This is a genomic window from Paraburkholderia sediminicola (assembly GCF_046026855.1).
In the GTDB taxonomy this organism is placed as follows: domain Bacteria; phylum Pseudomonadota; class Gammaproteobacteria; order Burkholderiales; family Burkholderiaceae; genus Paraburkholderia; species Paraburkholderia sediminicola_A.
In genome coordinates, this window is the sequence record NZ_JAQQET010000035.1 from 56,999 (window position 1) to 105,627 (window position 48,629).

The window sequence follows — 48,629 nt, forward strand, 5'->3', positions numbered from 1 at the left end:
TGCTGGAGCGGGGCATTTTGCCATAAATGCCAAAGGGCTCAACCGCGGGGTGATAGAATTTCAGGCATGTTCCGTTGACCATTTACGACGTTGCCAACCTCCTTGTCCCTCAACCGCCTGGGCTTCCGCTTGGTCTCTCGCTTGTCACAATTGCCGTCTTTTCTGTCGCTGAATGTGTCGCGATCGTCGCTTACGTCGCGCATATCGGCGTCGCGGTCCGTGTTCAGGTCAGCGTTTCCGTCCAATGGAATGTTTTTCGCTTCGTGCGTCTCGTGCATGATGGTGGCTTCACTGGTCGTGTCCGCACCGGCCGTGGCGCAATCCGCAGCGCCGCTCGAGACCGCCAGCAGTCTCGCTCCAGCCGCCGCTTCGGGGGCTCACGCAGCAAGCGCGGCGGGAGCAACGGGCGCCACGAGTGTCACGGGCGGGGACACAGCCGGCAGCGCAGAGAATGCGGATAACACGGCATCGCTTGACAGCGCATTCGACGCACGGCAGAAAGTTCTGGATCAGCGCACCGAGGAAAACAACTACCGTTATGCGGTTGCCGAACACGATTGCTACAGTACGTTCTTCGTCAACCACTGTCTGAACAAGGCGCGCGACAGCATGCGCTCGGCGCAGGCCGACATTCGCAAGGAACAGCTCGCGCTCGACGGCGAACAGCGTGTCCAGCGTGCTCGCCAGCGTGACGAGCAGGCGGCGCTCAAACGCGCGCAAGACGAAGCGAGTGCGCCACAACGCGCCGCCGACGACGCGCGCAACGCGCAAGCCTACGAAGACAAGCAGCGCCAGCACCAGCTCGACCAGGCGCAGCGCGCAGCCGAGGCGCCCCAACGTAACGCCAACGCGCAAGCCTATCAGCAGAAGTTGCAACAGCACGCGCTGGATCAGGCGCAGCGCGGCGTCAGCCCGTCGCAGGCCGCAGCTAACCAGCAGGCTTACGACCAGAAACAGGGCGACTTCCAGCGCAAGCTCGACGAGGCGCGTCAGCAGGGCGCGCAGAAGGCTCAGGAGCGCGTCGAAAAGCAGCAGACCTTTGAGAAGAAGCAGGCCGATGCGGCGCAGCATAAAGCCGACGTCGAAGCGCGTCAGAAGCAGGCGGCCGAGAAAGCCGAGCAGAAGCGTCAGGATCAGTTGAAACAGCAGCAGGAACTCGAAGAGCAGCAGAAGCAGCAACAGCAACAACAGTAGTCGCTGCGCTGTCTTGATCTCTCGTAGGGTTGCAGGAGCGGAGTATCGTAGTCGCTGTAATGCGTTTTAAGCCGGACAGCAACCTCCGGCATGGGCTGCATCACGCAGCCCATGCCGCTTACGAGAGGAGGCGAGCATGCGCGATCAACATCACGTCATCACCACGGACACACTTCGCGACCGTATTCTGCAACTGGAATCGGAGCATAGTGGGCTCGATCGTTTGATCGACCGAATGTCGGATGAGCCCGGCGTCGACGACTTCGAGTTGCAGCGCCTGAAAAAGCGCAAACTCAAAGTCAAGGACACCATCATCTTGCTGCAATTGCAGCTCGAACCGGACGCACGCGCCTGAGTTCGCGGCCTGGCAGGTGCCGGGTCGCGCCGCGCGCGCCGGACTTTGCAGGAAACGCTTGCCTTGAATTCACCGCTTGAACCTTCACCACATGTCACGGCGGGCGACGACGCTCCGGCGGCCGGCACCCCGGCGCTGCGTCCTCCTGCGTCTGCGCTCTCCGCGTCATTGAACCCGCGCCGCGTCACTGAACTGGACGACATTTTCGCCGACAACGGCCTGCTCGCCCGTCAGATCGACGGCTATCGCTCGCGCGCGTCGCAGATCGAGATGTCGCGCGCCGTTGCGGCGGCCATGGAAGCATCGGGTCGCGCAATGCCTGAGCCCGCGATGTTCGAAGCGCAAAAGCGTCCGGCGCGACGTCTGCAATCGCCGGGCGCGGATGCATCGGCTGACACCGCTGAAAACGACGAATCGAATGGTCTCGACGGCAGCGAGAACACCCTGATCGTGGAAGCGGGTACTGGGACCGGCAAGACCTATGCGTATCTCGTGCCGGCCATGTTGTGGGGCGGCAAGGTGATCGTCTCCACCGGCACCAAGCATTTGCAGGATCAGCTCTTTCAGCGCGACATTCCGACGGTGCGCGATGCACTCGCTGTGCCGGTGTCGGTGGCAATGCTCAAGGGCCGCGCGAACTACCTGTGCCATTACTATCTGCAGCGCACTGCGGATAACGGCCGTCTGCCGTCACGCCAGGAAACCTCGTATTTGCAGGACATCATTCGCTTCGCCAAGATCACGCGCACCGGCGACAAGGCCGAACTCGCGAGCGTCCCGGAAACGGCGGCGGTGTGGTCGATGGTGACATCCACGCGTGAAAACTGTCTTGGCCAGGAGTGCCCGCATTACAAGGAGTGCTTTGTGATGCAGGCGCGTCGTGAGGCGCAGCAAGCCGACATTGTGGTGGTCAATCACCATCTGTTTTTCGCCGACATCATGTTGCGCGATACCGGCATGGCCGAATTGCTGCCTACGGCGAACACCATCATCTTCGACGAAGCGCATCAACTGCCGGAAACCGCGACACTGTTTTTCGGCGAGACGCTCTCTACCGCGCAGTTTCTCGAGCTCGCACGCGATTCCGTGGCAGAGGGTTTGGGTCACGCGCGCGAATCGGTCGATTGGGTGAAGCTCGGCTCGACGCTCGAACGCGCGGCGCGTGACGTGCGGCTCGCTTTCAAGGAAGACTCGGTGCGTTTGTCGATCGGTCAGTTGCCCGACGATCACCCCTTATTCCCCGCGCTCGAAACGCTTGAAACCGAACTCGACGCACTGACTTCGGCGCTGGCCGGTCAGGCCGAGCGAGCCGAATCGATTGGCGCGTGTTTGCGCCGCGCGCGTGAGTTGCAAGGCGTGCTCGCGGGCTGGACGACACCACCCACCAAAACCGAGCGCGCAGCCGCAGATGCTGCCTCGGCGGACGGCAAGGCCGAGCGTGCCGATCCGAATGAAAAGGTGCGCTGGATCGAAGTTTTCGCGCATACGGTGCAGTTGCACGAAACGCCGCTGTCGGTCGCGCCGATCTTCGCGAAGCAGCGCGCCGGCGTGCCGCGCGCGTGGATTTTCACGTCGGCTACCTTGTCGGTGCGGGGCGACTTTACGCACTACGCGGCGCAGATGGGCCTGAACGCAAAACGTTCGATGACGCTCCCAAGTCCTTTCGACTATCCGACGCAAGGGCTTCTGTACGTGCCGCGCAATTTGCCGCAGCCTTCGTCGCCGATGTTTACCGACGCCGTGTTCGACGCTGCATTGCCCGCCATCGAAGCATCGGGCGGCGGCGTATTCATGCTGTGCACGACGCTGCGTGCAGTGGACCGCATCTCGGCCAAGTTGCGCGACACCATCGAAGCACGCGGCTGGAATTATCCGCTGCTCGTGCAGGGTGACGCGAGCCGCACCGAGTTGCTCGATCGCTTCCGTGCGTACGGCAACGCGATTCTGGTGGGCAGTCAGAGCTTCTGGGAAGGGGTGGACGTACGTGGCGATGCGCTTTCGCTGGTCGTGATCGACAAGCTGCCGTTTGCGCCGCCGGATGACCCGGTGTTGTCGGCGCGTCTGGATGCACTAACGAAGAAGGGATTGAGCCCGTTCGCGGTCCATCAGTTGCCGCAGGCTGTGATTACGCTCAAGCAGGGCGCGGGCCGTCTGATTCGCGCTGAGACCGATCGCGGCGTGCTGATGATCTGCGACACACGTCTCGTCGACAAACCGTATGGGCGCCGTATATGGCAGAGCCTGCCGCCATTTAAACGCACCCGCGAGATCGAAGTGGTGCGCGAGTTCTTCGAAGAGAGCGCGGCGCCAGCAGAATAAGTTATCCGATACACGCCGTTGCAAAAAAGCGGCGCTTAAATGACAAAACGCCACGGATGTGAATCCGTGGCGTTTTGCTTTACTGCCCGGAAAATCAGATCTGATTTTCCGGGCAGTTCTCGCCCAGAGGCGAACCCTATGCGACAGCTTACTGGCTTGCGCCCGAAGCCGGAGCAGCGGTAGCAGCGTCGCTTGCAGCAGCAGCCGCACCCGAAGCAGCGTCCGTAGCCGAAGCAGCAGCATCGCTCGCAGCAGCAGCCGCACCCGAAGCAGCCGTAGCCGCATCCGAAGCTGCAGCAGCCGGTGCCGAAGCAGCAGCTGCGTCGCTAGCCGGGGCAGCGGCTTGATCGTTGCTCTTGTTGCATGCAGCCAGTGCCACAGCTGCCAACAGGGATGCTACGAGGAGGGATTTCTTCATGATCACGTCCTTTTATGGTTAAAGGTAAGCAACAGCGCAAAATAATACCGGTAATGTGCTCCAACACCGACCTGGGCCGCTGGTGGAGACGCTCTTTTGACGAGCTAGAATCTTCCCTACGGCTTGGGCGGAAATTATATGCACTTTCGTACTGACAATCCATAAATCCGGGGTCAATACGTTGTCTTTCTCATACAAAATTTCACAGTACGGTATAACAGGCAGGCAGAGTTACGCAAGCTCGCCCACTTGTATCCAGCCCGCACAATACCACTCGTGAAGCAGTGCTGTCACCGACGAATCGTGTGAGAGTGTTACAAAGCGTTTCGCACTCATACAACGATGGTTGGCGAGGTCAAACAACCACTTTTTTGCGCCATCAAACGGCATTTCCTCTCCATTTACGAAGAAAAAACGGCGGTTGTACAACAAATTAGTCTTGCGATCCAGCCGAATGCCGGACTTCGACGCCTGAGTGATGAAACGGGCTTCATTGAGCGGCCGTTGCGGCGGATCAAAGACGACGCTCGGCTTCGGTTCGCTGAGGTACGTTCCAAGGAACGATGCAATGTCCTGCTCATTCCATTTAACTCGAGCAAGGATCGCGCCAACTCGTTCGATCAATGCGGCGGGCAGCTCTGCGGGACGTTCGACCGCGGGTTGTTGAGGGTCGCGATAAAGCGCTTCGGGCCGCGCAGTCGACTCACCGCGTTCGGCCAGATGGTAAAGGAACTGCGCGGTCAACTCGCCCGCCGAGGGCGCGCGAAAACCGATCGAGCAGGTCATGCATTCGCCTTCGGCGACACCGTCATGGGCGATATGCGGCGGCAGGTACAACATGTCACCCGGCTCGAGCAACCATTCATCTTCCGATTCGAAATGCTGTAAAACTTTCAAAGGCAAACCCGGTTGGAGTGTCAGATCTTTCTGTGCACTGATCCGCCACCGGCGCTTGCCTTTTACTTGCAAAAGAAACACATCGTAGGAATCGAAATGGGGGCCGACGCCGCCGCCATCGCTCGCATACGAAATCATCAGATCGTCCAGACGCGCGTCCGGCACAAAGCGGAAGCGGTCGAGCAACGCACGCGCGCGATCGTCGTAAAGGTCTACGCCTTGCACTAGCAACGTCCAGGCGCGCTGCTTTACCGACGGCAGTTCATCAGGCGCGAACGGGCCGTGCTCCAGTTGCCATTTGTTGCGAAAGTGCGTGATCAGACGCGCTTCGACTTCGTCATGGTCGGCCAGTTCGAAAAACTCATCGCGCGACAGCGGCGCCTCCGCGTTCGGGATCGCCTGGCGGATCAGCAGTGGCTTTTTTTGCCAGTACCGGCGCATGAATTGCGACGGTGTCAGATTGCCGAGCAACGGCGTAGGTGTGTCGGGCGAGGGCGGCAGGCCGGGGAGCGACGGCTTTGAAGCCGGCGAAGATTTCCGTGCCGAAGCTGCGTCGGCCGGGTGGTCAGTGGGCCGCTTGGGCATCGTATAATATGAGTTGTATTCTGGAGAATCGAATGAAAATCGCAAAGAACACCGTCGTGTCGGTCGCTTACAAGCTATCGGATGCGCAGGGCAATCTGATTGAAGAAAGCGACGAGCCGATGGTCTATCTGCACGGCGGCTATGATGGCACGTTCCCCAAGATCGAGGAAGAGCTCGACGGCCACGAGGCCGGCTTCGAGGCTCAGATCCAGCTTGAGCCGCAAGACGCATTCGGCGAGTACGACCCCGATCTCGTGAAGATCGAGCCGCGCGATCGCTTTCCGGAACCGCTCGAAGTCGGCATGCAATTCGAAGGCACGCCGGACGAAGGCGATGAGGATCTCGATTCGCTCGTCTATGTGGTGACCGACGTGGCAGAAGACAAAGTCGTGCTGGACGGCAACCATCCGCTCGCCGGCATGGCGTTGCGTTTCGCGCTGACAGTCAAGGACGTGCGTCCGGCTACTGAAGACGAAATCCAGCACGAACACGCGCATGGCGCCGACGGCCTCGAAGTCCTCGATGACGATGACGACGAAGCTGAAGACGACAAGTCAGGGCCCACGCTGCACTGAGCTTGCGGGCGTGCCGGGCGCGCTTGAAGAAGCACCCGGTGCGCGCGGTAAAACGGCGGAAGCGGGCGGAGCGGACATGGCGGGGCCATATTCGCCGTTGCCGTCGTCCGCCGGTCCGCGTTGCTGCTGGGCCGGTTGTGGCTGCCCGGGCGTTTGCAACATCGGCGGCAACTCGGAAGCGGGGCCTAACGCAGGCACGGCCGGCATCGAAGCCGCCGGCTCGTCGCGCGGCTGCAAAGATGGCGCCGTGGGCATTGGCATTTGCTTCGGCACATCGCGCACACTGACGCGGAACGGCGGTTTCTTACCGAGATCCGCTTCAATCTGAATCCACTGGTTAAGACGATCATGCGGCGCGAGTGCGATACGTGTGAGATTCGTTACCAGCATCCCTTTGTCATTGCGTAGTGGCTGATCGATCACGAAGCCGGCGCTTGCGCGTTCGTCGTCGCAATGAATCACCAGCACGGGTCCGCGAAAAATCTGCGCGAGTTTGACAAGGCTGCGTTTGAACTCCAGAAAACCGTCGCGGCGCGTGTTGCGCGTAAAGCGCAGCCACGCGAAACGATCAGGCCGTTCGTAGCGCTCCGGATCCGGATCACCCTGAATGAAGACGACAATCGCACGCGCGTCGCGGCGTTTCGCGTATTCGGCGGCGTGCTCGAGCCAGAATGCATTGGCGATCACGCGATCTTCGAACTCACCGTTACGGCCGCCCGCAGTCAGGTAATGATTGTTCGGGCTTGGTGCGTTCAGACCGACAAACACGGTATCGTCGACTTGCCAGCGCACGTTTTCCCGGAACGGTCGAAAGCGCGACACTTCGCTCTCACGCGTCAATGCAATCGGGTTCTGCCCCATCGACGTGGAGTCGGTGAAGAGGGTCTGGCGTAGTTGGTCGAGCCGCTCGACCGGGTCGAAGCCGCCGGCCTCGGCCGTGCCGCAATCGGCCCAGTCGTGCTGGCCCGGAATAAAGAAGAGGGCGGGTCGTGACGTTTCGAGCAGCGCGTGGCGCCGTTCGTATAACGCATCGCGGCAGGCTTCTTTCGCGCCCTTCAGATTACCGTCGTAGACGATGAACGATACTTCGCGATCGCGGCTGATTGCTTCGATCAGGCGTTGCGTGGGCGCTTCGTCGGCAAGGCTTTGCATCGTGTTGGCGATGACCGCGAAGGCATAGCGCGGCGTTTCGGCATGCACGAGCGGAGCAAACACCACCAGCGGCACCAGTGCCACCAGCGGCACGAGGCCGCTCCTGAGGGTGAGGGCAATGGTCAGCGCCGCGCAAAGTTTGCGCGGGCGCTGCGAGGGCCTGTGTGCGTCAATGATCTGCATCCGGCGCGGCGGCCAGCTCGTGCAGTTCGTACAGCAGGTCGAGCGCTTCGCGCGGCCGCAGATCGTTCGGATCGATTGCGCGCAGCCGTTCGACGAGCGCCTGCATGGCCGGCGACCCCGCCGCTGAGTCGCGCTTATCGTTGCGTTCGTCGTCGGCATCTTCGACCAGTATGGGCAGGGGTGCTGCGAACAGATCGAGTTGTGGTGCGGGTTGCGCCGCCGATTGCTGTTCGAGATGCGCGAGATGCTTGCGGGCTGCGCGAATCACCGCGTTCGGCACACCGGCCAGTTGCGCGACCTGCAAACCGTAGCTCTGATTCGCCGGACCTTCACTGACCGCATGCAGGAACACGATGCCGTGCCCATGCTCGACTGCCGAAAGATGCACATTGGCCGCGTGTGGAAACTCGGCGGGCAACTGCGTCAATTCGAAGTAGTGCGTGGCGAACAGCGTATGACAGCCGTTGTGCGAGAGCAGATGCCGCGCGATGGCCCAAGCCAGCGCAAGGCCGTCGAACGTCGACGTGCCGCGCCCGATCTCGTCCATCAGCACGAGACTTTGCGGTGTCGCGTCGTTCAGGATCGCTGCTGCTTCCGTCATTTCGACCATGAAGGTCGAGCGGCCACCGGCCAGATCGTCCGCTGCGCCGATTCGCGTGAAGATGCGATCGATCGGACCGAATGCCGCGCGCCGTGCTGGCACATAGCTGCCGACGTACGCCAGCAGTGCGATCAGCGCGGTCTGCCGCATGAAGGTCGATTTACCGCCCATGTTCGGGCCGGTGATCAGCAGCAGTTTGCGCTCGGGTGTGAGCGTGCAGTCGTTTGCGATGAATTGCTCGACCTGCGCTTCGACAACCGGATGCCGCCCCTGTTCGATTTCGATGCCGGTATCCGGCGAAAACGTCGGTGCGACCCAATCGAGTGCGCGGGCGCGTTCGGCGAAGGCGGCTAGCAGATCGAGTTCGGCGAGCGCCGCGGCGACCCGCTGGCAGTCCGGAATGAAGGGCAGCAGCGCTTGCAGCAACGCGTCGTAAAGCGAGCGTTCGCGAGCCAGCGCGCGTTCCTGCGCGGACAGCGCCTTGTCTTCGAAAGTCTTCAGTTCCGGCGTGATGTAACGCTCGGCGTTTTTCAGTGTCTGACGGCGGCGGTAGTCGTCCGGCACCTTGTCAGTCTGGCCGCGCGTGACTTCGATATAGAAGCCGTGCACCTTGTTGTACTCGACGCGCAGATTGCCGATACCGGTGCGCGCCCGTTCGCGCGTTTCGAGGTCGATCAGGAACTGCCCGCAGTTCTCCGAAATATCGCGCAACTCGTCGAGTTCCGCATCGTAGCCGCGTGCGATCACGCCGCCGTCGCGCACCATGGCGGATGGCTCTTGCGCGACCGCGCGCTTGAGCAGTTCGACGCACGCTTGCGGCGGTTCCAGCGACGCGTCGATACGCGCCAGCGAATCCGCATTGGACGAAACGGCCGCGAGCTGCGTGCGCAGTTCCGGCAAAGCAATGAACGTATCGCGCAGACTCGACAGATCGCGGGGCCGCGCCGACAGCAGCGCCAGACGTCCGGTAATCCGCTCGATATCGGAGATCTGCCGCAATGCGCCGCGGAGCGTGTCGACGCCTGTGCCCGGCGGCGCGTCGAGCAATGCGCCGATGGCCTGCTGACGTGCTTGCGCCACGGCGGCTTCGCGCGGCGGATGATGCAACCAGTGGCGCAGCAGACGACTGCCCATGGTCGTGCAACAGGTGTCGAGCAGCGAACACAGCGTGGGCGATTCGGTGCCGCGCAGCGTTTCCGTGAGTTCAAGATTGCGACGCGTGGCGGGGTCGAGCCCGATATATTCGGACTCGTATTCGACCTTCAGGCTGCGCACGTGACGCAATTGCTGGCCTTGCGTGGCCGCCGCGTACAGCAGCAGCGCACCCGCCGCGCCGCATGCCGCCGTCAGCGAGTGCGCGCCGAAACCGTCGAGACCGGCGACTTCCAGCTGATCGCACAGACGCTGCGTGCCCGAAGTGATATCGAAGTGCCAGATCGGCACGCGGGTGAGGGCGCCGGCGCTGACGGGCGGCGTCCAGCTTGCGGAGTCGGCGGGTGTATCTGCCACCAGAATTTCCGCGGGGCGAATCCGTTCGAGCGCGGCGGCCACCTGGTCGGGCGCAACTTCGGCGAGGCGCAACGCGCCGCTCGCCAGATTCAGCCAGGCGAGCCCGACGCCCGTTGCGACGCCGCGGCGGTTATGCCCGACGCACAGCGCCATCAGGTAGACATCGTTCTTATCGGACAGGAGGGCTGCATCCGTCAGCGTGCCCGGTGTGACCACGCGCATTACCTTGCGCTCGACGGGGCCTTTCGACGTAGCCGGGTCGCCGATCTGCTCGCAAATCGCAACGGATTCGCCGAGCTTCACCAGCTTGGCCAGATACTGCTCGACCGCGTGATACGGTACACCCGCCATCTTGATTGGATTGCCCGCCGACGCGCCGCGCTGCGTAAGCGTTAAATCGAGCAGGCGCGAGGCTTTTTCCGCATCTTCGAAAAAGAGCTCGTAGAAGTCGCCCATCCGGTAGAACACGAGCGTGCCCGGATGATCCGCCTTGATGCGCAGGTACTGCTGCATCATTGGCGTGTGGGGTGCGACATCATTGGCCGCTGCGGTTTGAATGCCCATCCTTGGTGTCTTTTTGCGTTAGCTGTTCAGGGCGTGAGTTTAACCTGCCGGCGCGGCGAGCGGACCCTGGCCGGACGGCTAATCCGCAAAGCAGTTCGCATGCCGCGCGGTAAATTCTCGCGCCAGCCGGGCGACGCGCGCCACGTCGTCATTCTTCCACGAGCGCGCGCATATCCATCGTGCGCTCGTTCACGGCACTGCGCCGTTTTGCGAGCCACATCATGAACGTGATGAAACTGCCGAACACGACGATGATCCATTGCGCCGGCATCTTCGCCGTCAGGAGTATCGCGTAGACGCCGAGCATCAGCAGCACGGCCAGATTCTGGTTGAAATTCTGCACCGCGATCGAATGGCCCGCGGAGAGCAGCGTTGCGCCGCGATGCTGAAGAATCGCGTTCATCGGCACGATAAAAAAGCCGGACAGCGCGCCGAGCAGGATCATCAAAGGATAGGCGAGCAGGATATAGATCGGCAGGACATACGAGCCGATACGAAGGCCGGCGCCCGCCGGAAACAGATCCTTGTTGTAGAACGCCACGGCGATCGCTACCGCGCCGGTGAGGATGCCGATTGGCAGCACGCGCAGCGAGTTGCGCAACGGAATCAGCGCAGCCGCGGCAGTCGCACCGACGGCAATACCGAGACCCGTAACGCCTTGCATCACGGCGGCCTTCGAGAGCGACAAGCCGAGGTTCACGTTCGCCCATTTGAGCACCAGCAATTGCAGCGTGACCGCGCCGCCCCACATCAGCGTCGTGACCCACAGCGCGATCTGCGCGAGCTTGTCGGCCCACAGCACGTTAAAGCAATGATAGAAATCGCCGACCAGTTTCTTCGGCTCGGTCAACCGGTTCGGATAACGCGCGCCGGTGTCGGGAATGAAGATGTTGATCGCGGCCGCGATGGCATACGTGACCATCACCGCGAACATGGCCAGATCGGCGGAGGAGCGGATCAGCGGCAAATGTGCATGCGCGACGAATTTATCGGCCAGGGTACTGATCAGCGCGCCGCCGACCATCGTGCCGACAATCGTCGACAGGACGGTGGCCGATTCGAGCCACGCATTCGCCTTGACGAGTTTTTCCGCCGGCAGGAGCTCGGTGAGAATGCCGTATTTGGCCGGCGAATACGCGGCCGCGCCAAAGCCGACCACGCCGTACGCGATCATCGGGTGGACGCCGGCGATCATCATCAGGCAGCCGCTCGCCTTTAGCGCGTTGGAGACGAACATGACGTGCCGCTTTTGCATCGCGTCGGCGAACGCGCCGACGAAGGGGGCGAGCAGCACGTAGGAAACGGTGAAGAAAATCTGCAGCAGCGGCGTGACCCAGGCAGCCGAACGGATCACCGATAGCAAGGCGATAGCGGCGATCAGCAATGCATTGTCCGCGAGCGACGAAATGAACTGCGCCGCGATGATTGTGTAGAAGCCTTTTTTCATGAAGCGGATCGGAAGCTGCGCGGAAGTCTGGCGCGAAGCAGAGCGCTGCGAAACACGCGCGAAACGCAGCCGGCAATGAAGCATGCCGGCGCGGCCTCCCGCTTTGTAGCACGAACGCCTGCCGGATGCAGGCGCGCCAACGAAAAAGCGGCCGAAGCCGCTTTTTCGTGTTGCCGATGCCGGCGCAGAGCCGGCCGGACGACGGGCCTGGACCCGGGGCCGGTACCTTAAGCCGCTTGCTGACGCGTGCGGCTATAGCGCGACAGGATCGGGATCATCTGCGCGTAGACCTTCGGATTGCCCACGACGATTTCGCCAACGTGCAGGAAATCCGAGTCCCCCGTGTAATTGCCGACCAGACCGCCGGCTTCCGTGATCAGCAGGCTGCCTGCGGCGACGTCCCACGGATTCAGACCTTGCTCGAAAAAGCCGTCCATACGGCCAGCAGCGACGTTCGCCAGATCGAGCGCGGCTGCGCCCGGACGGCGCAGGCCGGCGCAGGCTTCGGTCATTTCAGCGAACTGGCGGCCGTATGCTTCGAGACCGTCCTTTTCGCGGAACGGGAAGCCGGTGCCGATCAGGCCGTCAGCGAGGCGGTCGCGTTTGGCGACGCGAATGCGGCGGTCGTTCAGGAACGCACCGCGACCGCGCGAGGCGGTGAACAGGTCGTTACGGGTCGGATCATAGACCACGGCCTGCGTCACGATGCCCTTATGGGCGAGCGCGATCGACACACAGTAGTACGGAAAACCGTGGATGAAATTGGTGGTGCCGTCGAGCGGATCGATGATCCACTGATATTCGGACTCGTTGTCCGATTTGCCGGATTCTTCGGCGAGGATGGCGTGATCGGGGTAGGCGGTCTTGAGCGTATCGATGATCGCCGCTTCAGACGCTTTGTCGACTTCCGTGACGAAATCGTTGTGCTGTTTCTTGCTGACCTGGAGGAGATCGAGGTCAAGCGACGCGCGGGTGATGATCTGGGCTGCGCGGCGCGCGGCCTTCACAGCGATATTGAGCATGGGATGCATGAGACTGGATCCTTGTGCCGGGGCAGCACGGCTGCTTACCGGTAAATAAGCGCGGGATGAGCGCTAATTGAGCGCCATCAAGGGGCGCGGAAACAGCACGGAACGCACGTCCGATAAGGACTGGTGCGCATTCCGCCGACGGAGACGAATTGAATAAGAACGAGGCGCCGGACTTTTCGTAGGTGATAAGCCGGACGCGAATATTGGTATTTTACCTGAGTCCGGGCGCCGCGGCAGCGCTTGCTGCCCGGCACGCGGGACGACGGCCGATTTGGCGCGCGTTTTGTACGGTCGGCACGCAGAATTCGGAGCCGATGCGGGGTTGGCGCTACCATAAGCGTTCTTTAGCTTGCCGAATTCCTCCGTGGACCACACCCACCATTCTTCCGATCCCGCCGTGGCCGAGCTGCGCGGCGGTTTTACGTCGACACGCTTCGTACTCGTCGAGCCCAGCCATCCCGGCAACGTCGGCGCCGCGGCGCGGGCGCTGAAAACCATGGGCTTCTCGCGCCTCGTACTGGTGTCGCCACGTGTGCCGCACGTGCAAAGCGATCCGGAAGCCATTGCCATGGCGAGCGGCGCGGACGACGTGCTGGCCTCCGCGCATGTCGTGCCGACGCTTGCCGATGCGTTGAGCGGCGTGCATTGGTCGATCGCGCTGACTGCACGGTTGCGCGAGTACGGGCCGCCGCAATGGACGCCACGTGCCGCGGCCGGCGCCGCGCGTGAGCAGGCAGCGCATGGAGAGATCGCGCTGGTGTTCGGCAACGAGCGCACAGGTTTGTCGAATGAGGACGTCGAGCGTTGTAGCGCGCTCGCTCACATTCCGGCCAATCCGGCCTATAGTTCGCTCAATCTGGCGCAGGCCGTGCAGGTGTTGGCGTATGAATTGCGCACGGCGTATCTGTCCGCTGGCGACGCACCGGCCTTGGCGCCCGCGCCGCTTCAAGCCGGCGCAGTAGCGGGCGAGCCGGTCGGCGCGCGGGCGGCAAGTGACGAGATCGAAAGCATGTACGCGCACCTGGAAAGTGCGCTGGTCGCGCTCGAATTTCTCGATCCGGCCAATCCAAAGAAGCTGATGTCGCGCTTGCGGCGCCTGTTCGCGCGTTCCGGTCTTGAGCGCGAGGAAGTGAATATCGTTCGCGGCATCGCCAAGCATATTTTGCTGAAGACCAAACCGCCGGGCTAGGACCCATCCAGCGCAGCACTCACCCCGAATCGACGACCTTGCCGGCAGCGTGGGCTTCCGGCAGATTTCGCGCAATCGTCCTACAATCGCTCGAAACGTTCTAAGCAAAGCTGCCGATCTGCTATGCGGCAAGCATCCGCCGCGCGTGGTGTTTCACGCAAGCGGTCTTTTCCCCCACGACACAGTCCCTGCCATGTTCACGAGACTTCGCGAAGACATCGCCACGATCCGCGAGCGCGATCCCGCCGCCCGCAGCGCCTGGGAAGTCCTCACGTGTTACCCGGGTCTGCACGCGCTCGTGCTGCACCGGCTCGCGCATGCGTGCTGGCGGGCTAAACGCCGCTGGCTCGCGCGTTTCGTTTCGCAGATGGCGCGTTTCATGACAGGCATTGAAATCCATCCGGGCGCGACGCTGGGCCGCCGCGTATTCATCGATCACGGCATGGGCGTCGTGATTGGCGAGACGGCGCAAATCGGCGATGACTGCACGATCTACCAGGGTGTGACGCTTGGCGGCACGTCGCTTACGCGGGGCGCGAAGCGCCATCCGACGCTTGAGCGCGGCGTGATCGTTGGCGCGGGGGCGAAGGTGCTAGGCGGCTTCACGATCGGTGCGGACGCGAAGATCGGCTCGAATGCAGTGGTCACGAAGCCGGTGCCGGCACGGGGCACGGCGGTGGGTAATCCGGCGCGGATCATCGTCCCGGCTGCTGCCGTAGCTTCAGCCGCGGCCTCCGACGGTGCCTCGCGCGATGTAAAACGTACGAGTGAAAGCAGCGCATTCTGTGCATACGGCATTACGCCGAATGCGGACGATCCGGTGTCGCTGGCGATTCACGGCCTGATCGATCACGCCGCCACACAATCGAAGCGTATCGACGAAATCGTCGACGCGCTGGAGCGGCTGGGAACAAGCCTCGAAGGGCTGCAAGGCGCCGACGCGGCGCTACTCGACTTGCGGCGCCTGTCGGCGGCGATTGCAGGAAAGGTTGAAGGGGCGGTGGCCGAGCGCTAATGTTTCGCGGAGACGATGCAAAAGAGCGGCGCTGGCGCGCGCGCCAGTCAATCCAGCGGCAACGCCCGAATCCCTTCCGCATCGATCCGCAGATAACCGCCACGGCGCTCGCCGTGGTCGAGATCCCAATCGGGCAAAACCCAGCGCGTGCCGCCTGGTTCGCGATGTCGAGCCGGCCGATGCGTATGCCCATGGATGAGCGTGGCTGTTTTCGACGACTTGAATAGCGCTGCGACGCCCTTCGGCGTCACGTCGTACTTTGGCGAAACCGGACGCGAGCGGCCTTGCTCACTTTTTGAACGCATATTCTCCGCAAGCGCCTGACGCCAGCGAAACGGCCACGCGAGAAATAGCATCTGCGCAAAACGGCTGCGCGCAAAGCGCCGGAAACATTGATAACCGCGATCCGCGGTGCAGAGGCCGTCACCATGCGCGAGCACGATACGTGTACCGAATGCGGTAATCACGAACGGATCGGGCAGCCAGATCGCGCCGGCCGCTTTCATGAAGCCCTTGCCGAGCAAAAAGTCGCGATTGCCGTGCATGATATAGAGCGCGATACCGCGTTCCGACAGCGTATGCAGCAACGCCGCCATCCGCGCGACGAACGGCTCGACGAGCATGTCGTCGCCGATCCAGTACTCAAACAGATCGCCGAGAATGAAAACCGAATCCGCCTGCTCAGCGGTGACGCGAATGAAGTGCTCGAACGCGGCGACCGTGCGCGGGATCGCCTCGCTCAGATGAATATCGGAGAGGAAAAAAAACGGGCGTGCGGCGTGCGGGTGTTTGCCCTCGCCAGGCACGCCCGCGGCGACGCTTCGCAGCGGCGTTTCTTGCAGCATTGAAGGTGCCTGATTTCAGTTCAAACGGGTTGGCCCTTGTCGGACGGTTATTCGACGATCACAGCTTTTTCGATCACGACGTCGTCAGCCGGCACGTCCTGATGGTGGCCCTTCGAACCTGTCTTGACCTTCTTGATCTTCTCGACGATGTCCAGGCCTTCGACCACCTTGCCGAACACAGCGTAGCCCCAGCCCTGCGGCGTCGGCGACGAGTGGTTCAGGAAGTCGTTGTCGTTCACGTTGATGAAGAATTGCGCGGTCGCCGAGTGCGGGTCGTTCGTGCGAGCCATCGCGATCGAGCCGTTGACGTTCTTCAGACCGTTGTTCGCTTCGTTAGCGATGGCTTCAGCCGTCGGCTTCTGCTTCATGCCGGGCTCGAAACCGCCGCCCTGGATCATGAAGCCGTCGATCACACGGTGGAACACGGTGTTGTCGTAGTGACCGGCCTTCACGTAGTTGAGGAAATTCTCAACCGACTTCGGCGCCTTTTCAGCGTCCAGTTCGAGTTTGATGACGCCGTGGTTCGTATGCAGTTCAACCATGATGGAATCCTTTGATGAACGGGGTGGGTAAAAGGCGCGGCCGCTCGTCACGTGATTACGATGACGACGGGCCGCGCCGGGGGGCGTAGATCTGGCGCTTACGAATGCTTGCGCAGCCTGCTTTCGTGCTGCCTGTCGTTCTGTTACTTGCCGACAACCGTGGCCGATTCAATCACGACCGGCTTTTGCGGCACGTCGCTCATCGGGCCGCGTGTGGTGGTGGGCGTGCCTTCGATCTTCTTCACGACGTCCATACCGCTCGTGACCTTGCCGAACACCGCGTAGCCGTTGCCGTCCGGATTCGGATAGTCGAGGCCGGCGTTGTCCACCGTGTTGATGAAGAATTGAGCGGTGGCCGAATTCGGATCGCTGGTGCGCGCCATGGCGAGCGTGCCGGCGGCGTTCTTCAGACCGTTGCGGCTTTCGAGCGGAATCGGCGCGCGGGTGGGCTTCTCAGCGAAGCTCTGCGTATAACCGCCGCCCTGAATCATGAAGCCGCGAATCACGCGATGGAAAATCGTACCGCTGTACTGGCCGGACTTCACGTAGTCGAGGAAGTTGGCGACCGTCTTCGGCGCCTTCTCAGGATACAACTCGACGCGGATGTCGCCTTCCGTGGTCTTGAAGAGGACGGACGGATGCGCGGCCTGCGAACCGGACTGGGCAAACGCGGGGGCGTTTGCGATCAGGGCGGCGCTGCCGAGCGCCAACATCAACCATTTCATGAAAATCCTCAGGGTTGGAAAAAACGTGTTGCCGAAACCGGTGACGGTGTTAATTCGACGGCGCCATGTAGGGCGGCATGGCGAGCGAGCCATTTGCGCCGCCGAACTGGAAGCTCGGTGTCTGCGTCATGTCTGAGGTCGCGTGCGTGGCGCTGGCCTCGGCAGGCGCGGCGGCTTTTTTCGCCGGTGCAGCGCTCCTGGGTGGCGAGACGATCTTCTGGATGTCCGCGAGGCGCTGCGTGGTCGTGGCGCTTGCTTTGCCGAGGCTCTGCGCGCGACGGTACGCTTCGTTGGCCATACGCAGATACAGATCGCCGAGATTCTCATACGCGAGACCGTAGCCCGGATTCACCTTGGTCGCCGTTTCGAGCGCGGCGCGTGCTTCGGCATAACGGCCGTGCTTCGCATAGAGCGCAGCCAGGTTGTTATACGGTTCGGGCAGTTCCGGATACAGTTGAGTGAGTTCGGTGAACGCGGTGATCGCCTCGTCGTCGCGATTCAGGTGGGCCAGCACGGTGCCGCGCTTGAACTTTGCTTGCGCGTCGTGCGGATTCGAGGCGATGCGCGCATCGAGCTGGGTGAGCGAGGCTTGCCAGTTTTTCTGCGCAATCGACGCGTCGATCTCCGGCGTGTTGTCACGCACGGCGGGGCCCTGCGGCATCGTGGCGGCTTTCTGCGCGAATGCGGCAGTACCCGGCAAGACCGTGAGGGCGACAGCGCAGAATGCCGTTGCGGCAAGGGTCGCAGCGCTGCGCGCGCGGCCGCTGGAAGGTTTCATAGGCTCGGGTCTGGATGTTATACTCCGACCCATTCTAACAAAAGGTCTGCGCGTTCCGTCGAACCGCAAACTGTCTTTTCGCCACTCGTGGTCGTCTCCGCCTTGATCGCAGTCTGATCGCCGCACCAGGTGCACCGATTTGCTGCTGTGCATGTTGCAGTACAGGACGCATCCGCCGTCGTCTCGCGGGGCGCCTCATGCACGAAACACATTGTGGATTTCTTTCGGCCCACGCACCGTTCTCTATGGAATCACTGCGCATCTACAACACGCTCGCGCGTGACAAGCAAACTTTCGTGCCGATGCAAGATGGCGTCGTGCGGATGTACGTCTGCGGGATGACCGTGTACGACTATTGTCACGTCGGTCATGCGCGGGTGATGGTCGTGTTCGACATCGTGCAGCGGTGGTTGCGCACGCTCGGTTACGACGTGACCTACGTGCGCAACATCACGGACATTGATGACAAGATCATCCGGCGCGCAGTGGAGAACGGCGAAACGATCAAATCGCTGACCGACCGTTTCATCAAGGCGTTGCATGAAGACGCGGACGCACTCGGCATCGAGCGGCCCGATCTGGAGCCGCGCGCGACCGATTTCATCCCGCAGATGCTCGGCATGATCGAGAAGCTCGAGGCGAACGGCTACGCGTATCAGGCGAGCGACGGCGACGTGAACTATGCGGTGCGCAAGTTCGCGGGCTACGGCAAGCTGTCGGGCAAGTCGCTCGAAGATCTGCGCGCCGGTGAACGCGTCGCCGCGAACGACGCGAAGCAGGACCCGCTCGACTTCGTGCTGTGGAAGCAGGCGAAACCGGGCGAACCGGCGGACACCGGCTGGGAGTCGAAGTACGGGCGCGGCCGTCCTGGCTGGCATATCGAATGCTCGGCGATGGGCTGCACGTTGCTCGGCAATCACTTCGACATTCACGGCGGCGGACAGGACCTGCAGTTTCCGCACCACGAGAACGAGATTGCGCAGAGCGAAGCTGCGACCGGACAAACCTTCGTCAATTACTGGATGCACAACGGCTACGTGCAGATCGACAATGAGAAGATGTCGAAGTCGTTGAACAACTTCTTTACGATCCGCGAAGTATTGGCGCAGTACGATGCCGAAGTGGTACGGTTTTTTATCGCGCGTGCGCATTACCGTTCGCCGTTGAATTACAGCGATGTGCATATCGACGACGCTCGTAATGCCCTCGCACGTTTGTACACCGCGCTGAAAGACGTCACGCCGGACGGCGCGGAGCTTGACTGGAACGAAGCGCATGCGCAGCGTTTCCACGCAGCAATGAACGACGACTTCAACACACCGGTTGCAGTGTCGGTGTTGTTCGAGTTGGCAACTGAAGTAAACCGCACGCGCGACCCCGTGCTGGCCCGTCAACTGCGCTCGCTTGGCGCTGTGATCGGGTTGCTCGGCCGAGAGCCGCGTGCATACCTGCAGCAGGCTGCGGGCGCAGCCGCTGAAGGCGCGCTCGACGCCGCCGCGATCGAAGCAAAGATCGCCGCGCGTGTGGCCGCCAAGCAGGCGAAAGACTATGCGGCAGCAGACCGGATCCGGGCAGAATTGCTCGAGGCCGGCGTTGCACTTGAAGACAAACCCGGCGGGTTGACCGAGTGGCGGCGCGTGTGAGCGCACCTCGACCTTCCCTTTGATCGACTCGCCAGGCAGGAGGCAGGATGGCAACGGCCACGAAGACGCCGGCTAAACGAGCCACGTCTCAAACAAACGCGGCAGCCGCGGCAAAGTCGACACGAACGTCGGCTCGTGCGGGCAGCAGCGCGGTAAAGAAAGCATCGGCGAAAGCCGCTGGGATGGCCGCGAAGACAGGCGCGCGCGCAGCGGTGGGCTCGGCAACGACGGCAGTGAAGAAGGCCGCGGTCAAACGCGGGCTGAACGGTGCGTCGGCGCATGCGCCTGTTTCGACGCGCGCCAAGGCATCGCGTGCAAAAAGCAATGGCGCGTTGCCTGCCGAACTCGCCGGCGACGTGCAGGAACTCGCGCGTATTACGCACGAAGGGCACGAAGGCGAAGTCGTACGCAAGACGCGCGCGTCATCGAGTGCGGGCGGCGAAGCGGCGGGTGCTGCTGAGCTCGCGGTGCCGGTGCAGATCGGCGGCCTCACGCCGGAAGTTACCCGTCCGGCATATTGGGACAAGGCGTGCGCGGACCTCGTCAAGCGCGACCGGATTCTGAAGAAGCTGATTCCGAAGTTCGGCCCGGTGCATCTGCTGAGCCGTGGTGATCCGTTCGTCACGCTCGCGCGTTCGGTGGTCGGGCAGCAGATTTCGGTGGCGTCCGCGCAAGCAGTCTGGGCGAAAGTCGAAGCGGCGTGTCCGAAGCTCGTGCCGCAGCAGTTCATCAAGCTCGGTCAGGACAAGCTGACCGCGTGCGGGCTGTCCAGGCGCAAGGCGGAATACGTGCTCGATCTCGCGCAGCACTTCGTGTCGGGCGCATTGCATGTTGGCAAGTGGACCTCGATGGATGACGAGGCGGTGATCGCCGAGCTTACGCAGATCCGCGGCATCGGCCGCTGGACCGCGGAAATGTTCCTGATCTTCAATCTGTCGCGCCCGGACGTGCTGCCACTCGACGATCTCGGCCTGATTCGGGCGATCAGCGTCAACTACTTTAGCGGCGAACCGGTTACGCGCAGCGAAGCGCGCGAGGTTGCGGCAAACTGGGAGCCATGGCGCACCGTCGCCACCTGGTATATGTGGCGTAGTCTCGATCCGTTGCCAGTCGATTACTAAGTACCCTCGAACCTGGGGCTTCGCCCCAAGGCGCTCCGAGGAGGCAATCCTCAATCCCCCAGAGGAATGTCTTCGGGGTGGGGGACTCCCTGCGGGGCGGAAAACCTGGGGCGACCCGGCGTTTTCTTGAGAAGAACAAGAAGCAATGTTGTTTTTGAAAAACTATCAATTGTTAAAAATCGATAGTTGCGAGATGGTTTTGACATCGGCGAGCGCGGTTAGAATACGCGCTGCCGGTAAGTCCAAGGATTACAACCAATGAAGACCACCTTTCTGGATTTCGAACAGCCGATCGCTGAACTCGAAGCGAAGATCGAAGAATTGCGCTTCGTGCAGGACGATTCGGCCGTCGATATTTCGGAAGAGATCGAGCGGCTGTCCAAGAAGAGTCAACAGCTCACCAAAGATCTGTACGCGAACCTCACCCCATGGCAGGTTTCGCAAATCGCCCGACACCCCCAACGCCCGTACACGTTCGATTACGTGAGCGAGCTGTTTACCGATTTCCACGAGCTTCACGGCGACCGTAACTATGCGGACGACCTGTCGATCGTCGGCGGCCTTGCGCGTTTCAATGGCCAGGCTTGCATGGTGATCGGCCATCAGAAGGGCCGGGATACCAAGGAGCGTGCGCTGCGCAACTTCGGCATGCCGCGTCCGGAAGGCTATCGCAAGGCTGAACGCCTGATGCGTCTCGCCGAAAAGTTCGGCTTGCCGATCTTCACGTTCATCGATACGCCGGGTGCTTATCCGGGCATCGGCGCGGAAGAACGCGGCCAGTCGGAAGCGATCGGCCGCAATCTGTACGTCATGGCTGAACTCAAGACGCCGCTGATCGCCACGATCATCGGCGAAGGCGGTTCGGGCGGCGCGCTCGCGATTGCCGTCGGCGACAGCGTGCTGATGCTGCAGTTCTCGACCTATTCCGTGATCTCGCCGGAAGGTTGCGCGTCGATCCTGTGGAAGAGCGCCGCGAAAGCGCCGGAAGCAGCGGAAGCGCTCGGCCTGACCGCGCATCGCCTCAAGGCGCTCGGCCTGATCGACAAGATCGTCAACGAGCCGCTGGGTGGCGCGCATCGCGATCCGAAGGGCATGGCCGCGATGTTGCGCCGTGCGCTCGCCGACTCGCTGCGCCAGTTCCAGGGCATGAGCATCAACGACCTGCGTCAGCGCCGTTTCGAACGGCTGATGTCGTACGGCAAGTTCAAGGAAACGACGCCGGGTGCTTAAGCCCGCGCGCGTTCTCTTTTGTCCTTCAGCGCGTTACGCGCTAGCGACGTGACTCCCACCGCCGATTCGCACGCTGACCGCCTCGTTCTCGAGGCGGTCAGCGTGGCGCTGTCCGCGTTGCCTGCGAATGCGCGGATTGCGATTGCGTTCAGTGGTGGCGTCGATTCGAGCGTGTTGCTCGATGCGGCAGTGCGTATTGCGGGCGCGTCGCGTTGTGTCGCGCTGCATGTGCACCATGGTCTGAGCGCTCACGCTGACGAGTGGCTCGCGCACTGCGAAGCGTTTGCGCAGGACCGTGGCCTTGAGTTCGCGGCGCAGCGTGTGGAAGTGGTGCGAGACGGGGGCATAAGTGTCGAGGCCGCGGCGCGCGATGCGCGTTATCGCGCACTGGACACGATGTGCGCAACACGCGCCGTTCACACGCTATGGCTCGCGCAACACGCGGACGACCAGGCGGAGACGGTACTGTTGCAACTGTTGCGCGGCGCGGGCCTGGCGGGTCTTGCTGCGATGGCGCCCGAGTACTTGCCGGCGGGTGCCGCTGCGGTGCGCGTGAGGCCGTTGTTGCACCTGCTGCGTGCGCAATTCGAACAGTACGCGAGCGCCCGTAATCTGCGCTGGATCGACGACGAATCGAACGCGGACACGCGTTACGCGCGCAACGCATTGCGCCACGAGGTGACGCCGGCGCTGGCCGTCCACTTTCCTGGTTTTCGCGATGCACTCGCGCGCACGGCCGCGCATGCGGCGTCGGCGCAACGTCTGCTCGACGATCTCGCGCGCATCGATCTGGACGCAGCAGCGCGCGATGAAGGCCGTGCACTATCGCATGACGCGCTGTTCACCCTCGACGACGATCGTGCACTCAACCTGCTGCGCTACTGGATGCGCACGCTGGGTTTCGTTGCTGCATCGACCGCGCGTCTTACCGACGTTTTGCGCCAGTTGCGCGAAGTCGGGAAAGCCGGCGAGGGCCATAGCCTGCGTATCGATCATGCAGGGCAGGCGTTGCGCAGTTATCGCGGCCTCGTCTATTGGGAAGCGGGTGATAGCGGCGAACCCGCCGACGAAACCGCGCTCACTGAGCGCGCCGTCAGCGAACTCGCATGGCAAGGTGAGGCGATCTGGCGTTTGCCGCAATGGCGCGGCACCTTTGTGTTCGTCGCTGTCGATGCGAATCTGGGCGGGGATGCCGGCGCTGATCCCGATATCGGTCGCGATGCCTCCGGCAATGCAGATGTCGTGCGGGACGGCCCCGATACGCTTCCTGTCAGCGTTCTACGCCGGGCATTGTTGAGCGCGCGATCGCGCAGCGGCGGCGAACGGATGCGCACCAGCGCTGCACAAAGCGGCCCGAGCCGTACGCTGAAAAACCTGTTCCAGGAGCGCGGCATTCCCGCATGGAAGCGCGACGTGCCGCTGCTTTACGTGGGCGGTGACCTGCTGTTCGTGCCCTTGCTCGGTTTGAACCGCGCAGTGTTGCCCGAGCAGGTCAATGCGGCCGAACCGCGCGTCAGGATCATCTGGCGCGACGACCTGCTAATCGCCTGACCGACCGATCGGACAGGCGGCTTATCTGGCCGGCGCATCCCGGAAATAGGGCGCAAAACCGCACCGGATAAGCCTTTGCTGCCCGCAATGTGAGCAATCCGACGGGCATTTCGGCTTGTCTTTTTGCGCTCGATCGGGTAATTTAACTTGTTTGCCCGACCCGATTTCGCCGTCGCTTTTGTCAATTTTTCGTATTTGCCGGTTTGCGAGCGTGATCCGTCGTTTCCGGTAAGCCACTAGCGATCATTCCCGGGCAAATCCGCGCGTCTTACGCGCGCGCTGCATCTACGCCGCCACACACTTTGCCGTCGTTCACAAGACGTTGCGCTCCTGTGCTTTTGTGCGGTCGTCTCCAGCGCGCCAGCGCGGTTTATCCTCCAGTTCAGAACGACAATGGCACTCATCGTACATAAATACGGCGGCACCTCGATGGGCTCGGTCGAGCGCATCAAGAACGTCGCCAAGCGCGTCGCGAAATGGCACAAGGCCGGCCACAAGATGGTCGTCGTGCCGTCGGCAATGTCCGGCGAAACCAACCGCTTGCTCGGTCTCGCGAAAGAGATCACGAGTCAGCCGAGCCCGCGCGAACTCGACATGATCGCCGCCACTGGCGAGCAGGTCAGCTCGGGACTGCTCGCCATCGCGCTGCAGGAAGCCGGCGTCGACGCGGTCAGCTACGCTGGCTGGCAAGTGCCGGTCAGAACGGATAGCGCGTTCACGAAAGCACGCATCAGCGAGATTGACGGCGAGCGTGTGCTGCGCGATCTCGACGCAGGCAAGGTAGTGGTGATTACTGGCTTTCAGGGTATCGACCCTGAGGGCAACATCACCACGCTGGGCCGTGGCGGTTCGGATACGTCCGCTGTCGCAGTCGCTGCCGCGTTGAAAGCCGACGAGTGCCTGATTTACACGGACGTCGACGGCGTCTACACGACCGACCCGCGCGTGGTGGAAGAAGCACGCCGCCTCGATCGCGTGACGTTCGAAGAAATGCTGGAAATGGCAAGCCTGGGTTCCAAGGTGCTGCAGATCCGCTCGGTGGAATTCGCCGGCAAATATCAGGTGAAGACGCGCGTGCTGTCGAGCCTGACCGATCCGCTCATCCCGCTCGATGCTGAAATGAAGTCGGGCACCCTGATTACTTTTGAAGAAGACGAGACCATGGAAAAAGCAGTCATCTCGGGCATCGCGTTCCAGCGCGACGAAGCTCGTATCGCCGTGATGGGTGTGCCCGACAAGCCGGGCATCGCGTATCAGATTCTCGGCCCGGTGGCGGACGCGAATATCGACGTCGACATGATCATCCAGAACCAGAGCGTCGACGGCAAAACGGCCTTCACGTTCACGGTCGGCCGCGGCGACTATCAGCGCGCCATGGATATCCTCACGGGCCAGGTGAAGGGTCACGTGCAGGCTGAGCAGGTGCTGGGCGATCCGAAGGTGTCGAAGGTATCGGTGGTCGGCGTCGGCATGCGTTCGCATGTGGGTATCGCGAGCACGATGTTCCGCACGCTGTCGGAAGAGGGCATCAACATCCAGATGATCTCGACCTCCGAAATCAAGATTTCGGTGCTGATCGACGAGAAGTACATGGAACTCGCCGTGCGCGCGCTGCATAAGGCGTTCGAACTGGATCAAGCGTAACGTGCTGCACGGGGTGAGGCGTACAAGAGCGCCTCATCTTTTATGCGTGACCGTGTGCGTGACCGTGCGCGCGGCCGGTGTGAATAAATTGCGTCGTCCATGACAAACCTGGCACAAAAAATGTGCGGTAGACATTGACCTTCGTGGTTCGGCCCGCTATTATCTTGGCTTCGTTGCGCTGACTCCCTGCGCAACCGAAAGTTTGGGAGACGTGGCCGAGAGGTCGAAGGCACTCCCCTGCTAAGGGAGCATCTGGGCCAAAACCTGGATCGAGGGTTCGAATCCCTCCGTCTCCGCCAGCAATGGTGGCAAACCCCGCAGAGTCTAGGCTCTGCGGGGTTTTGTTTTTGTGACACGCAATTTATGCGTCGGCAAGTCGTGGCGGGAACTGGGCCGCCGCGTATTCCATACTTTGCGTTCTTCAGCGGGAAGGCTGGCTCAACGCCGGTACCGATCCGGTTGATTTCATACTTTAGTCTGTCAGTGTGTGATGCGGCTCGGCCGCGAGAGCCGAACGCATCATCCATGCTGATCAGGCAAGAGCTCCGATGGAGGGGTAGGACGCCAGCGCGCGGAAAAGCAAGGGCGATTGAGACAGATGGAATGGACGGATCTCGGCGTCCGGCCACGCCCGTTACCCCCGTTACGTGTCGCGAGAATGTTTCGATATCCTACTGATTTCGGTGCGCTGGCAATATCGCGCCCATAAGGCTGACCGTGGAGCCGATGGCCGGATTAACTGGCGCATGCGGAAGCAACGTCAGAATCGCCGCGCAGCAAATGCGGTCGGTGACCGATGGCTAAAACCATCGACAAACGGGTGGCTAACGGCGAGGCGGTTCGATTACACCGTCACTACTTTTTCACCAGACTTCTGTCCAATGTAACGAGACGTAACCAGGCGACCAGCGCTGCGATGTTATGCATCAGTTATTACAAAGTTGAAATACGCGGATGGCTACCTTGCGCTATATTTCGGCCAACAACACACATTCTTCAAAAGGGTGATCAATGAAGTCCGCACGTCTTGTTCCACTTCTGATCGGGGTTCTCGGGTTGGCTGCGTCGGGTGCTGCAATGGCCGGTGGGCTCAACATTGGTGTCAACATCGGCATTCCCGCGCCGGTCTATGTGGCCCCGGCGCCGATCTATGCACCGCCGCCTCCGCCTCCGCCGCCCGTCGTCTATCAACCGGCTCCTGTGTACTACGGCGGTCCGGCGATCGTGATCGGCTGGCACGGCGACCGCTATTGGGACGGCCGCCGCTACTGGGCGCGTGACGATTGGTATCGCCGTCATCCCCCGGGTCGCTACGACTACGGCCGTGACCACTACGACAATCGTCGCGGCTGGCACTAAGCCAGGTAGCTGCGGTTGATCCAGTCGCGAAGTAAAAAAACCGCCCGGACAGGGCGGTTTTTTATTGCGCTCGCGAAACCGGCAGACCTGGCGATGGGCCCGGTGTCAATGCAGCAAGCAAGCCCAATTATTCAGCTACGGCAGCCGTACCGCCGACCACAGCGTTAAAGCCGCTGTCTACGTGCACGATTTCCGCCGTCACGGCGGCGGCCGAATTCGACAGCAGGCCGGTCAGCAAGATGCGTTTACCAGCGAGGAAGCCAATCAACTCTCCCGACGAGGTCCGCGCGCCACGCACGTGAATGTCGTGTAGATGAGATGTGCGAATTGCGCGGGTTTATTGGGTAGAATTCTCTCACATTGCAATTGCCCACTGACCAACAAGGCCCCTATGACAACTGGCTCGCGATGGGCTAAAACGCCTCGCGCACCTCGATGCAGCGTGATTCACAGGCTATCGCGTGTCGGTCTACCGGTTGTGTCGCGGGTTGTGCCTTACTCCTGGCGGTCGGTGTGCGCCGTCGTGCTGTGTGGCCTGTCCGCCGTGGCCGGTTTGCTCGCAGCGCCCGAGGCCCACGCGGTCTACGCGATCGCGCAATACGGTGAGCCGAAATATCCGGCCGATTTCAAACACTTCGACTACGTCAACCCGGATGCGCCAAAGGGCGGCACGCTGGTGATGGCGAATCCGAGTCGACTCACCAGCTTCGATAAATTCAATCCGTTCACACTGCGCGGCAATACCGCGCCGGGCGTGGATCTGATGTTCGAAAGCCTGACCACCGGCAGCAGTGACGAAGTGGCCTCCGCCTATGGCCTGCTCGCCGACGACATCAATATTGCAGCGGACGGCTTGTCGACCACGTTCCACATCAATCCGCGCGCACGCTTTTCGAATGGCGATCCGGTCACCGCGGACGACGTCAAATTTTCGCTCGACACCTTGAAAAGCCCGCAGGCCGCGCCGCAATTCGCGTCGATTTTCGGCGAGATCACACGCGCAGTAGTCGTTGACCCGCACACGATCCGTTTCGAGTTTCGCCAGCGCAATCGTGAGTTGCCGTTGCTGGCGGGCAGCATGCCGGTGTTCTCGCACAAGTGGGGGATGAAGCCGGACGGCAGCCGGATCGCTTTCGACCAGTTGGCGTTCGAGAAACCCATTGCCAGTGGACCGTATCTGATCGATCAGTATGACAATGGCCGCACGATTACGTATCGGCGTGATCCGAACTACTGGGGTGCGACATTGCCTGTGCGGGTCGGCACGAACAATTTCGATCGGATCGTCTACAAGCTGTATTCGGATAATACGGCGCGGCTCGAGGCGTTCAAGGCGGGCGAGTACGACGTACTGGTCGAATATGTCGCGCGCAATTGGGTGCGGCGCGACGTCGGCAAGAAGTTCGATAGCGGCGAGCTGATCAAGCGCGAATTTCCGCAGCATAACGGCACCGGCATGCAGGGCTTCGTGCTCAACACGCGGCGGCCGTTGTTCCAGGACGTGCGGGTGCGCAAGGCGCTCGATCTCGCACTCGACTTTCAGTGGTTGAACCGGCAACTGTTCTTCAATCAGTACACGCGCATCGACAGCTTCTTCGCCAATACGGATTTGCAGGCGAAGGGCATGCCAACACCTGGCGAGCTGGCGCTGCTTGAGCCGTGGCGCGCCAGGCTCAATCCGGCTGTGTTCGGTCCGCCGCCGAAGCAGCCGGACACCGACCCGCCAGGTTCGCTGCGCGCCAATCTGCTGCAAGCACGTGCGTTGCTGCAGCAGGCGGGGTGGACCTATCGCGACGGCGCATTGCGTAACGCCAAAGGCGAGCCATTCCAGTTCGAAATTCTCGACGATTCCGGTTCGTCCGCTCAGTTCGAGCCGATCGTTGCGACCCTCATCCGCAATCTGCAGAAGCTCGGCATCACCGCGACGTTCCGCGTATCCGACTTCGCGGTTTATCAGAAGCGGCTTGACGCATTTGACTTCGACACGACCACGATCCGTATGGCGGACGTGCAGGTGCCCGGTTCGGAACAGATCGACCGGTTCGGCAGTAAGGCCGCGGACACCCCAGGCTCGGACAACGTGATCGGCCTGAAGTCGCCGGCTGTCGATGCGATCCTGAGCGCGCTCGTGCATGCGCAGACGCGGGAGCAACTGATCGACGCGACGCACGCGCTCGACCGGGTGCTGATGCATGGCTACTATGTGATTCCGCAGTGGTACAGCGCTTCGCATCGAGTGGCGTTCAAGCGCGGTTTCGCGTGGCCAAAGACCTTGCCTCTGTACTATGGCGCTGAGGGCTGGATCACGTCGATGTGGTGGTATGCACAGCAGCCGCAACAGCCGTAAGCCCAGGCGCGCCAAGCGTCATTCTTTCACCGCCTTCGCACCGGAAACGCCGCCATGTGGAGCTACATCCTCAAACGCCTGCTGTTGATGATCCCGACCTTGCTCGGCGTGCTGACACTGACCTTCGTCGTGATCCAGTTCGTCCCAGGTGGCCCGGTCGAACAGATGCAGCACGAGTTGCGCAAAGGCGCGGAGAACGGCGCGCCATTCGGTCTGCGTGCGCATACCGGCGTCGACGCGCAGCAGATTGCGCAACTGAAAGCGCTATATGGTTTCGACAAACCGCCGCTCGAACGCTACGTCCTGATGCTAAAACGCTTCTCGACGTTCGACCTTGGCCAGAGCTACTTCCGCCATCAAAGCGTGTGGTCGCTGATCGTTTCGAAATTGCCGGTGTCGATCAGCATCGGCTTATGGACCTTCTTCCTGACGTACCTGATATCGGTGCCTCTGGGTATAGCCAAGGCGGTACGCAACGGCTCGCGCTTCGATATCGCAACGAGTCTCGTCGTGTTGGTCGGCTATGCCATTCCAGGCTTTGTGCTGGGCGTGCTGTTGCTGGTGCTGTTCGGCGGCGGCAGCTTCCTGCAGCTCTTCCCGCTGCGCAATCTCACCTCGGATAACTGGGCGCAGCTGAGTCTTGGCGGCAAGATTGTCGACTACCTGTGGCATATCACGTTGCCGATTACCGCTTCGGTGGTGGGCAGTTTCGCCGTGGTCACGATGCTGACGAAGAACGCCTTCCTCGACGAAATCCGCAAGCAGTACGTGCTGACCGCGCGTGCCAAAGGATTGTCGGAAAGGCGCGTGCTGTGGAAGCACGTGTTTCGCAATGCGTTGCTGCCGCTGATCGTCGGTTTTCCGGCGGCGTTTATCGGTGCATTTTTCACCGGCAGTCTGTTGATCGAGACGCTGTTTTCGCTCGACGGGCTCGGTTTGCTGTCATACGAATCGGTGGTGCGGCGCGACTATCCGGTCGTGCTCGGCACGCTCTATCTATTCACGCTGATCGGTCTTGCAACCAAGCTGATTTCCGATCTTTGCTACGTGTGGGTCGATCCCCGCATCCAATTCGAACAACTGGAGCGCTGATGAATCGAGCCCGTCTTTCAGCCGATGCGGCGGCGCGCACCGAACCGGCTCGCGCGTTCGTGTCGCCTACGCCGGCGCGTCGCGTCTGGCAGCGTTTTCGTCAGCAGCGCCTTGGCTACTGGAGTCTGATCATCTTCGTCGTCGCGTTTGCAGCGAGCCTCGCGGGGCCGCTGTGGTCGAACGACAAACCACTCGTGGTGCGCTACGAAGGGCAGCTGTATTTTCCGATGTTCAAGACTTACGCGGAGACTACTTTCGGCGGCGACTTCCCGACGGCCGCCGATTATCTCGATCCGTATATCAAGCATCGTTTCGACACGCCGGGTAATTTCGCGGTGTATCCACCGAACCGTTACTACTACGACACGCTGAATTACTTCTCGAAGGCGCCGAATCCGGCGCCGCCGTCGCGCGATAACTGGTTCGGCACCGACGACCGCGGCCGCGATCTCTTCGCGCGTCTTCTGTACGGTTTCCGCGTTTCGGTGGAATTCGGCCTGGTGCTGACCTTGATTGGCACCGTGCTTGGAATTGCCGCGGGCGCCGTGCAGGGTTACTTCGGAGGACGTACCGATATCATCGGGCAACGTCTGATCGAAATCTGGAGCGCCATGCCGGAGCTCTATCTGTTGATCATTTTCTCGTCGATCTTCGAGCCGGGATTCATTCTGCTGATCGTGCTGCTGTCGCTGTTCGGCTGGATCGGTTTGTCCGACTACGTGCGCGCGGAGTTTCTGCGCAACCGTCACCAGGACTATGTGCGTGCCGCGCGGGCGATGGGACTCTCGAACTGGCAGATCATGTGGCGGCACGTATTGCCCAACAGTTTGACGCCAGTGATCACGTTTCTGCCGTTCCGCATGAGCGGCGCGATTCTCGCGCTCACCAGCCTCGACTTTCTCGGCCTCGGCGTGCCTTCGCCGACACCGAGCCTGGGCGAACTGCTTGCGCAAGGCAAGGCGAATCTCGATGCATGGTGGATCTCGTTGTCTACTTTCGGCGTGCTGGTGGCGATGCTGTTGCTGCTGACGTTCATGGGCGACGCCCTGCGCAACGCGCTGGACACCCGTATCTCCGATGCCATGCGCGCGGGAGGCAACCAGTGAGCGCCATGGTGGAAAACAACGCAAAACAAGGCACGACGCCGCCGCTGCTGGAACTCGATCATCTGCATGTGACCTTCGGCGACACGGTTGCGGTGAATGACGTGACGCTCGCGATCCAGCGCGGCGAACGGGTCGCGCTGGTCGGCGAATCGGGCTCGGGCAAGAGCGTGACCGCACTGTCGATCCTGCGTCTGTTGAGCGATGCGCAAGTGAGCGGGTCGATCCGTTTCGACGGCGAAGATCTGCTCGCCAAAAGCGAACGCGAGATGCGCGGCATGCGCGGCTCGGACATCGCGATGATTTTCCAGGAGCCGATGACAGCGCTCAATCCGCTCTATACGGTCGGCGACCAGATTGCGGAGACGATCGTCGTGCACGACGGCGTGACGGCGAACGAGGCGCGTAAGCGCGCTGTGGCGTTGCTGGGGCGCACGGGCATTGCCGAGCCTGGCAAGCGTGTGAACAGCTATCCGCATCAGCTCTCGGGCGGTCAGCGGCAGCGCGCAATGATCGCGATGGCGCTCGCGTGCCGCCCACGCCTGTTGCTGGCCGACGAGCCGACAACGGCGCTCGACGTGACGATCCGCGCGCAGATCGTCGAGCTGCTGCTGGAGTTGCAACGCGACGAAGCCGAGAAACGCGGCATGGCCGTGCTGCTGATCACGCACGACCTGAATCTGGTGCGGCACTTCGCGCAACGCATCGCGGTGATGGAGAAGGGCGTCCTCGTGGAAAGCGGGCCGGTCGAGCAGGTATTCGAGTCGCCGCAGCATCCGTACACGCAACGTTTGCTGGCGAGCCGTCCGCAGCGCACGGTGGTCCCTGTGCTGCCGATTTCACCGGTGCTGCTCGAAGCGCGCGATGTTTCGGTCGATTTCAAAACGAAACTGCCGGGCTGGAGCGGCTGGTTCCGCTCGGGGCACTTTCGTGCGGTCGCCGATGCGAATGTGTCGGTGCGCCAGGGCGAGACGCTGGGGATCGTCGGCGAATCGGGTTCGGGCAAATCGACGCTCGCGATGGCCTTGCTTGGCCTGCAACGCACCGCGCACGGCGAGATCGAGTTTCAGGGCAGGGCGCTCGGCAGCTATCGCGGCGCCGACCAGACCGCCTTACGCTCGAATATGCAGGTTGTCTTTCAGGACCCGTTCAGTTCGCTGTCGCCGCGCCAGACCATCGAGCGGATCGTCGGCGAAGGGCTGGCGCTGCATCGGCCGCAAATGAGCCAGGAGGCGCGGCACGACAAGGTGGTGTCGGTCCTGCGCGAAGTCGGTTTGGACCGCACGGTGCTGTACCGCTATCCGCACGAGTTCTCCGGCGGCCAGCGTCAGCGGATTGCGATTGCGCGCGCTCTGGTGCTGGAGCCACGCATTCTGATCCTCGATGAACCGACCAGTGCGCTCGACGTGTCAATCCAGCAGCAGGTGCTGAAGCTGCTTGCCGGGTTGCAACAGAAGTACAACCTCGGCTTCGTTTTCATCAGCCACGATCTGGCCGTGATCGGAGCGATGGCGCATCGTGTCGCGGTCATGCAAGACGGTTCGATCGTCGAAAGCGGGGACGTTGAGCAGATTTTTGCGACACCGGTGCATCCTTACACTCGAAAGCTGCTGAAAGCGGCGCTTGACCACTGATTTTGCACTCTTTCACCAATTGGGTGCGTGTCTCGATTGTATTTTTCTATTTGTTTTGACACACGAATACTTACTGGCTAGTATCGACCAAACTTTTTCCGTAGCCCACTGATTTTTAGGCAAAAAATACCGACCAATGCAGGACAGAAACCTAACCCAGGCTTGCACGCGCGTCGTCGCCGGGATGTTCATTGGCGTCTTGATGGCAGCAACTCCCGGCGCTTTCGCCGACGAAGTAAGCAGTTTTAATCAGAATGCCTCATATTCGACCCCCAGCGGGTCGAATTCTTTGTCTCCCCTCAATTCGCAATCCGCCGCTCCTGACAGCGACGGCGGCGCCAAATCGTTCCTGTCCGGCATGGCCGGAAAAGCGGGCGACGTGGTGGTCGGCGCGCTGAACATGATCGGCGTTCGCTACCGTTGGGGTGGTAATACGCCCGATTCGGGGCTCGATTGCAGCGGCTTTGTTCGCTACGTGTTCCAGGACACGCTCGGTATGGCGCTGCCGCGCCGCGCCGAGGAAATGAGCCGCGTCGGCGAGAAGGTTCGCGTTAGCGACCTGAAGCCGGGCGATCTGGTGTTCTTCAATACGATGCGCCGTACGTTCTCGCACGTCGGCATCTACATCGGCGACAACAAGTTCGTGCATTCGCCTTCCACGGGCAGCACGATCCGCGTCGACGATCTGGATAGCGGTTATTGGGAAAAGCGTTTCACGGGCGCACGCCGGATCGAGACGTCCTATCAGGACGGTGAGGATCTGCGCAAGCGCGTGAATGCCTCGATTGGCGGCAATCAGTAACAGACTTAGCCCGCACCGGCGATTTGGGTGTGAAAAAAGCCTGCTTCGTTCGAAGCAGGCTTTTTGCGTTTGAGCTTGCCGATAGGTCGGCGAATCATCCGCGCCGTGCCTCAGGCTGCGCCGGCGCTGCGTGCGTGAGGACAGCCGAAGTGCGCCGGTCGCTGCAACCGGCGCTGTCCTGACGAACTAAGCTGCGACGCGGCTCTCGGCCAGCTTGCGTTGCAACTCCGGCATCATCTTCGCCACCGCTTCCTCTCCAGCCAGAATCGCTGCGTTGCGCTGCGAGAAATCGCTGCCGCTCATGGCCGCCAGATTCGGCCGGATCACGACGTCGGCGTACTTGTCGAGTTCATAGGTCTTGATCGTCTGGCCCATGATCGTGAAGGTCTGCATCAGCACGTCGAACGAACTGACAGTGAGGCCGCTTTCCGGGCGCTGTGAGATGTCCACGGCGATCACGAAATCCGCGCCCATCTTGCGTGCGAACGAGGCGGGCACGGGACTCACCAGGCCGCCGTCCACATATTCGTGTCCGCCGATCTTCACCGGCTCGAAAATCGATGGCACGCTGCATGACGCGCGTACTGCAATGCCGGTGTTGCCGCGCTGGAAGAGGATCGGCTGGCCGGTCCGCAGATCGGTGGCGACCACGCCGAGCGGCTTAACCATCTTCTCGATCGGACGGTTGTTGAGCGTCGTATTCAGGTAGTTCTGCAGCGCGATACCTTGCAGAAAACCGCGCGTGCGAAACGGCATGGCCCAGTCGCTGATCGACGCTTCGTCCATGGTCAGCGCGAGCTTGTTGAGCGCAAAGCCGTTCATTCCCGAGGCGTACAGCGCACCGACTACCGAACCCGCGCTCGTGCCGGCCACCAGATCGACCTGGATATTGCGCGCCTCGAGCGCCTTGATCACACCGATGTGCGCGAAGCCGCGCGCGGCGCCGCCGCCTAGCGCGAGTCCAACGCGGATCGTTCGCTGCGGTTTGTCGAGCGGTGGCGAGTTGGTGGGCGGCGTGGTGGCAACCGGTGTGCTATCGGTTTTGCTGCCGCCGGTCGTGGTGCAGGCGGCCAGCACCGCGGAGGCGGCCGCCAATGAGAAGTTGCGACGGGCAAGGCGTGGGGATGACGGTTTCAACGGGTTCTCCAGCAACGGCGGGGGCGACGCAATCGGCGCAACCTGGTGCCGCGGTCAGGCGGATAGTCAGACGGACAGGAGCGCCGGTGGCGATTCCATGCGCCGTGGTTCTATCCCCACCCGCAGCGCGCGCACATCATAAATCAAAGCGCCGGATGCGCGTTGGTCCGGTAATGAAACGTTGCAGAGGAGGCCCTCGGGTGTGCTCAAGTAGGCTTCGCGAGCGTCTTGTGTGCTGCCATTGGCCATTTGGACGAGGGCAGGCAACGCGTGTCCGGAAGGTATAATTCGGCTCTCGCATTTATTTCCTTCGTGTCCGTGCAAGGCGTTTTCTGCTGCACGAACACGGTCCGCTGCCGCGCTTCACTGGCGATGTTTGCTACGGCGCCGGCGCCCGTCTTCCGAGTAACCGCTAATGACCACCTCCGTCCGTACCCGTTTCGCACCGAGTCCCACCGGCTTCATCCACCTCGGCAACATTCGCTCCGCGCTTTATCCGTGGGCGTTCGCGCGCAAGATGAAAGGGACCTTCGTGCTGCGGATCGAGGACACCGACGTCGAGCGCTCCACTTCCGAATCCGTCGACGCCATTCTCGAAGGCATGGCGTGGCTCGGCCTCGACTTTGACGAAGGTCCGTTCTATCAAATGCAGCGCATGGACCGTTACCGCGAAGTGCTCCAGCAGATGCAGGACGCAGGGCTCGTGTACCCGTGCTACATGTCGACGGAAGAGTTGGACGCACTGCGCGAACGTCAGCGTGAGGCCGGCGAAAAGCCGCGCTATGACGGCACGTGGCGCCCGGAACCTGGCAAGGTCTTGCCGGAGCCGCCGGCGGGTGTGCAGCCCGTGCTGCGCTTCCGCAATCCGCTCACGGGCGTGGTCGCATGGGACGACGCCGTGAAGGGACGTATCGAAATCTCGAATGAAGAACTCGACGACCTCGTGATCGCGCGACCGGACGGCACGCCGACCTACAATTTCTGTGTGGTGGTGGACGATCTGGACATGAGCATCACGCACGTCATTCGCGGTGACGATCACGTGAATAACACGCCGCGCCAGATCAACATCCTGCGCGCGTTGGGCGGTGAGCCGCCGGTATACGCCCACTTGCCGACCGTGCTGAACGAGCAGGGCGAGAAGATGAGCAAGCGCCACGGCGCGATGAGCGTGGTGGGTTATCGCGACGCAGGCTTTTTGCCTGAAGCCGTGGTCAACTATCTGGCGCGTCTGGGCTGGTCGCATGGCGATGCGGAAATTTTCACGCGTGACCAGTTCGTCGAATGGTTCGATCTGGAGCATCTGGGCAAGTCGCCGGCTCAGTACGACCACGACAAGTTGAACTGGCTCAACGCGCACTACATCAAGGAAGCGGACAACGCGCGCCTCGCGGAGCTCGCAAAGCCTTTCTTCGCTGAACTGGGTCTCGACGAAACCGCCGTCGCACAAGGCGCCGATCTGACGTCGGTGGTGGGTTTGCTGAAAGACCGTGCGTCGACGGTAAAGGAAATCGCCGAAAACGCCGCGATGTTCTATCGCGTGCCGGCTCCCGAAGCCGATGCGCTTGCGCAGCACGTCACGGATGTCGTGCGTCCGGCGCTTGCCGATCTGGCTGCTTCGCTCAGGACGGTCGAGTGGACCAAGGAAGCGATCGCTGCGGCATTGAAGGCAACGCTCGGCGCGCACAAGCTGAAGATGCCGCAACTGGCCATGCCGGTTCGTCTGCTGGTGGCGGGCACCACGCATACACCGTCGATTGACAGCGTGCTGATGCTGTTCGGTCGTGATGTTGTCGTGAGCCGTATCGAAAAAGCGTTGGCTTAAGCGCGTTCGTGCGAGCCTTGAGATTGTTTGCATGCGACTTGCGAAAAAAGTCGCATGCAATTGCTCAAAGGGTATTTACAAAGCGAAAATTGGCCTCTAAAATCTCGTTTCTGTTCTGCAAGGGGGGTATAGCTCAGCTGGGAGAGCGCTTGCATGGCATGCAAGAGGTCAGCGGTTCGATCCCGCTTACCTCCACCATCAGAGCAGAGTGAAGTGGTTCCGAAGTATGGAGCTTGTAGCAAAAAAGACTTCACAAATAGCTGTAACGTAGTTAGAATATTGGTCTTTGCTTCTGACGAAGCAGAGTTAGCCGGAAGTTAAAGCGAGTTGGCAGCAAGATAAAGACAGATCTGAAAAGATTATGTCCCCTTCGTCTAGAGGCCTAGGACATCACCCTTTCACGGTGAGTACAGGGGTTCGAATCCCCTAGGGGACGCCAAACATCAGCGTCGCTTGGAAGTAATAAAGTAGCGCAGCTTGCAGAGAAAAAACCAACGCTCGCAAGTCATGATGGGCAAACTGGAGTGGTAGTTCAGTTGGTTAGAATACCGGCCTGTCACGCCGGGGGTCGCGGGTTCGAGTCCCGTCCACTCCGCCAGACAAAGCCCGTTCATGCAAACTTGAACGGGCTTTTTCATTAAAGGTGTAAGCAGTACGTTGTCCCCTTCGTCTAGAGGCCTAGGACATCACCCTTTCACGGTGAGTACAGGGGTTCGAATCCCCTAGGGGACGCCAAGACATCGGCGTCGTTCAGCGAGCAGTATGAGCGGTGCAGTGGGTGAATGAGCAAAGCTCATCAGCTACGGTGCAAAAATCTGGAGCGGTAGTTCAGTTGGTTAGAATACCGGCCTGTCACGCCGGGGGTCGCGGGTTCGAGTCCCGTCCGCTCCGCCAGATTTTAGAAAGCCCACTTCGAAAGAAGTGGGCTTTTTTTATTTCCGCGGTCAGTTTGCCCCTGTATCGTCCGGGTATGCTCGGGACAAACAGCCATTGCCAGCGCGCGCGGCCTGTTTTACCGTTGACCCGACTCATCTTCGTCGTTCCACCATGTTCGATCCAACCGAAGCCCCGTCACCGTTTCATCTGCGCAGCGCCAGCATGGACGATTTCGAGTTCGCCGAGGCGCTGACTCGCAATAACATGGGTGGCTACTATCACCGGCACCATCTGGTCTGGCGTGGTGATCTGTTTCTCGGCAGTTGGCGCGAGTCGGAGAATTTCATTCTCGAAGTGGACGGCCAGCCAATTGGCGTGCTGCGCATCACGCAAGAAGGCGACTCCCTGCATATCCGCGACGTGCAGATTGCTGAAGGGCATCGACGGCTCGGTGCCGGCACATATCTTCTCGATATGTCACATCAGTGGGCGCGCGAGCGCGGCCTGCGCGAGTTGCAGTTGCGCGTGTTCGTCGACAATCCTGCGGCGCGCCTGTATCAGCGCAAGGGGTACAAGCTGACCGGACCGCGTCTGGCGCAACTCGGGGCGATCCGTCATCTTGCGCGGCGTGTCTGACTCAACGTGCCTGAATCACTGCGTCTGACGCAACGCAGTTAGCGGTTCCGAGCTATGCCGTCACTTTCTTGCGGTCTCTTCATCGGCCTCTGTATCACCACGATCCCCGCTCTCCACGCGATGCTCCGAGCCACGCTCGATGAACGCGCGTGGACTTTCGCCGAACGCACGCCGGAACATTGCCGAGAACGCACTCTGGCTCTGATAGCCCAGCTCCTGCGCGACATGCGAAAGTGGCCGCCCCTGGCTCAACAGCGGAATCGCGCGCGCCAGAACCGCCTGCTGACGCCATTGCGAAAAACTCACGCCCAACTCCTGACGAAACAGCCGCGCAATCGTGCGCGTACTCGCACCCACGCTCGATGCCCATTGCTCGAGCGAATCGCCGTTTGTCGGGTCCGCGATCACCGCCTCACACAATGCGCGCAAGCGCTTTTCGTTGGGCATCGGCACGGACAGAGGGAGCGGCTCCGAACGCGTCAGTTCGTCGAGCGCGAGCGCGCCTAGCAACTGTTCGCGTGTCGCCGAGATGCCAGGCGTATCGAGCGCGGCGATGACTTCGCGCAGCAGATCCGATACTTCGACCACGCGAGGCGTATCCAGTCCGGCCGGGACGGTGCTTTCGGTAATGTAGAGCGTGCGCAGAAATGCATCTTCGACTGCGACCACTTCGTGTGTCACATGCGGTGGCACCCAGATCGCCCGGGACGGCGGCACCATCCACGTCGTACCGGTTGTCGCGACCCGCAGCACGCCGCGCGACGCATAGGCCACTTGTGCCCACGCATGCGTGTGTCGTGCGATGCGCCAGCCCGAAGGCATCTGCCGCGAGCGCACGCGGATCGGGTGCGTTTGCGTTGGCTGGAATTCGGGCGGGATGTCGGCGAAGTGGCTCCGGCTCGACTGGACTGAGTCAGTGGGCGAATTCATGTTGAAGAACGATCCAATGGATGGAACTCAAAAAACGCAGAGCCTGCAGATGCGGACCTACGAGCGCGGAGCGCCCGGGCATTGAGCCTTCGGGCACAGAGCGCTGGGAGCACAGACCCGAAGGTGCAGACCCAAAACCACCGGGGCCTCTCATTGTAGGTGTTACGCCGGTGTCAACGTTGCATAATGTCCCCAATGCACGGATCCCGAGGAGACCCCCATGAGCTTTGCAACCGCTGATTTGTGCGACGCGCACGAGGATCAACTGGTGCTCGGAACGCTGCGCGTCCTCGAACCGGTCTTTCATCTTTTCAGCCGTGCCGAGTGTTTCAGCGGCGAGGCTGTCACGTTAAAGGTGTTCGAAGACAACGCGCTCGTACGCGCCACGCTCGAGGAGAAGGGTGCGGGCCGGGTGCTGGTAGTCGACGGCGGTGGCAGTCTGCGGTGCGCGCTGGTAGGCGGCAATCTCGCGCAAATCGCCGAGCAGAATGGCTGGGCGGGCATCGTGCTGAACGGCTGCGTGCGCGATACGCTAGAGCTCAATGAAGTCAATGTCGGGGTGGCGGCGTTGGCGACCTGCCCACGGCGTGGCCAGAAACTCGGCACGGGCGAGCGCGACGTGCCGGTGCAATTGCCGGGCGCGCAGGTCCGTCCTGGCGAATGGATCTATGCGGACATCGACGGCGTGCTGGTGGCGAGCGCGTCGCTGAACTGAATCCTCGGCAACAGCCGAGGTATAAACCCGTAATCAGGGAGAGCAAACGACGATGCAGACCGTCTTTGTATACGGCACATTGCGGGCCGGTGAAGTGAACGACCTCAGTGAGGCTGCGGCGCGCAACGACATCGCCGCACCGAATCTGCTCGGTACGGCCACGGTGCGCGGCCATCTATTCGACTTCGGCTTGTATCCCGGCCTCGTGGTCGACGAAGCGGGCGTGGACGTCATAGGCGACGTCTACGAAATCGACGATGAACTGGTTGCAGTGCTCGACGAGATCGAAGCGGTGTATCCGGGCGTCGAAGATCGTTTCCTCGCGCGCGAAGTGATGGTGAAAGTAGACGGTAACGTCGTGAACTGCCGCTTCTATCCGGTGGCGCCCAATGCGGTGAAGGGCCTCCCGGAAATCAGGTCGGGCGATTGGGTCGAGTATCGCAGCGCGCGTTGAGGGCGCGTAACCAGCCCACAGCAAGCTGACCACGAGCACACCACGAACGCATAACGGGCGTACGGCGAGCGCATAAAAAAACGGCCCGGCAGGCATGCGCCTGTCGGGCCGTCCGGTCGGTCAGCCTTGCGACCCGGGCCGCTCTTTCATCTTGCGTGGCTGGTGAAAGCGGGCCCGGTACGACGTCGTTATTGCTGATGCCTGGGGCCGTTCAGGCGCCTCAGATTTCTTCGTACAGCGGCAGTGTCAGGAAGTCGGTGAATTGCTCCGACGTCGACATTTCTCCGAAGATTTGTGCAGCGCGATCGTACGGTTTCGTATCGCCGCCGACTGCCTGCTTCACCTTGTCGAGTTCTTGTGCCGACAACTCGCGCACCAGTTCGGCCGTGACTTTACGGCCGTCTTCGAGCTTGCCCTTCGGCGAGCGAATCCATTGCCACACTTGCGAGCGCGAGATTTCCGCGGTGGCGGCGTCTTCCATCAGGTTGTGAATCGGCACGCAGCCGTTGCCCGCGAGCCACGAACCCAGGTAGTGAATGCCGACGTTGATGTTGTTGCGCAGACCGCCTTCGGTGATCGGCGCTTCAGGACGGAAGTCCATCAGGTCGGTCGCCGTGACGAGCACGTCGTCGCGTTGCTTGCCGATCTGGTTCGGTTTGTCGCCGAGCACCTTGACGAATTCTTCCATCGCGATCGGCACGAGGCCCGGATGCGCGACCCAGCCACCGTCGTAACCGTCGCCGGCATCGCGCGCCTTGTCGGAGCGCACACCGCCCATTGCCTTGTCGTTCGCCGCCGGGTCGTTCTTGATCGGGATCAGCGCGCTCATGCCGCCGATTGCCGGTGCGTTGCGGTGATGGCAGGTTTTCAGCAACAGCAGCGCATAGGCACGCATGAACGGCGCGGTCATCGTGATCTGCGCGCGGTCGGCGAGACAGAAATCGCGGTCGCTCTTGAACTTCTTGATCGCCGAGAAGATGTAGTCCCAACGGCCGGCGTTCAGACCCGAGCTGTGTTCGCGCAACTCGTACAGGATCTCATCCATTTCGAATGCGGCGACGATCGTCTCGATCAACACCGTCGCGCGAATCGTGCCGCGCGGCACACCGACGGCTTCCTGTGCGGCGAGGAAGATGTCGTTCCACAGGCGCGCTTCCAGGTGGCTCTCCATCTTTGGCAGATAGAAGTAGGGCGCCGTGCCGCGCGCGACCTGTTCCTTCGCGTTGTGAACCATGAAGAGCGCGAAATCGAAGATACCGCCAGAGACGCGCTTGCCGTCCACCGTCACATGCTTTTCGTCCAGATGCCAGCCGCGCGGACGCACGATCAGTGTGGCGATCTTGTCGTTCAGCGTGTAGGACTTGCCGTTCTGTTCGAGCGAAATCGTACGGCGCACGGCGTCCTTCAGATTGATGTGGCCGGTAATCTGGTTATCCCAGCTCGGTGCATTCGAATCTTCGAAGTCGGTCATGTACGAATCCGCGCCCGAATTCAGCGCGTTGATGATCATCTTGCGCTCGACCGGTCCGGTGATTTCCACACGGCGGCATTGCAGATCGTGTGGCAGCGGCGCGATCTTCCAGTCGCCTTCGCGCACGCTTTTCGTTGCGGCGAGGAAGTCGGGGCGCTCACCGGCATCGAGCCGCTTCGTGCGTTCCACACGAGCCTGCAACAACTGCTGACGGCGCGGTTCGAACGTGCGATGCAGCGCGGCGACGAGTTCGAGCGCTTCGCTAGTGAGGATTGCTTCAAAGCCTGGCTTGATCTCAGCCGTGATTTCCACGCCCTGCGGCAGCTGCAGTGATGACTGCGATGACAGCGGATTCGCCATGGTTTCTCCTTGGTCGGTCAGATTGCAAAGGTGCAAATGTTGAGATGCGGTTGAATTGCGTCGTGGGATCCAGGTGGTAGCTGTCATGCGCCAGGGCTGTGGCGCGTGCGGTTGCCACCGGGATTGCCGGTGCTGCCCGTGCCGCTGTTGCGGTCGGGCGACGCGAGGGACTTCAGAAAAGCGAGCAGATCGTTCATGCCTCCGCCCACGCCATGCGGCATGACGCCCAGTTCTTCGACTGGTGCGTTTTGCCGGTTAAGCCAGAAAGTTGTGAAGCCGAACCAGCTCGCGCCTGCCACGTCCCAGCCGTTCGACGACACGAAGACGATCTCGCGCGGCTCTGCGTCGAAGGCTCGCGTGCCGAGTGCGTAAGCCGTGGGCGAGGGTTTGTAGGCGCGCACTGCGTCGACGGATAGAACATGGTCGAACAGGCCCGTCATGCTGGCGCTCTTCACGGCGATGTCGAGCATTTGCGGATTGCCGTTCGAGAGGATCGCGAGACCCGGCCGTAAGCCGGGTCCGCCGTACGCAGTCGTAGAGACAGATGCAGGCGATGCTGGAGGCGCGTCGCGCAGCTGGCGCAGCGCGGGCACGGCATCGGGAAAAGCGGACAGGCACGCATATTCGTCCATCAGACGCTTCTCTGCCGCGCGGCCCAGCGTGAGATGCAGTTTCTTGGCGGCGAAGCGCAAGGCGTCGAGCGTGATGTCCCAGAACGGCCGGTAATGCCCGCCGGGCGCATCGGCCGGATCGGCGAGCGTACGCAACTGCGTGTATTCGATCTGTTTTTGGCGCCACAACTGCGAGAGCGCATCGCCGTGGCCGGGAAACATCTGCTCCGCGGCAGCGATCACCGAATGCACGTCGAAAAGCGTGCCGTATGCGTCGAAAATCACTGCTTTAGGGAAGGGTGTCGTTGTGGCCGACATTGCCGTGCACTCCTATCAGAGGTCAGGATGGATTGTATTAGTGATGCTATGCGCTAAAAAAGAGGCTAAACATCACTTGATCTTTTACTTTTATCCACCTAATCTGACGCGCACCGACCACTTCCCCGCGCGACCCCCGAGGGACTTCCTTCGTGGCGTTGCGGCTCCGCTCCCCATGGACCGTTTCAAGCAGATCGAGACTTTCGTTGCCGTCGCCGCCAAGGGCAGCCTGTCCGCCGCAGCCTTGGCGGAGGGTGTTGCGCCCGCGATCATCGGCCGTCGCATCGATGCGCTCGAAGAGCGCCTTGGCGTCAAATTGCTGGTGCGCACCACGCGCAAGATCACGCTGACCTTCGAGGGCTCGGCGTTTCTCGAAGATTGTCAGCGCGTCATCCACGACATGCAGAACGCCGAGGCCAGCGTGTCGGCGGGCGGCGTGAAGGCGAGTGGCCATTTGCGGCTGTCGGCGCCGGCCGGCTTTGGGCGCCGGCATGTTGCGCCGCTGGTGCCGGCCTTCACCGTCGCGCATCCGGATGTGTCGATTACGCTCGACCTGTCCGACCGCCTCGTCGACCTTGTCAACGAAGGGTTCGACTGCGCCGTGCGGCTCGGCGAATTGCCCGATTCGTCGCTGGTGTCGCTCAAGCTCGGCGAGAACCGCCGTGTGTGCGTGACTTCGCCGTCGTATCTGAGCCGACGCGGTTCGCCCCACACACTGGCCGACCTCGCGCACCACAACTGCCTGGCGCTCGGCGCGAGCGCCAATCAGCAGCGCGGCTGGATGTTCCAGCAGGGCGACAAGGTGGTGTCGATCAAGGTGTCCGGCACGATGGAATGCTCGGACGGTGCTGTGCTGCACGAGTGGTGCCTCGAAGGTTATGGGCTCGCATGGCGCTCGTGGTGGGAGGTCGGCACGGATATCGCGGCCGGCCGGCTCGTTAGCGTGCTCGACGAGTTCGCTGCGCCGCCGATTGGCATTCATGCGGTTTTTCCGCAGCGCCGGCATTTGCCGCTGCGGGTTCGGCTGTTTCTGGACTTTCTCAAGCATACGTACGGCCATTCTGACTACTGGAACTGAGTGTGGCTGAGCTGCGCCCGACGTCCGGTGATCGGGGGCAAGAGCCCTTGTCCCGCTCCGCACAAGCGTCGCGCAGGCCCGCGCAACGGGTTTCCGATATGCGGAAAGACCCGCACGACGGCCTTACCCGCATTTCCGCGAACTACAATCGATTGACGCGGCTTTTATGCCGAGCCTCGTGGGACGCTGACGCCGCGCTGCGCATAGCCGGCGACGGAGGGCATCATGTTCAGGCACATCCTGGTTCCGACCGATGGTTCAGACCTGTCGCGCAAGGCGATAAACGGCGCCATCGATCTCGCGCAGGCAGTCGGCGCTCGCGTCACCGCCTACGCCTGTCTGCCGCAATATCCCTATTCGCTGTTCTCCGACGTCGTGATCGAGCCGCCGGTTGAGTTTTTGCAACGCAGCGAGCGTGAGGCGCGCGTGCATCTGCGGGAAGTGGAGCTGGCTGCGCACCGTGTCGGAGTCTCGGTCGAGAGCCGCACCAGTGTGCATCCGGCGCCTTATCTCGGCATCATCGAAGCGGCCGAGCAGGGCGCATGCGATGTGATTTTCATGGCTTCGCATGGGCGGCGCGGCCTCGGCAGCTTGCTGATCGGCAGCGAGACGCAGCGGGTCCTGACGCATACGAAGATTCCGGTGATCGTGTATCGCTGAGATGGATGCTCGCGATCACCGTCGCGGGCAGGTGCGACATAGCAAAAAAAACGCGCCGGCGATGAGGCCGGCGCGTCCTATGCTCGCCGCACAATGCATTGTGCTGGCTTTCTTTCCGCTGCTGCCATCTCCAGCCATCAGGGCAGACCGACGTACTTCAGCCCTGATGGCTGCTCCTCCCTGACAGCGGCTCTCTAACGGAGCCGCTTTTTGTCTGCCTTGCCGTTCTCGCGATCAGACCGCGGGTGTCTTAAGCGACCTTCTTGTCGAAGAACTGCTCGTCTTCCGTCGAACCGTGCAGCGCGGTCGTCGATGCGTCGCGTTCGACCGTTTGCGTCACGGCGTCGAAGTAGCCAGTGCCGACTTCGCGCTGGTGCTTGACCGCGGTGAAGCCCTTTTCGGCCGCTGCGAATTCAGCCTGCTGCATTTCGACGAACGCGGTCATCTGGTTGCGGGCATAACCGTACGCCAGGTTGAACATCGAGTAGTTCAGCGCGTGGAAGCCGGCCAGCGTGATGAACTGGAACTTGTAGCCCATTGCGCCGAGTTCGCGCTGGAACTTGGCGATGGTTGCGTCGTCCAGGTTCTTCTTCCAGTTGAACGACGGCGAGCAGTTATACGACAGCAACTGGTCCGGGAATTCCTTATGGATCGCGTCGGCGAATTTCTTCGCGAACTCGAGGTCCGGCTTGCCGGTTTCGCACCAGATCATGTCGGCGTAGGGCGCGTAGGCGAGGCCACGCGAAATCGCCTGTTCCAGACCCGGCTTCGTACGATAGAAACCTTCCACCGTGCGTTCGCCCGTCAGGAACGGCTTGTCGTTGTCGTCCACATCCGACGTGATCAGGTCTGCGGCTTCAGCGTCGGTGCGGGCCAGCAGCACGGTCGGCGTGCCCGAGACGTCGGCGGCCAGACGCGCGGCGGTCAGCTTCGCGATGTTTTCACGGGTCGGCACGAGCACCTTGCCGCCCATGTGACCACACTTCTTCACCGAGGCGAGCTGGTCTTCGAAGTGCACGCCTGCCGCGCCGGCTTCGATCATTGCCTTCATCAGTTCGAACGCGTTCAGCACGCCGCCAAAACCGGCTTCCGCGTCGGCCACGATCGGTGCGAAGTAGTCGATATAGCCTTCGTCGCCCGGATTCTTGCCTTCCGACCATTGGATCTGGTCAGCGCGCGTCAGCGTGTTGTTGATGCGCTTCACAACGAGCGGCACCGAGTTCGCCGGATACAGCGACTGGTCCGGGTACATTTCACCGGCCACGTTTGCATCGCCCGCCACTTGCCAGCCGGACAGGTAGATCGCCTTCAGACCAGCCTTCACCTGTTGCATCGCCTGATTGCCGGTCAGCGCGCCGAGCGAGTTCACGAACGGCTCGTTGTTGACGCTTTCCCACAGCTTTTCCGCGCCGCGCTTGGCGAGCGTGTGCTCCACTTGCACCGAGCCACGCAGACGGATCACGTCTTCAGCGGTGTACGTACGCTTCACGCCTTTCCAGCGCGGATCGGTTTCCCATTGCTGTTGAAGTTGCCTGGCTTGTTGTTCGCGGGACATGGTGTGCTCCTTGGTTGCCTGTAATGGATAGGTGACTCTTGCCTTCGTCGAAACGGCTGGCCCTTTAAGGCGTTTCGTTTCGTGAAGTCTTATATAAGAGTCTAGGCAAATCGATCGGCGCGCAATAGCGGCCAAGGAGTGTTTTTTTAATATTTATTGTAGTTAAAAATCAATGGTTTATTCATGACGTTCCACATTAAGAAACGTCTTTTTCCATCTTGCAATAGAGTGTCTTGTGCCTTGCAGCACGATTTTTTACGACGCAAAAAAATTTTCCACATTGTGAAATTCCGAGGGCCACCAAAACACGGGCGAAAAAAAACCGGCGCCTGAGCACCGGTTTCTTTCGACTGACGGGCGGCGCGGGGCCGTCCGGGTCTTTTTTCAGGCAGCCTTACGTACTGAACGAGCCACGTAAATAGCGCTTGCCTGATGACTACTGAGTCGCTGCTTAGCTGCCGCGACGCGCCGTACGCGGACCGTCGCTGCGGCGTGCACCGTAGCCGCCGTCACGCGAACCGCCGCCGAAGCCGCCGCCGCCTTCACGCGAACCGCCGCCAGCCGACTTGCCGGCCCAGCCGCCGCCATTACCGCTACCGCTGCGAGCGCCGCCGCCGTTACCGGCCGGCTTGCCAGCGCCGCTACCGCTACCGAAACGACGGCCAGCACCGCCGCCGTTGCCACCGCCCGGACGGCCACGGCCGCCAAAGCCAGGACGGCCGCCGTTGCCCGACGGAGCCGACTTGCGCGGCTCGAAGCCTGCGACGACGTTGACTGCCAGCGGAGTACGCACGAAACGCTCGATGCGCTTCAGCGCGCCTTGCTCGGCGTGGTGCACGAGGCTCACTGCGATACCCGAGCGGCCAGCACGGCCGGTACGGCCGATACGGTGCACGTAGTCTTCAGCGAACTTCGGCAGGTCGTAGTTGAATACGTGCGTGATGCCCGGGATGTCGATACCGCGAGCGGCGACGTCCGTGGCGACCAGCACGCGCACACGGCGCTCGCGCAGAGCCTTGATCGTGCGGTTACGTGCGCCTTGCGGCAGATCGCCGTGCAGAGCAGCCGATTCGAAACCGGCGTCGGCCAGACGGCCTGCCAGTTGGTCAGCGTCCATCTTGGTTGCCGTGAAGACGATAGCCTGATCGAGGCCCTCGTCGCGCAGCAGATGGTCGAGCAGACGATCCTTGTGATCGCGGTCGTCAACATAGTGGACGGTTTGCGCGATGTTGGTGCGTTGTTCGAGGCGTTGAACGATCTCGATGCGTTCCGGATCCTTCAGCAGGCGGCCGGTCAGCGAACCGATCTTGCCGTCGAGCGTGGCCGAGAACAGCATGGTTTGACGCGAAGACGGCGTAGCGGCAACGATCGTTTCGATGTCTTCGATGAAGCCCATGTCGAGCATGCGGTCGGCTTCGTCGAGCACGAGGATCTGCAGTTGCGACAGATCGATACGGCCGCGTTCCAGGTGGTCGATCAGACGGCCAGGCGTAGCAACCAGGATTTCCGGGTTCTTTGCCAGCAGCATCAGTTGTTGACCATAAGCGACGCCGCCCAGAATGCTGACGGTGCGCAGACGCTTGAGGTGCTTGCCGTACGTGGAAGCGGCGGTGGTGACCTGCATCGCGAGTTCGCGGGTCGGCGTCAGGACCAGCATGGTCGGACGTGCAACCGGCTGCGGACGGCGCGTGCGGGCACCGTCCGCCGGACGCGGCTCACGCGGCTGGCTGGCTTGTGCTTTTTGCAGTTGTGAGAAACGTTCAATAGCGGGCAGCATGAACGCGGCGGTCTTGCCCGAACCGGTCGGGCTCGAGACCATCAGATCGCGGCCAGCGATTGCGGCGGGAATCGCGCGTTGCTGAACCGGAGTCGGGTTTTGATAACCAGCGGCGGTCAGCGCGGAGACGACATCCGCGGAGAGACCGAGCGACGCGAACGACGGGCCGGTCGGCGCTGCGGCTTCTGCGGCGACAGCTTCCGGAGCGGCAGCAACAGCTGCGTCTTGCACGGGTGCGTCGGCGAAACCGAGGGCTTGATCGGCGATGGCGTTCAACGGGCTGCTGGGGGTATTGCTCGAAGTCATGAGAATCCTTGGTACACAGGGAATTAAAACGTCGGCGCCAATCGGCATACCCAAGTCGTCGGATTCAGCGAGCAAAGAAGCAGCGAGCAAATCGAAAAACGGGGGCAGCTCGCGACAATAAAGGCGAGCTTTTCGTTAGAAGCTGTATCGGATGCGACATGCCAACACGGCGTGCCGCCAGCCTGGGACATGATCGCCCGTAGGGGGCTAGGCAGGAGGGGACAGGTTCTAAACTGGATTGGAGCTAAACGCTACGAAGCGCTGCGCCGCAAAGGCCGCTAGAGGAAAGCCGGGCAAAGCAGTGAAGCGCAGGCAGGATTATATAGAGTTTTGTTGCACTGCGCCACCGTTAAGAAGTTTCCTGGCGGAAAACTTCCATTTGGCTGCTGAAGGGGCTTGAGAAGCAGGCTTAAGAAGCGGGCTTAAGAGCCTGCCCACGGGCCTGCTCAGCGATCTGCCCGAGGACCGCT

The 48,629-nt window shown here is 61.6% G+C and carries 39 protein-coding genes, 6 tRNA genes and 1 pseudogene; 29 read left to right on the forward strand and 17 right to left on the reverse strand.

Annotated elements, in window-relative coordinates:
• The first annotated feature begins 276 nt into the window (after nucleotides 1-276).
• The 3 genes from PQR40_RS30880 (at nucleotide 277) to yoaA (ending at nucleotide 3,868) form a co-directional block, all read left to right on the forward strand.
• Nucleotides 277-1,194: a hypothetical protein gene (locus PQR40_RS30880; RefSeq protein ID WP_408390188.1), complete on the forward strand. Its 918-nt coding sequence runs from the start codon at nucleotides 277-279 to the stop codon at nucleotides 1,192-1,194.
• 136 nt (nucleotides 1,195-1,330) lie between these two features.
• Nucleotides 1,331-1,549, forward strand: coding sequence for a DUF465 domain-containing protein (locus PQR40_RS30885; protein WP_408510549.1), 219 nt, complete (start codon nucleotides 1,331-1,333; stop codon nucleotides 1,547-1,549).
• Nucleotides 1,550-1,612: 63 nt separating this feature from the next.
• The gene (yoaA, locus tag PQR40_RS30890) at nucleotides 1,613-3,868 is read left to right on the forward strand and encodes a DNA repair helicase YoaA (protein ID WP_408227137.1); all 2,256 of its coding nucleotides are present in this window, start codon (nucleotides 1,613-1,615) and stop codon (nucleotides 3,866-3,868) included.
• A 148-nt stretch (nucleotides 3,869-4,016) separates the two neighbouring features.
• Here the strand turns inward: yoaA and PQR40_RS30895 are convergent, their stop codons facing one another.
• Complete coding sequence (locus PQR40_RS30895; RefSeq protein WP_408227134.1) at nucleotides 4,017-4,286, reverse strand: hypothetical protein; 270 nt, start codon at nucleotides 4,284-4,286, stop codon at nucleotides 4,017-4,019.
• A gap of 231 nt (nucleotides 4,287-4,517) precedes the next feature.
• Entirely contained in the window at nucleotides 4,518-5,768 is a 1,251-nt protein-coding gene (locus PQR40_RS30900) for a JmjC domain-containing protein (protein ID WP_408510550.1), read from the reverse strand.
• Between the two features lie 32 nt (nucleotides 5,769-5,800).
• Between PQR40_RS30900 and PQR40_RS30905 the strand changes: the two genes are divergently transcribed.
• The gene (locus tag PQR40_RS30905; protein ID WP_408227127.1) at nucleotides 5,801-6,343 is read left to right on the forward strand and encodes an FKBP-type peptidyl-prolyl cis-trans isomerase; all 543 of its coding nucleotides are present in this window, start codon (nucleotides 5,801-5,803) and stop codon (nucleotides 6,341-6,343) included.
• On the opposite strand, the gene PQR40_RS30910 is transcribed toward PQR40_RS30905, so the two are convergent.
• The 4 genes from PQR40_RS30910 to PQR40_RS30925 all read right to left on the reverse strand — a co-directional run bounded on the left by PQR40_RS30910 (nucleotide 6,323) and on the right by PQR40_RS30925 (nucleotide 12,830).
• Nucleotides 6,323-7,678, reverse strand: coding sequence for a hypothetical protein (locus tag PQR40_RS30910; protein WP_408227124.1), 1,356 nt, complete (start codon nucleotides 7,676-7,678; stop codon nucleotides 6,323-6,325). The two genes, PQR40_RS30905 and PQR40_RS30910, sit on opposite strands and share 21 nt — an antisense overlap.
• Nucleotides 7,665-10,352 carry a DNA mismatch repair protein MutS gene (gene mutS / locus PQR40_RS30915; protein ID WP_408333321.1) on the reverse strand — a complete coding sequence of 896 codons (2,688 nt, stop codon included), beginning with the start codon at nucleotides 10,350-10,352 and terminating at the stop codon, nucleotides 7,665-7,667. Before mutS ends, PQR40_RS30910 begins: the two co-directional genes overlap by 14 nt.
• A gap of 148 nt (nucleotides 10,353-10,500) precedes the next feature.
• On the reverse strand, nucleotides 10,501-11,799 hold the full coding sequence (gene lplT, locus PQR40_RS30920; RefSeq protein ID WP_408223809.1) for a lysophospholipid transporter LplT: 1,299 nt from the start codon (nucleotides 11,797-11,799) through the stop codon (nucleotides 10,501-10,503).
• Between the two features lie 227 nt (nucleotides 11,800-12,026).
• On the reverse strand, nucleotides 12,027-12,830 hold the full coding sequence (locus tag PQR40_RS30925; protein WP_408223806.1) for an inositol monophosphatase family protein: 804 nt from the start codon (nucleotides 12,828-12,830) through the stop codon (nucleotides 12,027-12,029).
• 364 nt (nucleotides 12,831-13,194) lie between these two features.
• Between PQR40_RS30925 and PQR40_RS30930 the strand changes: the two genes are divergently transcribed.
• Nucleotides 13,195-14,019, forward strand: a complete 825-nt coding sequence (locus PQR40_RS30930) for an RNA methyltransferase (protein ID WP_408223803.1) — start codon at nucleotides 13,195-13,197, stop codon at nucleotides 14,017-14,019.
• A gap of 193 nt (nucleotides 14,020-14,212) precedes the next feature.
• On the forward strand, nucleotides 14,213-15,034 hold the full coding sequence (cysE, locus tag PQR40_RS30935; RefSeq protein ID WP_408223800.1) for a serine O-acetyltransferase: 822 nt from the start codon (nucleotides 14,213-14,215) through the stop codon (nucleotides 15,032-15,034).
• 47 nt (nucleotides 15,035-15,081) lie between these two features.
• Here cysE and PQR40_RS30940 read toward each other — a convergent pair whose 3' ends face one another.
• From PQR40_RS30940 to PQR40_RS30955, 4 genes are all read right to left on the reverse strand, one after another.
• Nucleotides 15,082-15,879, reverse strand: a complete 798-nt coding sequence (locus tag PQR40_RS30940) for a UDP-2,3-diacylglucosamine diphosphatase (RefSeq protein WP_408390196.1) — start codon at nucleotides 15,877-15,879, stop codon at nucleotides 15,082-15,084.
• 47 nt (nucleotides 15,880-15,926) lie between these two features.
• The gene (locus PQR40_RS30945) at nucleotides 15,927-16,421 is read right to left on the reverse strand and encodes a peptidylprolyl isomerase (RefSeq protein ID WP_408390199.1); all 495 of its coding nucleotides are present in this window, start codon (nucleotides 16,419-16,421) and stop codon (nucleotides 15,927-15,929) included.
• Between the two features lie 143 nt (nucleotides 16,422-16,564).
• Entirely contained in the window at nucleotides 16,565-17,146 is a 582-nt protein-coding gene (locus PQR40_RS30950; protein ID WP_408223791.1) for a peptidylprolyl isomerase, read from the reverse strand.
• 49 nt (nucleotides 17,147-17,195) lie between these two features.
• Nucleotides 17,196-17,924: a tetratricopeptide repeat protein gene (locus tag PQR40_RS30955; RefSeq protein ID WP_408223788.1), complete on the reverse strand. Its 729-nt coding sequence runs from the start codon at nucleotides 17,922-17,924 to the stop codon at nucleotides 17,196-17,198.
• A 245-nt stretch (nucleotides 17,925-18,169) separates the two neighbouring features.
• On the opposite strand from PQR40_RS30955, the gene cysS reads away from it, so the two are divergent.
• The 7 genes from cysS (at nucleotide 18,170) to PQR40_RS30990 (ending at nucleotide 26,472) form a co-directional block, all read left to right on the forward strand.
• Nucleotides 18,170-19,567 (forward strand): cysteine--tRNA ligase, encoded by a 1,398-nt coding sequence (cysS, locus tag PQR40_RS30960; protein WP_408390202.1) that lies wholly within the window; start codon nucleotides 18,170-18,172, stop codon nucleotides 19,565-19,567.
• Nucleotides 19,568-19,614: 47 nt separating this feature from the next.
• The gene (locus PQR40_RS30965; RefSeq protein ID WP_408390205.1) at nucleotides 19,615-20,688 is read left to right on the forward strand and encodes a DNA-3-methyladenine glycosylase family protein; all 1,074 of its coding nucleotides are present in this window, start codon (nucleotides 19,615-19,617) and stop codon (nucleotides 20,686-20,688) included.
• A gap of 258 nt (nucleotides 20,689-20,946) precedes the next feature.
• Complete coding sequence (locus PQR40_RS30970) at nucleotides 20,947-21,918, forward strand: acetyl-CoA carboxylase carboxyltransferase subunit alpha (RefSeq protein ID WP_074283028.1); 972 nt, start codon at nucleotides 20,947-20,949, stop codon at nucleotides 21,916-21,918.
• A gap of 48 nt (nucleotides 21,919-21,966) precedes the next feature.
• Entirely contained in the window at nucleotides 21,967-23,469 is a 1,503-nt protein-coding gene (gene tilS, locus PQR40_RS30975; RefSeq protein WP_408484057.1) for a tRNA lysidine(34) synthetase TilS, read from the forward strand.
• A 393-nt stretch (nucleotides 23,470-23,862) separates the two neighbouring features.
• Nucleotides 23,863-25,113, forward strand: coding sequence for an aspartate kinase (locus tag PQR40_RS30980; RefSeq protein WP_408223777.1), 1,251 nt, complete (start codon nucleotides 23,863-23,865; stop codon nucleotides 25,111-25,113).
• Nucleotides 25,114-25,318: 205 nt separating this feature from the next.
• A tRNA-Ser gene (locus tag PQR40_RS30985) sits at nucleotides 25,319-25,412 on the forward strand.
• 712 nt (nucleotides 25,413-26,124) lie between these two features.
• Nucleotides 26,125-26,472 (forward strand): hypothetical protein, encoded by a 348-nt coding sequence (locus PQR40_RS30990; protein ID WP_408209922.1) that lies wholly within the window; start codon nucleotides 26,125-26,127, stop codon nucleotides 26,470-26,472.
• 127 nt (nucleotides 26,473-26,599) lie between these two features.
• Here the strand turns inward: PQR40_RS30990 and PQR40_RS30995 are convergent.
• Nucleotides 26,600-26,698: pseudogene (locus PQR40_RS30995) on the reverse strand (enoyl-[acyl-carrier-protein] reductase FabI); the annotation flags it as partial.
• Between the two features lie 165 nt (nucleotides 26,699-26,863).
• On the opposite strand from PQR40_RS30995, the gene PQR40_RS31000 reads away from it, so the two are divergent.
• The 5 genes from PQR40_RS31000 (at nucleotide 26,864) to PQR40_RS31020 (ending at nucleotide 33,450) form a co-directional block, all read left to right on the forward strand.
• On the forward strand, nucleotides 26,864-28,819 hold the full coding sequence (locus tag PQR40_RS31000; protein ID WP_408223774.1) for an extracellular solute-binding protein: 1,956 nt from the start codon (nucleotides 26,864-26,866) through the stop codon (nucleotides 28,817-28,819).
• Nucleotides 28,820-28,873: 54 nt separating this feature from the next.
• Nucleotides 28,874-29,911 (forward strand): microcin C ABC transporter permease YejB, encoded by a 1,038-nt coding sequence (locus tag PQR40_RS31005; protein ID WP_408223771.1) that lies wholly within the window; start codon nucleotides 28,874-28,876, stop codon nucleotides 29,909-29,911.
• Entirely contained in the window at nucleotides 29,911-31,017 is a 1,107-nt protein-coding gene (locus PQR40_RS31010) for an ABC transporter permease (protein ID WP_408223768.1), read from the forward strand. Before PQR40_RS31005 ends, PQR40_RS31010 begins: the two co-directional genes overlap by 1 nt.
• A 5-nt stretch (nucleotides 31,018-31,022) precedes the next feature.
• A complete protein-coding gene (locus tag PQR40_RS31015; protein ID WP_408223851.1) occupies nucleotides 31,023-32,648 on the forward strand; it encodes an ABC transporter ATP-binding protein in 1,626 nt (541 codons plus the stop codon).
• Between the two features lie 136 nt (nucleotides 32,649-32,784).
• A complete protein-coding gene (locus tag PQR40_RS31020; RefSeq protein WP_408390210.1) occupies nucleotides 32,785-33,450 on the forward strand; it encodes a C40 family peptidase in 666 nt (221 codons plus the stop codon).
• 186 nt (nucleotides 33,451-33,636) lie between these two features.
• Here PQR40_RS31020 and PQR40_RS31025 read toward each other — a convergent pair whose 3' ends face one another.
• Nucleotides 33,637-34,587, reverse strand: a complete 951-nt coding sequence (locus tag PQR40_RS31025; RefSeq protein WP_408223765.1) for a patatin-like phospholipase family protein — start codon at nucleotides 34,585-34,587, stop codon at nucleotides 33,637-33,639.
• A 415-nt stretch (nucleotides 34,588-35,002) separates the two neighbouring features.
• Here PQR40_RS31025 and gltX point away from each other — a divergent pair, with 415 nt between their 5' ends.
• The 7 genes from gltX to PQR40_RS31060 all read left to right on the forward strand — a co-directional run bounded on the left by gltX (nucleotide 35,003) and on the right by PQR40_RS31060 (nucleotide 37,924).
• Nucleotides 35,003-36,412, forward strand: a complete 1,410-nt coding sequence (gene gltX, locus PQR40_RS31030; protein ID WP_408223762.1) for a glutamate--tRNA ligase — start codon at nucleotides 35,003-35,005, stop codon at nucleotides 36,410-36,412.
• A gap of 122 nt (nucleotides 36,413-36,534) precedes the next feature.
• Nucleotides 36,535-36,610, forward strand: a tRNA-Ala gene (locus tag PQR40_RS31035).
• A 165-nt stretch (nucleotides 36,611-36,775) separates the two neighbouring features.
• Nucleotides 36,776-36,851, forward strand: a tRNA-Glu gene (locus tag PQR40_RS31040).
• 82 nt (nucleotides 36,852-36,933) lie between these two features.
• Nucleotides 36,934-37,010 (forward strand) — tRNA-Asp (locus PQR40_RS31045).
• Between the two features lie 61 nt (nucleotides 37,011-37,071).
• Nucleotides 37,072-37,147, forward strand: a tRNA-Glu gene (locus PQR40_RS31050).
• 82 nt (nucleotides 37,148-37,229) lie between these two features.
• Nucleotides 37,230-37,306: transfer RNA gene (locus PQR40_RS31055), tRNA-Asp, on the forward strand.
• A 153-nt stretch (nucleotides 37,307-37,459) separates the two neighbouring features.
• Nucleotides 37,460-37,924, forward strand: coding sequence for a GNAT family N-acetyltransferase (locus PQR40_RS31060; protein WP_408223759.1), 465 nt, complete (start codon nucleotides 37,460-37,462; stop codon nucleotides 37,922-37,924).
• Nucleotides 37,925-37,984: 60 nt separating this feature from the next.
• Here the strand turns inward: PQR40_RS31060 and PQR40_RS31065 are convergent, their stop codons facing one another.
• A complete protein-coding gene (locus PQR40_RS31065; RefSeq protein WP_408223756.1) occupies nucleotides 37,985-38,854 on the reverse strand; it encodes an AraC family transcriptional regulator in 870 nt (289 codons plus the stop codon).
• Nucleotides 38,855-39,074: 220 nt separating this feature from the next.
• Here PQR40_RS31065 and rraA point away from each other — a divergent pair, with 220 nt between their 5' ends.
• Entirely contained in the window at nucleotides 39,075-39,569 is a 495-nt protein-coding gene (rraA, locus tag PQR40_RS31070) for a ribonuclease E activity regulator RraA (protein ID WP_408223753.1), read from the forward strand.
• 52 nt (nucleotides 39,570-39,621) lie between these two features.
• Complete coding sequence (locus PQR40_RS31075) at nucleotides 39,622-40,023, forward strand: gamma-glutamylcyclotransferase family protein (RefSeq protein WP_408223750.1); 402 nt, start codon at nucleotides 39,622-39,624, stop codon at nucleotides 40,021-40,023.
• 220 nt (nucleotides 40,024-40,243) lie between these two features.
• Here PQR40_RS31075 and aceB read toward each other — a convergent pair whose 3' ends face one another.
• Together aceB and PQR40_RS31085 are read right to left on the reverse strand one after the other, a co-directional pair.
• The gene (gene aceB, locus PQR40_RS31080; protein WP_408223747.1) at nucleotides 40,244-41,854 is read right to left on the reverse strand and encodes a malate synthase A; all 1,611 of its coding nucleotides are present in this window, start codon (nucleotides 41,852-41,854) and stop codon (nucleotides 40,244-40,246) included.
• Nucleotides 41,855-41,937: 83 nt separating this feature from the next.
• Nucleotides 41,938-42,783, reverse strand: coding sequence for a (S)-2-haloacid dehalogenase (locus PQR40_RS31085; protein WP_408223744.1), 846 nt, complete (start codon nucleotides 42,781-42,783; stop codon nucleotides 41,938-41,940).
• Nucleotides 42,784-42,958: 175 nt separating this feature from the next.
• Here PQR40_RS31085 and PQR40_RS31090 point away from each other — a divergent pair, with 175 nt between their 5' ends.
• Nucleotides 42,959-43,861 carry a LysR family transcriptional regulator gene (locus PQR40_RS31090; RefSeq protein WP_408223741.1) on the forward strand — a complete coding sequence of 301 codons (903 nt, stop codon included), beginning with the start codon at nucleotides 42,959-42,961 and terminating at the stop codon, nucleotides 43,859-43,861.
• Nucleotides 43,862-44,086: 225 nt separating this feature from the next.
• Nucleotides 44,087-44,521, forward strand: a complete 435-nt coding sequence (locus PQR40_RS31095) for a universal stress protein (RefSeq protein WP_408223738.1) — start codon at nucleotides 44,087-44,089, stop codon at nucleotides 44,519-44,521.
• 250 nt (nucleotides 44,522-44,771) lie between these two features.
• Here the strand turns inward: PQR40_RS31095 and aceA are convergent, their stop codons facing one another.
• Nucleotides 44,772-46,076 (reverse strand): isocitrate lyase, encoded by a 1,305-nt coding sequence (aceA, locus tag PQR40_RS31100; protein ID WP_408333300.1) that lies wholly within the window; start codon nucleotides 46,074-46,076, stop codon nucleotides 44,772-44,774.
• A gap of 451 nt (nucleotides 46,077-46,527) precedes the next feature.
• On the reverse strand, nucleotides 46,528-48,159 hold the full coding sequence (locus PQR40_RS31105) for a DEAD/DEAH box helicase (protein WP_408223735.1): 1,632 nt from the start codon (nucleotides 48,157-48,159) through the stop codon (nucleotides 46,528-46,530).
• Between the last annotated feature and the right edge of the window lie 470 nt (nucleotides 48,160-48,629).

What these genes read in the sequence shown, in the direction of transcription:
- PQR40_RS30885 (WP_408510549.1), top strand. Translation starts at nt 1,331, where the DNA reads ATGCGCGATCAACATCACGTCATCACCACGGACACACTTCGCGACCGT.
- aceA (WP_408333300.1), bottom strand. Translation starts at nt 46,076, where the DNA reads ATGTCCCGCGAACAACAAGCCAGGCAACTTCAACAGCAATGGGAAACC.
- PQR40_RS31020 (WP_408390210.1), top strand. Translation starts at nt 32,785, where the DNA reads ATGCAGGACAGAAACCTAACCCAGGCTTGCACGCGCGTCGTCGCCGGG.
- PQR40_RS31075 (WP_408223750.1), top strand. Translation starts at nt 39,622, where the DNA reads ATGCAGACCGTCTTTGTATACGGCACATTGCGGGCCGGTGAAGTGAAC.
- PQR40_RS31065 (WP_408223756.1), bottom strand. Translation starts at nt 38,854, where the DNA reads ATGAATTCGCCCACTGACTCAGTCCAGTCGAGCCGGAGCCACTTCGCC.
- PQR40_RS30905 (WP_408227127.1), top strand. Translation starts at nt 5,801, where the DNA reads ATGAAAATCGCAAAGAACACCGTCGTGTCGGTCGCTTACAAGCTATCG.
- PQR40_RS30945 (WP_408390199.1), bottom strand. Translation starts at nt 16,421, where the DNA reads ATGGTTGAACTGCATACGAACCACGGCGTCATCAAACTCGAACTGGAC.
- PQR40_RS30950 (WP_408223791.1), bottom strand. Translation starts at nt 17,146, where the DNA reads ATGAAATGGTTGATGTTGGCGCTCGGCAGCGCCGCCCTGATCGCAAAC.
- PQR40_RS31060 (WP_408223759.1), top strand. Translation starts at nt 37,460, where the DNA reads ATGTTCGATCCAACCGAAGCCCCGTCACCGTTTCATCTGCGCAGCGCC.
- PQR40_RS30895 (WP_408227134.1), bottom strand. Translation starts at nt 4,286, where the DNA reads ATGAAGAAATCCCTCCTCGTAGCATCCCTGTTGGCAGCTGTGGCACTG.
- PQR40_RS30940 (WP_408390196.1), bottom strand. Translation starts at nt 15,879, where the DNA reads ATGCTGCAAGAAACGCCGCTGCGAAGCGTCGCCGCGGGCGTGCCTGGC.
- PQR40_RS30900 (WP_408510550.1), bottom strand. Translation starts at nt 5,768, where the DNA reads ATGCCCAAGCGGCCCACTGACCACCCGGCCGACGCAGCTTCGGCACGG.
- aceB (WP_408223747.1), bottom strand. Translation starts at nt 41,854, where the DNA reads ATGGCGAATCCGCTGTCATCGCAGTCATCACTGCAGCTGCCGCAGGGC.
- PQR40_RS31085 (WP_408223744.1), bottom strand. Translation starts at nt 42,783, where the DNA reads ATGTCGGCCACAACGACACCCTTCCCTAAAGCAGTGATTTTCGACGCA.
- PQR40_RS30910 (WP_408227124.1), bottom strand. Translation starts at nt 7,678, where the DNA reads ATGCAGATCATTGACGCACACAGGCCCTCGCAGCGCCCGCGCAAACTT.
- PQR40_RS31010 (WP_408223768.1), top strand. Translation starts at nt 29,911, where the DNA reads ATGAATCGAGCCCGTCTTTCAGCCGATGCGGCGGCGCGCACCGAACCG.
- PQR40_RS30970 (WP_074283028.1), top strand. Translation starts at nt 20,947, where the DNA reads ATGAAGACCACCTTTCTGGATTTCGAACAGCCGATCGCTGAACTCGAA.
- PQR40_RS30880 (WP_408390188.1), top strand. Translation starts at nt 277, where the DNA reads ATGATGGTGGCTTCACTGGTCGTGTCCGCACCGGCCGTGGCGCAATCC.
- rraA (WP_408223753.1), top strand. Translation starts at nt 39,075, where the DNA reads ATGAGCTTTGCAACCGCTGATTTGTGCGACGCGCACGAGGATCAACTG.
- PQR40_RS30925 (WP_408223806.1), bottom strand. Translation starts at nt 12,830, where the DNA reads ATGCATCCCATGCTCAATATCGCTGTGAAGGCCGCGCGCCGCGCAGCC.
- PQR40_RS30955 (WP_408223788.1), bottom strand. Translation starts at nt 17,924, where the DNA reads ATGAAACCTTCCAGCGGCCGCGCGCGCAGCGCTGCGACCCTTGCCGCA.
- PQR40_RS31015 (WP_408223851.1), top strand. Translation starts at nt 31,023, where the DNA reads ATGGTGGAAAACAACGCAAAACAAGGCACGACGCCGCCGCTGCTGGAA.
- PQR40_RS31000 (WP_408223774.1), top strand. Translation starts at nt 26,864, where the DNA reads ATGACAACTGGCTCGCGATGGGCTAAAACGCCTCGCGCACCTCGATGC.
- PQR40_RS30990 (WP_408209922.1), top strand. Translation starts at nt 26,125, where the DNA reads ATGAAGTCCGCACGTCTTGTTCCACTTCTGATCGGGGTTCTCGGGTTG.
- PQR40_RS31005 (WP_408223771.1), top strand. Translation starts at nt 28,874, where the DNA reads ATGTGGAGCTACATCCTCAAACGCCTGCTGTTGATGATCCCGACCTTG.
- mutS (WP_408333321.1), bottom strand. Translation starts at nt 10,352, where the DNA reads ATGGGCATTCAAACCGCAGCGGCCAATGATGTCGCACCCCACACGCCA.
- PQR40_RS30980 (WP_408223777.1), top strand. Translation starts at nt 23,863, where the DNA reads ATGGCACTCATCGTACATAAATACGGCGGCACCTCGATGGGCTCGGTC.
- PQR40_RS30965 (WP_408390205.1), top strand. Translation starts at nt 19,615, where the DNA reads ATGGCAACGGCCACGAAGACGCCGGCTAAACGAGCCACGTCTCAAACA.
- cysE (WP_408223800.1), top strand. Translation starts at nt 14,213, where the DNA reads ATGTTCACGAGACTTCGCGAAGACATCGCCACGATCCGCGAGCGCGAT.
- PQR40_RS31105 (WP_408223735.1), bottom strand. Translation starts at nt 48,159, where the DNA reads ATGACTTCGAGCAATACCCCCAGCAGCCCGTTGAACGCCATCGCCGAT.
- PQR40_RS31090 (WP_408223741.1), top strand. Translation starts at nt 42,959, where the DNA reads ATGGACCGTTTCAAGCAGATCGAGACTTTCGTTGCCGTCGCCGCCAAG.
- lplT (WP_408223809.1), bottom strand. Translation starts at nt 11,799, where the DNA reads ATGAAAAAAGGCTTCTACACAATCATCGCGGCGCAGTTCATTTCGTCG.
- cysS (WP_408390202.1), top strand. Translation starts at nt 18,170, where the DNA reads ATGGAATCACTGCGCATCTACAACACGCTCGCGCGTGACAAGCAAACT.
- PQR40_RS31095 (WP_408223738.1), top strand. Translation starts at nt 44,087, where the DNA reads ATGTTCAGGCACATCCTGGTTCCGACCGATGGTTCAGACCTGTCGCGC.
- gltX (WP_408223762.1), top strand. Translation starts at nt 35,003, where the DNA reads ATGACCACCTCCGTCCGTACCCGTTTCGCACCGAGTCCCACCGGCTTC.